Source organism: Streptomyces sp. NPDC046203 (genome assembly GCF_040646255.1).
Taxonomy (GTDB): domain Bacteria; phylum Actinomycetota; class Actinomycetes; order Streptomycetales; family Streptomycetaceae; genus Streptomyces.
Genome location: NZ_JBEYZX010000034.1, coordinates 1 through 57,671 on the forward strand (window position 1 = coordinate 1; position 57,671 = coordinate 57,671).

At 73.0% G+C, this 57,671-nt stretch carries 44 protein-coding genes, 1 tRNA gene and 1 pseudogene (1 of these 46 running past the window's edge); 14 read left to right on the top strand and 32 right to left on the bottom strand.

The window, feature by feature from the left end; all coding sequences use genetic code 11:
* Positions 1-265 precede the first annotated feature (265 nt).
* Entirely contained in the window at positions 266-1,033 is a 768-nt protein-coding gene (locus ABZ990_RS22320; RefSeq protein WP_361234194.1) for a hypothetical protein, read from the bottom strand.
* A 368-nt stretch (positions 1,034-1,401) separates the two neighbouring features.
* Here ABZ990_RS22320 and ABZ990_RS22325 point away from each other — a divergent pair, with 368 nt between their 5' ends.
* Both ABZ990_RS22325 and ABZ990_RS22330 read left to right on the top strand, forming a co-directional pair.
* Complete coding sequence (locus ABZ990_RS22325) at positions 1,402-2,724, top strand: ion channel protein (protein ID WP_361234197.1); 1,323 nt, start codon at positions 1,402-1,404, stop codon at positions 2,722-2,724.
* A gap of 128 nt (positions 2,725-2,852) precedes the next feature.
* Complete coding sequence (locus ABZ990_RS22330; protein ID WP_361234199.1) at positions 2,853-4,271, top strand: glutamate decarboxylase; 1,419 nt, start codon at positions 2,853-2,855, stop codon at positions 4,269-4,271.
* 47 nt (positions 4,272-4,318) lie between these two features.
* Here ABZ990_RS22330 and ABZ990_RS22335 read toward each other — a convergent pair whose 3' ends face one another.
* From ABZ990_RS22335 to ABZ990_RS22350, 4 genes are all read right to left on the bottom strand, one after another.
* On the bottom strand, positions 4,319-4,933 hold the full coding sequence (locus ABZ990_RS22335) for a PadR family transcriptional regulator (RefSeq protein WP_361234202.1): 615 nt from the start codon (positions 4,931-4,933) through the stop codon (positions 4,319-4,321).
* A 77-nt stretch (positions 4,934-5,010) separates the two neighbouring features.
* Positions 5,011-5,577 (bottom strand): DinB family protein, encoded by a 567-nt coding sequence (locus ABZ990_RS22340; protein WP_361234205.1) that lies wholly within the window; start codon positions 5,575-5,577, stop codon positions 5,011-5,013.
* A 215-nt stretch (positions 5,578-5,792) separates the two neighbouring features.
* Positions 5,793-7,253, bottom strand: a complete 1,461-nt coding sequence (locus ABZ990_RS22345; protein ID WP_361234361.1) for an aldehyde dehydrogenase family protein — start codon at positions 7,251-7,253, stop codon at positions 5,793-5,795.
* 162 nt (positions 7,254-7,415) lie between these two features.
* The gene (locus ABZ990_RS22350; RefSeq protein WP_361234207.1) at positions 7,416-8,288 is read right to left on the bottom strand and encodes a helix-turn-helix transcriptional regulator; all 873 of its coding nucleotides are present in this window, start codon (positions 8,286-8,288) and stop codon (positions 7,416-7,418) included.
* A 330-nt stretch (positions 8,289-8,618) separates the two neighbouring features.
* Here ABZ990_RS22350 and ABZ990_RS22355 point away from each other — a divergent pair, with 330 nt between their 5' ends.
* Positions 8,619-9,137, top strand: coding sequence for an ATP-binding protein (locus tag ABZ990_RS22355; RefSeq protein ID WP_361234210.1), 519 nt, complete (start codon positions 8,619-8,621; stop codon positions 9,135-9,137).
* A gap of 320 nt (positions 9,138-9,457) precedes the next feature.
* Here the strand turns inward: ABZ990_RS22355 and ABZ990_RS22360 are convergent, their stop codons facing one another.
* From ABZ990_RS22360 to ABZ990_RS22370, 3 genes are all read right to left on the bottom strand, one after another.
* Positions 9,458-9,679: a DUF397 domain-containing protein gene (locus tag ABZ990_RS22360; protein ID WP_361234364.1), complete on the bottom strand. Its 222-nt coding sequence runs from the start codon at positions 9,677-9,679 to the stop codon at positions 9,458-9,460.
* 391 nt (positions 9,680-10,070) lie between these two features.
* Positions 10,071-12,116, bottom strand: a complete 2,046-nt coding sequence (locus ABZ990_RS22365; RefSeq protein WP_361234213.1) for an FUSC family protein — start codon at positions 12,114-12,116, stop codon at positions 10,071-10,073.
* A 416-nt stretch (positions 12,117-12,532) separates the two neighbouring features.
* Positions 12,533-13,738: a DUF2786 domain-containing protein gene (locus tag ABZ990_RS22370; RefSeq protein ID WP_361234215.1), complete on the bottom strand. Its 1,206-nt coding sequence runs from the start codon at positions 13,736-13,738 to the stop codon at positions 12,533-12,535.
* A gap of 663 nt (positions 13,739-14,401) precedes the next feature.
* On the opposite strand from ABZ990_RS22370, the gene ABZ990_RS22375 reads away from it, so the two are divergent.
* Positions 14,402-14,914 (top strand): nuclear transport factor 2 family protein, encoded by a 513-nt coding sequence (locus ABZ990_RS22375; RefSeq protein WP_361234217.1) that lies wholly within the window; start codon positions 14,402-14,404, stop codon positions 14,912-14,914.
* Positions 14,915-14,967: 53 nt separating this feature from the next.
* On the opposite strand, the pseudogene ABZ990_RS22380 reads toward ABZ990_RS22375, so the two are convergent.
* The 3 genes and pseudogenes from ABZ990_RS22380 to ABZ990_RS22390 all read right to left on the bottom strand — a co-directional run bounded on the left by ABZ990_RS22380 (position 14,968) and on the right by ABZ990_RS22390 (position 17,084).
* Positions 14,968-15,477 (bottom strand): annotated as a pseudogene (locus ABZ990_RS22380) (DUF4265 domain-containing protein).
* Positions 15,478-15,542: 65 nt separating this feature from the next.
* Entirely contained in the window at positions 15,543-16,019 is a 477-nt protein-coding gene (locus ABZ990_RS22385) for a hypothetical protein (protein WP_361234220.1), read from the bottom strand.
* A gap of 147 nt (positions 16,020-16,166) precedes the next feature.
* A complete protein-coding gene (locus ABZ990_RS22390) occupies positions 16,167-17,084 on the bottom strand; it encodes an NADP-dependent oxidoreductase (RefSeq protein WP_361234223.1) in 918 nt (305 codons plus the stop codon).
* A 263-nt stretch (positions 17,085-17,347) separates the two neighbouring features.
* Between ABZ990_RS22390 and ABZ990_RS22395 the strand changes: the two genes are divergently transcribed.
* The 3 genes from ABZ990_RS22395 (at position 17,348) to ABZ990_RS22405 (ending at position 21,359) form a co-directional block, all read left to right on the top strand.
* Positions 17,348-18,628, top strand: coding sequence for a LuxR C-terminal-related transcriptional regulator (locus ABZ990_RS22395; protein ID WP_361234226.1), 1,281 nt, complete (start codon positions 17,348-17,350; stop codon positions 18,626-18,628).
* Between the two features lie 197 nt (positions 18,629-18,825).
* The gene (locus ABZ990_RS22400; RefSeq protein WP_361234229.1) at positions 18,826-19,323 is read left to right on the top strand and encodes a hypothetical protein; all 498 of its coding nucleotides are present in this window, start codon (positions 18,826-18,828) and stop codon (positions 19,321-19,323) included.
* Positions 19,324-19,649: 326 nt separating this feature from the next.
* Positions 19,650-21,359: a bifunctional 3'-5' exonuclease/DNA polymerase gene (locus tag ABZ990_RS22405; protein WP_361234232.1), complete on the top strand. Its 1,710-nt coding sequence runs from the start codon at positions 19,650-19,652 to the stop codon at positions 21,357-21,359.
* 732 nt (positions 21,360-22,091) lie between these two features.
* On the opposite strand, the gene ABZ990_RS22410 is transcribed toward ABZ990_RS22405, so the two are convergent.
* Together ABZ990_RS22410 and ABZ990_RS22415 are read right to left on the bottom strand one after the other, a co-directional pair.
* Complete coding sequence (locus ABZ990_RS22410; protein ID WP_361234235.1) at positions 22,092-23,405, bottom strand: hypothetical protein; 1,314 nt, start codon at positions 23,403-23,405, stop codon at positions 22,092-22,094.
* Positions 23,406-23,768: 363 nt separating this feature from the next.
* On the bottom strand, positions 23,769-24,278 hold the full coding sequence (locus tag ABZ990_RS22415; protein WP_361234238.1) for a SigE family RNA polymerase sigma factor: 510 nt from the start codon (positions 24,276-24,278) through the stop codon (positions 23,769-23,771).
* 260 nt (positions 24,279-24,538) lie between these two features.
* On the opposite strand from ABZ990_RS22415, the gene ABZ990_RS22420 reads away from it, so the two are divergent.
* Both ABZ990_RS22420 and ABZ990_RS22425 read left to right on the top strand, forming a co-directional pair.
* Positions 24,539-24,940, top strand: a complete 402-nt coding sequence (locus ABZ990_RS22420) for a DUF6479 family protein (protein ID WP_361234241.1) — start codon at positions 24,539-24,541, stop codon at positions 24,938-24,940.
* A gap of 154 nt (positions 24,941-25,094) precedes the next feature.
* Positions 25,095-26,024, top strand: a complete 930-nt coding sequence (locus ABZ990_RS22425; protein WP_361234244.1) for a sigma factor-like helix-turn-helix DNA-binding protein — start codon at positions 25,095-25,097, stop codon at positions 26,022-26,024.
* Between the two features lie 83 nt (positions 26,025-26,107).
* On the opposite strand, the gene ABZ990_RS22430 is transcribed toward ABZ990_RS22425, so the two are convergent.
* Complete coding sequence (locus ABZ990_RS22430) at positions 26,108-26,467, bottom strand: VOC family protein (RefSeq protein ID WP_361234246.1); 360 nt, start codon at positions 26,465-26,467, stop codon at positions 26,108-26,110.
* 201 nt (positions 26,468-26,668) lie between these two features.
* Positions 26,669-27,373 carry a pyridoxamine 5'-phosphate oxidase family protein gene (locus ABZ990_RS22435; protein ID WP_361234249.1) on the bottom strand — a complete coding sequence of 235 codons (705 nt, stop codon included), beginning with the start codon at positions 27,371-27,373 and terminating at the stop codon, positions 26,669-26,671.
* Between the two features lie 247 nt (positions 27,374-27,620).
* On the opposite strand from ABZ990_RS22435, the gene lepB reads away from it, so the two are divergent.
* On the top strand, positions 27,621-28,421 hold the full coding sequence (gene lepB / locus ABZ990_RS22440; RefSeq protein WP_361234252.1) for a signal peptidase I: 801 nt from the start codon (positions 27,621-27,623) through the stop codon (positions 28,419-28,421).
* Positions 28,422-28,634: 213 nt separating this feature from the next.
* Here lepB and ABZ990_RS22445 read toward each other — a convergent pair whose 3' ends face one another.
* Positions 28,635-29,279 (bottom strand): response regulator transcription factor, encoded by a 645-nt coding sequence (locus tag ABZ990_RS22445; protein WP_361234255.1) that lies wholly within the window; start codon positions 29,277-29,279, stop codon positions 28,635-28,637.
* On the bottom strand, positions 29,279-30,568 hold the full coding sequence (locus ABZ990_RS22450; RefSeq protein ID WP_361234257.1) for a sensor domain-containing protein: 1,290 nt from the start codon (positions 30,566-30,568) through the stop codon (positions 29,279-29,281). Before ABZ990_RS22450 ends, ABZ990_RS22445 begins: the two co-directional genes overlap by 1 nt.
* 151 nt (positions 30,569-30,719) lie before the next feature.
* Here ABZ990_RS22450 and ABZ990_RS22455 point away from each other — a divergent pair, with 151 nt between their 5' ends.
* From ABZ990_RS22455 to ABZ990_RS22465, 3 genes are all read left to right on the top strand, one after another.
* Positions 30,720-31,613 (top strand): ABC transporter ATP-binding protein, encoded by an 894-nt coding sequence (locus tag ABZ990_RS22455; RefSeq protein ID WP_361234260.1) that lies wholly within the window; start codon positions 30,720-30,722, stop codon positions 31,611-31,613.
* On the top strand, positions 31,607-34,117 hold the full coding sequence (locus ABZ990_RS22460; protein ID WP_361234263.1) for an FtsX-like permease family protein: 2,511 nt from the start codon (positions 31,607-31,609) through the stop codon (positions 34,115-34,117). Before ABZ990_RS22455 ends, ABZ990_RS22460 begins: the two co-directional genes overlap by 7 nt.
* 133 nt (positions 34,118-34,250) lie before the next feature.
* The gene (locus ABZ990_RS22465; protein WP_361234266.1) at positions 34,251-34,880 is read left to right on the top strand and encodes a methyltransferase domain-containing protein; all 630 of its coding nucleotides are present in this window, start codon (positions 34,251-34,253) and stop codon (positions 34,878-34,880) included.
* A gap of 322 nt (positions 34,881-35,202) precedes the next feature.
* Here the strand turns inward: ABZ990_RS22465 and ABZ990_RS22470 are convergent.
* From ABZ990_RS22470 to ABZ990_RS22540, 15 genes are all read right to left on the bottom strand, one after another.
* Positions 35,203-35,276, bottom strand: a tRNA-Thr gene (locus tag ABZ990_RS22470).
* 96 nt (positions 35,277-35,372) lie between these two features.
* Complete coding sequence (locus ABZ990_RS22475) at positions 35,373-36,947, bottom strand: alpha/beta hydrolase (protein ID WP_361234269.1); 1,575 nt, start codon at positions 36,945-36,947, stop codon at positions 35,373-35,375.
* Between the two features lie 234 nt (positions 36,948-37,181).
* Positions 37,182-38,384 carry a DNA polymerase III subunit delta' gene (locus ABZ990_RS22480; RefSeq protein ID WP_361234272.1) on the bottom strand — a complete coding sequence of 401 codons (1,203 nt, stop codon included), beginning with the start codon at positions 38,382-38,384 and terminating at the stop codon, positions 37,182-37,184.
* Between the two features lie 213 nt (positions 38,385-38,597).
* Positions 38,598-42,038 (bottom strand): dTMP kinase, encoded by a 3,441-nt coding sequence (gene tmk / locus ABZ990_RS22485; protein WP_361234275.1) that lies wholly within the window; start codon positions 42,036-42,038, stop codon positions 38,598-38,600.
* Positions 42,039-42,418: 380 nt separating this feature from the next.
* The gene (topA, locus tag ABZ990_RS22490) at positions 42,419-45,265 is read right to left on the bottom strand and encodes a type I DNA topoisomerase (RefSeq protein WP_361234278.1); all 2,847 of its coding nucleotides are present in this window, start codon (positions 45,263-45,265) and stop codon (positions 42,419-42,421) included.
* 676 nt (positions 45,266-45,941) lie between these two features.
* Positions 45,942-46,139, bottom strand: a complete 198-nt coding sequence (locus ABZ990_RS22495) for a hypothetical protein (protein WP_361234281.1) — start codon at positions 46,137-46,139, stop codon at positions 45,942-45,944.
* Between the two features lie 232 nt (positions 46,140-46,371).
* A complete protein-coding gene (locus tag ABZ990_RS22500) occupies positions 46,372-47,163 on the bottom strand; it encodes an ABC transporter permease (RefSeq protein WP_361234284.1) in 792 nt (263 codons plus the stop codon).
* 11 nt (positions 47,164-47,174) lie between these two features.
* The gene (locus tag ABZ990_RS22505; RefSeq protein WP_361234287.1) at positions 47,175-47,996 is read right to left on the bottom strand and encodes an ABC transporter permease; all 822 of its coding nucleotides are present in this window, start codon (positions 47,994-47,996) and stop codon (positions 47,175-47,177) included.
* A complete protein-coding gene (locus tag ABZ990_RS22510; protein WP_361234290.1) occupies positions 47,993-49,021 on the bottom strand; it encodes an ABC transporter ATP-binding protein in 1,029 nt (342 codons plus the stop codon). The genes ABZ990_RS22505 and ABZ990_RS22510 overlap by 4 nt, the downstream gene beginning before the upstream one ends.
* 122 nt (positions 49,022-49,143) lie before the next feature.
* Entirely contained in the window at positions 49,144-50,160 is a 1,017-nt protein-coding gene (locus tag ABZ990_RS22515; RefSeq protein WP_361234293.1) for a helix-turn-helix domain-containing protein, read from the bottom strand.
* Entirely contained in the window at positions 50,157-51,758 is a 1,602-nt protein-coding gene (locus ABZ990_RS22520) for a methyltransferase (protein ID WP_361234296.1), read from the bottom strand. Before ABZ990_RS22520 ends, ABZ990_RS22515 begins: the two co-directional genes overlap by 4 nt.
* 274 nt (positions 51,759-52,032) lie before the next feature.
* Complete coding sequence (locus ABZ990_RS22525) at positions 52,033-52,773, bottom strand: small secreted protein (RefSeq protein ID WP_361234299.1); 741 nt, start codon at positions 52,771-52,773, stop codon at positions 52,033-52,035.
* Positions 52,774-53,025: 252 nt separating this feature from the next.
* Entirely contained in the window at positions 53,026-55,380 is a 2,355-nt protein-coding gene (locus ABZ990_RS22530) for a sodium-translocating pyrophosphatase (protein WP_361234302.1), read from the bottom strand.
* Between the two features lie 442 nt (positions 55,381-55,822).
* On the bottom strand, positions 55,823-56,281 hold the full coding sequence (locus tag ABZ990_RS22535) for an ATP-binding protein (RefSeq protein ID WP_361234305.1): 459 nt from the start codon (positions 56,279-56,281) through the stop codon (positions 55,823-55,825).
* A 137-nt stretch (positions 56,282-56,418) separates the two neighbouring features.
* Positions 56,419-56,772 carry an STAS domain-containing protein gene (locus tag ABZ990_RS22540; protein ID WP_361234308.1) on the bottom strand — a complete coding sequence of 118 codons (354 nt, stop codon included), beginning with the start codon at positions 56,770-56,772 and terminating at the stop codon, positions 56,419-56,421.
* 79 nt (positions 56,773-56,851) lie between these two features.
* Between ABZ990_RS22540 and ABZ990_RS22545 the strand changes: the two genes are divergently transcribed.
* Positions 56,852-57,671, top strand: partial view of a DEAD/DEAH box helicase gene (locus ABZ990_RS22545; RefSeq protein WP_361234310.1) — the start only. It continues 1,802 nt past the right edge of the window; the window shows 820 of its 2,622 coding nt (coding positions 1-820); its start codon is at positions 56,852-56,854; its stop codon lies off the right edge, out of view.

Here is a 57,671-nt window from a genome sequence, read left to right on the forward strand (position 1 = left end):
GGGGGGGGGGGTGGGTGGGTGTGGCGCGGGTGGGCGGGGCGCTGGCGGCCCGTCCGGGGGGTGCGCTGCCGACCCCCCCCCCACCACAACACGCGAAGAGGGCGGCTCCGGGACGGCGCGGGCCGGCCTGGCCGCCCCGGCCGGCCGACCCGGCCGGCCGGGGTGAGCCGACCGGGGCGGGGCGAGCCGGGCAGGGCGAGCTGGGCTGACCGGGCGGGACCGGCCGGTGCCTGGCGGGGCGGGCGGGGCGGGGCGGGCGGGGGTATCAGCGCACGTCGACGTAGTCGCCGGTGGCGTTGACCGCCGACGTGGTGGAGGTGCCCGCGAAGGACCAGCGCCAGTAGCCGTCGGCCGAGGCCTTGACCGTCGTCGACAGGTTGCCCGACGAATTGGTCGTGACCGTCTTGACCGTCGTGTAGGTGTTGGTCCCCGCCTTGCGGAACTGCAGCTTCACGGGCACGCCGGGGAAGCCCCAGTAGGTGCGCTTGTCCCAGTTGGCGCGGGTCAGCTTGCCCGTGACCTTGAGCGTCTTGCCCTTGGCCACCGGCTCGGGCCCGGCGTCCGCGGTGAGCTTGGCGCGGCGCAGGACCGGGTGGGTGAGCTTGCCCCCGTTGTTGTAGAGGTCGCCGTCCTTGGCCTGGAGCTGGACGACCACCTTCCACGGCCCCGCGAGGGTGTTGCGCGGCACGCCCCAGCCCGAGTCGAGCTTGAAGTCGAGCTTGCAGGTCGAGGTGGTGGCGCTGCTCGCGGTGCACTTCGGAGTGCCGCTGTACGCCCAGTAGCTGCTGCCGACCTGGCGCTGGATCATCAGGAACGCGAACTTGCCACTGATTCCCGAGTTGTCCGAAGCCGTCACCGAGAGGGTGAACGACTCGGTCTGGGTGGTGCCGAGGACGATGGGCTTGCCACCGTTCACGGACACGTTCTTGATCACTATTCCGGTCTCCGCGGCCTGCGCGGCCGGAGCGGTGACGGCGGAGGCGGAAAGGACCAGGGCGCCGGTGAGTACGGCGCCGATGGATGTCGCGCGCAAGGAAATCCCCTCTGTGTCGAGCCCGCCCCGGCCGAATCAGTCCCCCCGGCCGCAGACATGGCGGGTGGCACGAGGATAAACACTGTTCCGCCTGCCCCCGTCCGGGCCCGCTTCGGCCCGCTCCGGACCCGTCCCTCTCGGGGGCGGTCGGTGGAGGCGCCTCACGCGCGCTCCCGCTCAAGGACGTCGAGCAGTGCGTGGACCCCGGCGAGCCCGGCGGCCTGTCCGGCCGCGTGCTCCATCGGTTTTCCTCCGCTTCAGGTGCCGGTCGCATTCCCCCAGGGGCACTGACGTGACGTGAGGTGCGGCCCCGACCCGCTCGCGGATCTCGGGATGTCGCGCCCCTTTTGCCCACTTATGGTGGGCCCGTGGCCGTCGAAGCACCCGCCCCCACTCCCGTCCCCGGGACGCCTCTGAGGACGCTGCTGCCCCAGATCCTGCCCGCACTGGTGGTCGGGGTGGGCGCGGGGCTGCTGTTCCTGGGCATCAGTGCCCTGGCCGAACAGCTCCAGCACGTGCTGTGGTCCACCCTGCCGGACGCGCTCGGCGTCGGCCGCTACTCCGCGCTGTGGGTGATCTCCGTGCTCACGGCGACCGGGATCGCGGTGGGGCTGGTCGTCTGGAAGGTGTACGGGCACGCGGGGCCCGACCCGGCGGCCTCCGGGCTCGGCGGGCCGCCGCTCGCCGCCGGGGTGGTGCCCGGGCTGCTGCTGGCCAGCACCCTGTCGCTGGCCGGCGGGGTCAGCCTCGGTCCGGAGAACCCGACGATCGCGGCGGCCGTCGCCCTCGCGTACTGGCTCGGCCGGATGGTCGCCCGTCCGGGCCGGCCTGCGCCGCCGGGCGCGCTGTGGGTGGGGCTCGCCACCGCGGGGACCTTCGGCGCGCTGTTCGGCACGCCCGTGGCCGCCGCGCTCGTCCTGTCCGAGACCCTCGCCACCAAGCCGGGGGCACCTCGGCCCGGCGGGGCGGGCGGGATGGGCGGTTCGCTGTGGGACCGGCTGTTCGCGCCACTGGTGGCGGCCGGCGCCGGAGCGCTGACCACCCAGCTGGCCTCCCACCCCGGCTTCGCCATGGGCCTGCCGCCGCTGGACTCCCCCGGCTTCGGGGATCTGCTCGCCGCCCTCGTCGTGGCGACGCTCGCCGCCTTCTTCGGGCTGCTCGCCTGCGCGGTGTTCCCTACCCTCCACCGGGCGCTCGGCCGGCTCCGGCATCCGATGCTGGTGCTGCCGCTCGGCGGGCTCGTCCTCGGTCTGCTCGGGGTGCTCGGCGGGCATCTGACCCTCTTCAAGGGCCTGGCCGAGACCCGTGAACTGGTCGCCTCCTCCACCTCCTACGGCTGGGGCGAGCTGCTGGGCCTGGCCGTGGTCAAGTCGGCCGCGCTGCTGGTCGCCGCCGCCGCGGGCTTCCGCGGCGGCCGGGTCTTCCCCATGGTCTTCATCGGCGCCGCGTTCGGGCTGGCCGCCCAGGCGGTGGTGCCCGCGATCCATCCGGCGGTGGCGGTCTCCTCCGCGGTCCTCGGCGTGCTGCTCGCCACCACCCGGCAGGGCTGGGTGAGCCTCTTCGTCGCCGCCGTCGTCGCCGCCTCCCCGGCGATCCTCGCGCTGCTCTGTCTCGCGTCCCTGCCCGCCTGGCTGGCCGTCACCGGACGCCCCCTGCTGGAACTCGACGAGGACGGTCACGCCCTGCACTGAGACCCGCCCTCCCCACTCGCCCCGCCCGCCCCGGGCCGTACCCCCGCGTCCCCCGCATCCCCCGTATCCCTCACCACTCCCGCACTCACCGCACTCACCACCCCCGCACTCACCAGAAGGAGTCCACCGTGGCGCTGCACAAGGGCCCCGAGGGGCCGGAGGCCGAGAAGCCGTTCCGGAAACTGGCCTTCAACCCGTTCTACGGCGAGGCCAACCCCGTCGGCGGCATGACCGAGGCCCCGCCGCGCCATCGGCTGCCCGACGGGCCGCTGCCGCCGATGAGCGCGTACCAGCTGGTGCGCGACGAGCTGATGCTCGACGGCAACTCGCGGCTCAACCTGGCCACCTTCGTCACCACCTGGATGGAGCCGCAGGCCGGGGTGCTGATGAACGACTGCCGCGACAAGAACATGATCGACAAGGACGAGTACCCGCGCACCGCCGAACTTGAGCGCCGCTGCGTCGCCATGCTCGCCCAGCTCTGGCACGCCCCCGACCCGTCGGCGGCCGTCGGCTGTTCCACCACCGGCTCCTCCGAGGCGTGCATGCTCGCCGGAATGGCCCTCAAGCGGCGCTGGACCAGGCGCAACGCCGACCGCTACCCCGGCGCCCGCCCCAATCTGGTCATGGGGATCAACGTGCAGGTCTGCTGGGAGAAGTTCTGCAACTTCTGGGAGGTCGAGCCCCGGCTCGTCCCCATGGAGGGCGAGCGGTTCCACCTCGACCCGGAGGCCGCGGCGGCGCTCTGCGACGAGAACACCATCGGGGTCGTCGCCGTCCTCGGCTCCACCTTCGACGGCTCCTACGAGCCCGTCGCCGATCTGTGCGCCGCGCTCGACGCGCTCCAGGAACGGACCGGCCTCGACATCCCCGTCCATGTCGACGGGGCGTCCGGCGGCATGATCGCGCCGTTCCTCGACGAGGACCTGGAGTGGGACTTCCGGCAGCCTCGGGTGTCCTCGATCAACACCTCGGGACACAAGTACGGGCTCGTCTATCCGGGCGTCGGCTGGGCGCTGTGGCGCACCCCCGAGGAGCTGCCCGAGGAACTGGTGTTCCGGGTCAACTACCTCGGCGGCGACATGCCGACCTTCGCGCTCAACTTCTCGCGGCCCGGCGCGCAGGTGGTCGCGCAGTACTACACGTTCCTGCGGCTGGGCCGGGCCGGCTACCGCGCGGTCCAGCAGACCGCCCGGGACGTCGCCCGCGGCCTGTCCGAACGGGTCGAGGCCATGGGCGACTTCCGGCTCCTCACCCGGGGGAACGAGCTGCCCGTCTTCGCCTTCACCACGGGCCCGGACGTCACCGCGTACGACGTCTTCGACGTGTCGCGGCGGCTGCGCGAGAGCGGCTGGCTGGTGCCCGCGTACACCTTCCCCAAGAACCGGGAGGACCTGTCCGTGCTGCGGGTCGTCTGCCGCAACGGCTTCTCGGCCGATCTGGCCGAGCTGTTCGTTGAGGACCTGAAACGACTGCTGCCCGAGCTGCGCCGCCAGCCCCGCCCGCTCACCCACGACAAGACGGCCGCGACCTCGTTCCACCACTGAGGGGAGAGGCGGGAAGCCGGACGGGGTCGGGGAAGCCGGGGGCCGCCTCAGTGGGCGTACGGGTTCTCCTGCCCGTCCGCGAGGACGCCCACGAAGGGTTCGCCCTCCCCCGCGAAGGTGTACGCCCCCGCCTCGATCCGCTCGATCAGTCCGGCGGTCCAGGCCCGCCCGGCGTCGGCGGTGTGCGTCCACAGATGCATGATCTCGCCGATGTGGCCGAGCTGTCCGGGCCCGCCCTCCGGCGTGTAGGACGTGGTGACCTCCGCGCGCCACGCGTCCAGACCGCGCAGCCGCTCGCGCAGCAGCCCGGTCACCTCGGCGCGCGGCAGGTCCACCATGAAGCCGATGCCGGCCGACAGGACGTCCGTGGCCTGGTCGTACGTGGCGAGGGAGGTACGCAGCAGGCGCAGGTACTCCTCGTGGCCCGCGTCCGTGATCTCGTACTCGACCCGCGGCGGACCGCCGGCCGTGCTCGGCGCGCTCTCGTGGGCGCGCAGCAGTCCTTGCTTCTCCATCTGCTTGAGCGCGTGGTAGATCGAGCCGGGCTTGGCGTGGGACCACTCGTGCGCGCCCCAGTACTCCAGGTCGTTGCGGACCTGGTAGCCGTGGGCGCGGCCGTGCTGTTTGACCGCGCCCAGGACGAGAAGTCGGATCGCTGACATGCCCCGAGTCTAATGAGGGCACTGATCAACGTTGACTAGAGACGGTGATCCGTCTCCTCCGCCGCTCTTTCCGCTTCCTACCGCGCTTCCTTCTCCGCGCCCTTCCGCGCTTCGGCCGCTTCCAGCTCGATCAGTTCGGAGGAGGTCTTGCCGTCCAGGGACTCCCGGATGATGTCGGCATGGCCGGTGTGCTGGGCCATCTCACGGATCAGATGGAGCAGCATCCAGCGGATCGAGACCTCCCCCTGGGGGAACCAGGGCACGTCGGGCAGCGGGAAGGTCTCGTCCAGGCTGGGCACGCTCCGGACGAACTCGGTCAGCTCCTTGTTGGCGGATTCCAGGAAGGCGAGCGCCTGCGGGATCGTCTCGTCGCCGACCAGCCGGAAGCTCTCGTGCCAGTTCTCCGGGCTCCGCCGTACCTCGCTCGGCCTCCGCTGGGCCATCCGCAGCCAGTTCGTCTGCGCCTCGCCCGCGTGCTTGATCAGGCCGGAGAGGCTCAGTTCGCTGGCGGTCGGGCGGCTCGCCGCCTGCTCCTCGGTGAGCCCGAAGGAGGCCCGTACGAGGGCGGCGCGCTGCACCTCCAGGCAGTCGAGCAGCGTGCCGAGCTCGTCGCCGGGCATGTCCGTGGGGAGTGTCGCGTTCATGGTCCGCCATCCCTGCTTCCGCAATGGAAATTCGTCGCTTTCTTCACCGACAGGGGCCACGTTAGGGAGCGACTAGGACAGCGGGTGTCCGCCTTGGGAAAGTCGGCCCGAAGAGGACGGGAAAAGGCCTGGAGAGAAGGCTTCGGGCACCGGGAACCGGGCGCCGACCCCGCCGGAAGCCGAAGGCCGGGGTCGGGGCCGGGGTCGGCGAAGGCTCAGAACGGGAACGTGCTCCGGTCGTACTGGATCGAGATCCACTTCTGGGTGGTGAACGCCGCGATCATCGCGTCGCCGTTGAGCCGCCCCACCCCCGAGTGCTTCTCGCCGCCGAACGGGACGATCGGCTCGTCGTGCACGGTGCCGTCGTTGATGTGGATCATGCCGGTGTGGATGCGCTTGGCGACCCGTACCCCGCGCTCGATGTCGCCGGTGTGGACGGCGCCGCTGAGCCCGTACGGGGTGTCGTTGGCGATCCGTACGGCATCGTCCTCGCCGTCGAACGGCACGATCAGGGCCACCGGCCCGAAGACCTCCTGGCCGAGCAGGGGCGAGTCGGCGGGGAGGCCGGTGAGGACGGTCGGGGAGACGAGGCTGCCCTGCGCGGTGCCGCGCAGCAGTACGGTCGCGCCGCCCGCCACGGCCTGGTCGACGACCCCCTGGACGGCCCGCGCCTGCTGGGGGCTGATGAGCGGGCCGATGTGGGTGTCCGGGTCGGACGGGTCGCCGACGCGCAGGCTCTCGACCTTGGCGATGAACTTCCCGGTGAACTCCGCCTCCACGGACCGGTCCACCAGGACGCGGGCCGCGGCCATGCAGACCTGCCCCTGGTCGATGAAGCGGCTGAAGACGGCCGCGTCCACCGCGTAGTCGAGGTCGGCGTCGTCGAGGACGATCAGGGCGCTGTTGCCGCCGAGTTCGAGCACGGTCTGCTTGAGGTGTCCGGCGCAGACGGCGGCGACGTGCTTGCCGGTGCGGTCGGAGCCGGTGAAGGTGATCACCTTCGGGACGGGGTGGGTGAGGAGGGCGTCGCCGATCTCGGCGATGTCGGTGACGACGACGTTCAGCAGTCCGGCCGGCAGCCCCGCGTCCTGAAGGATCTTCGCGACGAGGGTGCCGCCGCAGACCGGGGTGTTCTGGTGCGGCTTGAGCACGACGGCGTTGCCGAGGGCGAGGGCCGGGGCCACCGCCTTCAAGGAGAGGAAGAAGGGGAAGTTGAACGGGGAGATGACGCCGACGACCCCGACCGGCTCGCGGTAGACCCGGTTCTCCTTGCCGTCCACCGGGGAGGGCAGGATCCGGCCTTCGGAGCGCAGCGCCAGCGAGGCCGCCTCGCGCAGGAACTCCTTGACGAGGTGCAGTTCGAAGGCCGCCTTCACCCGGGTGCCGCCGAGTTCGGCGCGGATGAAGGCGGTGATCTCCTCCTCGCGTTCCTCGACGAGGCGCAGCGCGCGTTCGAGGACGAGGCGGCGGGTGTACGGGTTGGTCGCGGCCCACGCGGTCTGGGCGCGCTCGGCGGCCCGGTAGGCGAGGTCGACCTCGCCCGCCGTGGCCACGGTGATCGCGGCGAGCTTCTCCCCGGTGTACGGGTCGAAGTCGATGATGTCCCAGGAGCCGCTGCCGGGCTTCCATTCGCCGTCGATGTACTGGTGCGCGAGTTCGGCGAAGTGGGAGGACATCGACGTCGTCATGGGAACGAGACTCCTTACCCGCCCGCGATGACGGACGACGGCGATCGGCGGCGGACGGCCGCTCCGCCCTGGCCGGCGTCACGGCGGTCACTCCACATTGCACACTGCATTGCGCTCCGCATACTGAAACGCCGTCATCGTACTGATGTATCAGGTGAGTTGCAGGAGACCACGGAGAAGGTCGCGACTTTCCGCGGGGTCCGGACTGTCCTGCTGGAGCCTTTCCATCACCCGCGTGTACTGCGCCACCTCCTCGCGTTTGTCCAGGTAGAGGGCGCTGGTGAGCTGCTCCAGGTAGACCACGTCGGAGAGGTCCGACTCGGGGAACCTGAGCATCGTGAACGAACCGCTCTCCCCCGCGTGTCCGCCGAAACTGAACGGCATGACCTGGAGGGTGACATTCGGGTGCTCGGAGATCTCGATGAGATGCCTCAACTGCCCCTGCATCACGGCCCGGTCGCCGTACGGGCGGCGCAGCGCGGCCTCGTCGAGGACGGCGTGCAGACGCGGGGCGTTCTCGGAGAAGAGGATCTTCTGCCGTTCCAGGCGGAGGGCGACCCGGCGGTCGACCTCGGCCCGCGGGGCGTCCGGGATGCCGCGCGCGACGACGGCGTGGGCGTAGTCCTCGGCCTGCAACAGGCCGTGCACGAACTGGACTTCGTAGATACGGATGAGGGAGGCGGCCCCTTCGAGGCCGACGTACGTCTGGAACCAGCCGGGCAGGACGTCGCCGAAGCTGTGCCACCAGCCCGCCAGGTTGGCCTCGCGCGCGAGACCGAGGAGCGCGCCGCGCTCCGACTCGTCATGGACTCCGTAGAGCGTGAGCAGGTCCTCGACGTCCCTGGCCTTGAAGCTCACCCTTCCCAACTCCATACGGCTGATCTTGGATTCGGACGCCCGGATCGAATATCCGGCGGCCTCCCGGGTGATGCCACGCGATTCGCGCAGTCGCCTCAGCTGGGAGCCCAGCAGGATGCGGCGCACCACACTCCCGCTCGCCCCGCTCGATTCGCCCGCCGTCACGGCTCACGCCTCCCCATTCACGGTGCTGCCCCCGAACGTCCCCCCACTGAGCCCCGGATTCTGCCACTAAACACTTCAGCCCGTACACACGCGGTCACGCATCGGGGCCGGGTTCCGGGCAGGTTGGGCGCGTACGGCGGACGGCGGTGGACGACTTATGCACAGAATCGGCGCGCGGGCGGACAGGTCAGGCGCGTGCACGTGCATCTGCCCTTGCATCCCTTGGGTGCATTGGGAACGATGGTGTCCGCGCAGCCGCGTATTCGTTCGTGTCGCCGCGTGTCGCACCAGTTGTCGCACCACACGTCGCGATTCCCGGGAGTGCCTCGCATGGGGACGAACGCATCGGCCATTCTGGAGCCGTTACGACAAGGGCTTCCTCCGATCGATCCCACGACCGTCTCCCATTCGGCCTCCTGCGCCCTGCCCACCTGCTTCGAAGCGGTGCGCGGCGCACGGCGGTTCACCCGGTCGACGCTCGGCGAGTGGAACCTGGCCGACCGCTTCGACGATGTCTCGCTCGTCGTGTCGGAACTGGTCACCAACGCGCTGCGGCACGCCGTACCGGGGGAGCCCGAACCGGTACGCCAGGATGGCCTGAACCCGCCCGTCCGGCTGCACCTCATGCACTGGGCGTCCCGCCTGGTGTGCGCGGTGCGCGACCCCAGCCAGGACAGCCCGGCGGCGCGACAGGGGGACGAGGACTGCTCGGCCGAATCCGGCCGGGGGCTGTTCCTCGTCGAGTCGTTCAGCGACGGCTGGGGCTGGCACCCGCTCGCGGGCGCCCTCCAGGGCAAGGTGGTCTGGGCGCTGTTCCGGCTGACGTCCGACCGGCCGATGGACCGATGAGCCGAGAGGCCGATGAGCTGAGGGGCCGGCCGACGGACTGAACGGCCGGCCGACCGTCCCGGCGTCGGATGCCGACGCCGGCACAAGCTCCCCGGGTGTCACGGGGGATCCGGGGAAAACGGGGGAACACAGGGGGATACGGGGGACGGGGGAGAGAAAGGGTCCCGGTGGCAGTCGCCGCCGGGACCCTTTCTCGTGCCACTGCTCTCGTGTCACCGCTGTCGCGCCCGGCGCTCTCGTGCCCGGCGCTCTCGGATCCCCCCGGCCCGGGATCGCCTCCGCGTACCGCACCGCGCCGTGCCGTGCCGCGTCCGCGTCGGCTAAAGCTGCGACACCAGGTGGTCGAACTCCCCGTCCTTCACGCCCAGCAGCAGCGCCTCGATCTCGGCGGGCGTGTAGACGAGCGCGGGGCCGCCGGGGAACCGCGAGTTGCGCACGGCGACCTCGCCGCCGGGCAGCTTCGCGAACTCCACGCAGGACCCCTGGGAGTTGCTGTGCCGGCTCTTCTGCCACACGACACCACGAAGCTCCGTGGCCGCCATGCCGTTGTACGCGTGGTGCGCGTGGTGCACTGGGAGCTCCCCCGAGATATCGGTGCAGGTGTCAACTTGCTCGGATCATAGCCCTGTTCACGTGCCTCTGCATGAGCAGATGCACGCGCGGATGCACGTGCACGAGGGGTCGCGTATCGACTACACGACTCACCGTGTCTGCCAGGTCAAAGCCCCTTCGGCGAGGGGCCGTTCGATCCCGGCCGGGCGGGTCCGGACGGGGCCCGAACGGGGCGCGAACGGGACGCCGACGGGGCGCGGGCAGGCCCCCGTAACGCCCCTGGAACACTCCCGGATCACCCCCGGGTCACCCCCTGAAAACCCTCGGCCGTCCCCCGACCGGGCCAAGGACCCGGACCACCTTGCCCTGGAGGGCGCCCGCTCAGCTCTCCAGCGCCTCGGACACCTCGTCCAGCTTCTCCAGGAGCAGCACCGCGCCCTTCCGCAGCAGGAAGTGGTCCGGCGCCCCCTCCCCCCGCTCCCACGCCCCGACCAGCGTGCGCAGCTCGTTCCAGCGCGGCGTCTTGCGGTCCCGTACCTCCTTCGCACCCCGTTCCGTCACCTTGCGCAGTGCCGTCGCGAGCTCCGCCGCGCCCTCCACGGGCGGGGAGCCGCGCTCGGGGAGGTGGGCCTCCAGGAGCATCGCGGCCCGGCCGAACTGCGACACCGCCTCCTCCGCGTCCTGTGCCGCCGCGTGCGAGAGCCCCCGGTGCCGGACCGGCTCGTGGGTGGCCCGTTCCAGGGTCTCCTGCCAGTCGATCCGGGCCGCCCGCGTCGAGAGCAGCGTCTCTCGGACGTCCGCGAGCGCCGTCTCGGCGGGCTGCGCGTAGTGGCCGACGACCGCGGCCGCGTACCGCCCGTCCGCTTTCAGCCAGTCCCCGAGCCGGCTGCGCAGCCGCGGGGTCTCCCAGGCCGGGTAGACCGCGTAGGCCAGCATCGCGAGGAGCCCGCCGAGCAGGGTCAGCAGGACGCGTTCGCGGACCGTCTGCCCGAGGCCGGCGCCGGCCATGCCGAGCAGGAAGACGACGTACGCGGAGATGAAGACCTGGCCCGTGGCGTAGCCCGTACGCATCAGCAGGTACATCCCGAACGCGCACACCACCGCGAGCAGCGCCGAGAGATACGGGCCCGGGTGGGTGTAGCGGACGATCCCGGTCGCCAGGGCCACGCCGACGAGGGTGCCGATGAAACGGGCGACGGACCGCTCGAACGTCTGCGAGAAGTCCGGGCGCATCACCATCACCGAGGCCAGCGGCGCCCAGTAGCCGTGGCCGAGCGGGAGGACGGTGCCGAGCGCGTAACCCGCCGTCGCCACCGTCGTCACCCGAATGGCGTGCCGCAGGACGGGCGACTCGTGCCGCAGCTCGGCCTGCGCCTTGCGGATCGCGACCGGCACGAGCGCGACGAGCGTGGGGCGGCGCAGCGCGGTCGGGGCCGTCTCCCCGCTCGGCTCCGCCTCCTCCACGACGTCGTCGAGGAGCGCGGCGAGCCGGTGCGCGGCCCGGCGCGGGGCGCCGGTCAGGATCGCGCCGGTGTCCGGGGTGCGGAGGACGGCGAGGGCGGCGGGGCGCAGCGCGACCGGGTCGCCGTGCCGGATCGCGTGCGCGGCGGTGTCCAGGATCTCGCCGGCGGCGGCCAGCAGCTCGCGCGCCCGGTCCCGCTGCGGGCCCTCGGCCGGCACGCCGAGCGCCGGGTCCGCGAGCGAGGCGAGCACCGGCCGGATCCGCTCGGCGAGCCCGCGCGCGCCGGACAGTTCGGACGGGCGGCTGCGGGCCTGGCGGCGGGTGACGGCGGCGGCGCTGCGGGCCGTCATCAGCGGCAGCGGGTCGAAGTCGGCGGTCGGGTCGTGGCGCAGCCGGCGGGCGTAGTCGGCCTCGGCCGCGAGCGCGTCGGCGAGCGCGTCGCGCTGCGCGCCCCAGCGGCGGATCGGCAGCAGGACGACGAGCGCGGCCTGCACCAGACCACCCACCATGATCATCGCGGCGTGCCCGGCGGCTGCGGCGATGGAGCCGGGGAGGGTGACCGTGATCAGCATGATCGCGACGTTGGACGCGGCGATGACGCCGACGTTCGGGCCGACGGCCCAGGACATTCCGGCGAGGAAGGTCCACAGGGCCAGCAGGATCATGAAGAGGAAGAGGTTCCAGCCGACCAGATAGCCGATGAAGGTGGACACGGCGAGGCTCGCGCCGGACGCGAGGGCGAGGGTGGGGCGGGGGCGGTACGAGCGCTGGAAGGTCGCGATCGCCGCCTGGAACGCGCCGAACGCCGACGACACCGCCACCTCGGCCCCGAACAGGGTCAGGGACACCCCGATGACCAGTGCCAGGCCGAACGCGCCGCGCAGGGCGATCAGCGGTTCGAGCCGCCGCCGCTCGACGGTCAGCCCCGAGCGCGCGGTCTCCTTCAGCGCCCGGAGCCAGCTCATGGGGCGAGCCTATCCGCGATGCGGATGAACCGGGCATTTGGGGCGGTTGGGGTGACGCCGATCCGGTTAGGCGGGGTGGGGGAGGGCGGTGATTCGGCGGGGCTGGAGACTGGGGGACGCACGGCCGGGCGGCGAAGACGGCCGGACAGCGAAGGCGACCGGCTGGCGGTTCGGTGACGTGTGCTGGTGGGCGGGTTCAGGCGAGTGGAGGCGGGGGCACCGATGTCCGGGCCTCGGGTTCCGGCATACGGGGTGCGGACGGGGCGCGGGCAGGCGCCCGGGCCGTACGACGGTCGGCGAGGCACGGGGGCGACGAGCGGCCCGGCGGCGCCGGGGGCCGGACGGACACAAGGCCGCAAGGCCGGGGGATCCGGCCGGCAGGCCGCCCGTCCGGATCCCCCGGCCCGTGGACCCAGTCAGTGGCGGATCTCGCCCCGGGCCCCGGGGGCCCGCAGGCCCGCCTGGTCGGCCGCCGAGGTGCCGTGGTTCCAGCCCGCCTCGTCCCAGGCGGCGCGGACCCGGGTCGCGCGGGTCTCGGGGAAGAGCTCGTCGGTACGGGCGCCGACCGCGACCTCGCGGGAGGCGAGCACCGGGAGCAGGGTCGGGGTCTCGGCGGCGACCCGGCGGCTGGTGGAGGCGAGACGGGCGCCGAGCCGGTTCGCGTAGGCGAGGAGGAAGGACTGCCGGAAGGACTTGGTCCGCTTGCGTCCGGCGGCCCGCTGCTCGGCCTCGGCCCGGGTCATCGCCGCCGTCCCCTGCACCAGCAGCGAGGTGTAGAGCAGCTCCACCGGGTCGAGGTCGGCCTCGAACCCGACGACCGTGGAGAAGCCGAGGGCCTCGTTCCACACGGCCCGGCAGTGGTTCGCCGTCGCCACCGCGTCGAGGAGGATCGCCTTGGCCTGCTCGTACGGCGCGTCCACCCCGATCCGCAGCGCGCCCGGCGTCTCCGGCGCGGGCCCCGCCGCCGCGAGTCCCGCCTCGTCGAGACTGTGCCGGGCCATCAGCTCCTGGGCCTTGGCGGTCAGCGCCTCGGCCTCCTCGGGGTACGGGGTCGCCTCCGCCTTCGCGAGCAGCGCCCTGATCCGGGTCAGCGTCTTCGGCTCGCCGAGGGTGGCGGGCGGCAGGGCCTCGCCGGGCGCGGGGCCGACGGCGTCGAGGCGGGGCAGCCGGACGAGGAGCCGGTAGAGCCGCAGGACGGCGGTCGCGTACGAGAAGCGGTCGGGCGGCGTCCAGACGGGCAGGTCGTCGAACGCGTCGAGCTGGGCCTGCCAGCGGTGCGGCAGCCGTTCGTACCGGGCGGTCTCGGTGCGGACGAGTGCCGCGAGGAGGCGGACGTGTTCGTCGTCGAGTTCGCGGCGGGCCATCCGGACGAGATCGGCGGGCTGCCAGCCCCGTGCCCACAGGCTGTGGACGAACTCCTCGCCGCGCCGGTTCAGTTCGGCGTCGGCGGCGGGGTCGGCGGCGAGCAGCGAGGCCGCCGTGTCCAGCGCCCGGTCGTCACCGCTCCCGGCGCCCGCGCCACGCCGGCCACCGCGCCCCCGGCTTCCCCGGCCTCCCTTGCCGCCGCTCGCCCCTGCCTCGTACAGCGCCTTGAGCGCCTCCGTCACCGTGCTGTCGCTCATGCGCGCCGCCTCGCCTGCCTCTCGTCCCCGCTCCTTCGATGGTCGCATTCGAGGGAGTGGGGAGAGGACCGCGGGGCGGCGAGGGAGCCAGGGGGCGGGTGAGGGGACCGGGGGCAGGGCGGCGTCACCGGCGCGGGCCACTGATCACTCTCAGGAGTGGTCATATGCCACAGGCATCACGCGCTCCTCTTGCGCGCCCCTACCGTGCCGCGATGCTCACGCTCCCCCGCTTCACCTCGACACCGGTGTTCCGGCTGCTCGGCCTGACCTGCCCGCCGGACGCCGTCGTGCAGGTGCTGCCGGCCCACGCTCAGCCTGCGGCCGCTGGTCCTGTCGCCCGCGAACACCCCGCCCGTCACCACCGTCCGCGCGGCGCACGCCGATCTCGCCGGTGCCGCCTTCGCCGCCCTGGCCCACGCCCGCGGCTCCCGCGCCCGGACCGGCCTGACCGCGCCGGCCGAGGCGCTGCGCACCGCGGCCCCGGAAACCCGGGCCTCCTGTGTCTCCCTCCTCGAAACGGGCCTCGGCGACACCCTCGCGGGCGCGACCTGGCACCGACTCACGGCCGCGCGACGCCCCCTCGGGGAACTCCCCGAGGGGCTGCCCGGGGAGTTCTCCGGACAGGCTTGACCTCAAGTGCGCTTGAGGAGTGAGCCTTTGGTCATGGACATCATGGACATCGAAGAGATGCAGCGCCGTTTGCGGTCCCTCACCGACCGCGCCGAGATCACCGACCTGATGAACCGCTATGTACGTTCGCTCGACGACGGAGTCTTCGACGAGGAGTGGGCCCGCGCGTTCCACACCGAGGACGTCACCGCGGAGATGCCGATCGGCACCGTACGCGGCCGCGACGCCCTGACGGCCCGGGTCCGGCGCGGGATGGCCCTGTTCGACCGCACCGTGCACCTGGGTACCGACTACGTCATCGAGGTCGACGGCGACCGGGCCACGGTCCGCGGCGCCCAGCTGAGCACCCACGTCCTGGCGGACGGTTCGGAGTCGGGGTCGGGGAACGTCTTCATCTCCGCGGGCCACGCCGAGAACACCTTGGTCAGGACGGTCGACGGCTGGCGGATCTCCGCCTCGGCGCTGCGGGTCGTGTGGACCCAGGGCACTCCCCCGCGTCTGCCGGACGACTTCGCCGCCGCTTCTCCGGCCCGGGCCGGCGCCTGACAGACAGGCGGACGGACGCCTGGAACGTGCCACGACCTCCGCTTCGGCGGGGGTCATACCGCGTTCCAGGCGTCCGTGGCACATCCGGTCTCCCAGTGCCACCAGCCCTCACGCGTACCGCGTGCGAGCAGCTCCTTGATCCCGGCCATCGGCGCTCCGGCCGGCACGGTCAGCGCCACCAGCGGGAACTCCGCACTCAACGATTCCCCGCCGAGGCCGTAGGGCGCGAACCGTTCCCCCACCGCCCGCGCGCTCGGGCCGAGCGGGCCGCCGGGCACGGGGAGGACCCGGATCGCGACGTTGCCCGAGGCCGTCTCCCGGCCCGTGGCCCAGTGCAGGCCCTCGCCGTCCGTCACGTACCGGACCACGTCCCCCTCGGCCACCCCGTCCTGCAGGAACGGCACATTGACCACCCGGGCCGTGCCCGGGCCCACCGGGAGCGCCCACAACCCCTCCGTGTCCTGCGGCAGTCACCCTTCGCGCGGAACGAAGCGGAACCAGACCTTGATGCGGTCGGCGGGGGCGGCGGCCAGAGTGGTGAGGGCGGCAGGGATCGTGTCCATCGGGCGAGCGTAATCAGCCGCCCGCCGCGCCCCGGCCACGGGTACTACGGCGGCCTTCCGGGGCCTCAGTCCCACGCGTTGAAGAGCACGCCGCCCAGTGTGGTGATGCCGTAGAGGCGGACCCCACGCCACTCACCGACGCTCAGGACCGAGGTGTCGACCTCGGGGAGCGGCCGCGCGAGCAGCGCGTGGTCGAGCACGGTGAATCCCCGATCGGCGAAGGCCCCGGCCCAGGGCGGCGGCGCGAGGAACTCCTCGGTGTACCAGTCCCGTTGCTCCCGGGCGAAGGCGATCCACGGGTGGTGGGCGTGACAGAGAACGACGACGGGCCCGTCCGCCCCCTCGACGACCGCCGTATGGAACGTACGCGGGTGCGCCTGCTCCTCCACCTCGCCCACCCGGCCGCCGGCCACCCGGGCCGCCGTGTGCAGCGCCGCCCGGAAGGCCCGCGGGTCGGTCTCCGGAAGCGGCCCGTCCCCGGGTCGGAAGAAGCCCGTGGCACCGCGCGGCAGCACGAACATCTCGTTCTCTTCCCTGGTCATACGGTTCCCCTTCCAGTACGCCCGAGGCCGGGCCGGAGCCGAGGTCCGGGTCGGCGTCCGGATCGGGGCCCAAGCCCGGCCCTGCCCCTGTCCCCCGCTCCCCGCTCCCCGCTCCCCGGGCCTCGTACATGCCGGACGCGCGACGCGCTACGGCACCAGCACGATCTTGCCCCGGGTGTGCCCCGACTCGCTCAACTCCTGGGCGCGTGCTGCGTCCTTCAGCGGCAGGACCTCCGCGACGTCGAGCCGGAGCCGGCCTTCGACGGCCAGGCGGGCGTGCTCGGCCAGCCAGCGGCGGGCGAGGTCGTCGGCCACGCGGACGCCGGAGAAGACCACACCGTGCGCGTCCGCGTCCGCGGCGGCGATGGTGACGATACGAGAGGTGTCGCCGCCGAGCAGCTCGATCGAGACCGGGAGCGTGTCGTGGCCGGCGGCGTCGAAGACCGCGTCGACGCCCCGCGGGGCCGCCGCGCGGACCCGGTCGGCGAGCCCGTCCCCGTACGTCACCGGGATCGCGCCCAGTTCACGCAGGAACGCGTGGTTGCGCTCCGAGGCCGTACCGATCACCATCACACCGGCCGCGACCGCCAACTGGACGGCCACCGAGCCGACGGCGCCCGCCGCCCCGTGCAGCAGCAGGGTCTCGCCCTCACGCACGCCGAGCGCGTCGAGAACCCGCTGGGCGGTCTCGCCCGCGACCGGGATGGCCACCGCGTGCTCCCAGGACAGACCGGCGGGCTTGGGGGCGACGATGTCGGCGATCGCGTACTCGGCGTACGCGCCGGTCGCGCTCCAGCCGAACACCTCGTCGCCGACGGCGTATTCGGTCACGCCGTCGCCGACCGCGTCGACCGTTCCCGCGAACTCGAGTCCCGGGACAGCCGGGAAGGTGGTCGGGTAGAACAGCTCGACCCAGCCGTAACGCCGCTTCCAGTCCACCGGGTTGACGCCCACCGCGGCCGTCTTCACCCGCACCTCGCCGGGGCCGGGCACCGGCAGGGCCACCTCGGACTCGTGCCGCAGTACGTCGGCGCCGCCGAACTCCTCGTACACGATCGCTTCCATGTTCCGCTCCCCCGTGGGTCGTCGGCGACGGTTCGCCCGCCGCTCCTCCTTCGCCGTCCGTGACGGACGACTCCCTTGATCCGCCGAGCTGTTGATCCGCGCGGCCCGTCGTGCGCCGCGCCACTCCCGGTGATCTCTTTCGCCGATCTCCTCGGCTGCCTCAAGCTTCCGTCGCACACCACCCCGGCTCCGCCACCCGAACGGACAGTCGCACCTGTCCGAAAGGAGAGCCGAACGGCCCGCCGATGCCTACGCTGAAGCTCATGGAAACGGCTCTGGAACTCACCGCGACCGACGCCCTGCTGGCCGCCCGCGACGTGATCGGCCGCCCGCTGGGCACGGTCCTGCCACGCCTGTCCGAGGTCCTGGAACCGCTGATCCCGCACCATGCGGCGGCCGAACTCTCCACGCACTGCGCCCACTCGCCGTTCAAGTACGTGGGCGGTCCCGAACTCCCAGTCACCGCAGCGGAATTGGAACCGCTCTACGCCCACGGCCCCGCCGCCGGCCACCCCTGGCAGGGACGCGCGACCATCGGCGGGGCGGAGCGGGAGGTGGTGGCGGTACGGAGCGACGCCACTCCCCGCGGCTCGGTCCTCGTCCTCGTACGGGAGGACGGCGCCGCCCCGGCGGACCCGCCCGCACTCGCCCTGACGCAGCTGCTGTGGGACCTGGTCACCAGCCACTTCGACCGGTTCGCCACGGAGGCGATGCCGGGGGCGCTGGCCCGTTCCCGGGCCGCCGCCGACACCCGGGCGCGGGTCACGGCAGAGCTGAGCACCGCGCACGCCGCCGCGCTGTCCGGGGTGCTCGGAGTGCTGCGCAGCCGCGCTCTGGACGACAACGTCGCCCGGGCCACCGCCACCGAACTCGCCGTATCGGCACTGGCCGAGCTGCGGGCCGAGTCGCTGCGCGACCGGTCGATCGCCGGGGAACGGGCCACCGAGTCCTTCGCCCGGCTCGCGGACGGCCTGCGCCCGATGCTGCGGCACTCCCCCGTACGGCTCGAACTCGCCCCGCCCGAGGGCCCGTCCGCCGACCGCACCCTGCCCGGCGACGTGGCGCACGGCGTCCGGGCCGTCGTCCGCGCGCTGCTGCTCATCGTCCTCGACCAGGAGTCCGTCTCCCGGGTCCGGGTCGGCTGGACGGTGACCGAGCACGAACTCCTCGCCTCGATCCGGGACGACGGGCCCGGCCTCCTGGACGCCTGCCCGCTCGGCGCGGGCAGCGTCTCCGACCGGCTCGAGGTCCTCGGCGGGGGCCTCACCGTCGACGCAGTCCCCGGCTGGGGCACCACGATCACGGCCACCGTCCCCCTCGCGCTCCCGGATTCCCCGGCCGGCGCGCTGGACCCGCTGATCGGGCTCGGCGAACGCGAGGTGGAGGTGCTCGGCCACCTGGCCCGCGGCCACCGCAACCGCCGTATCGCCGAGGACCTGCACATCAGCGAGTCCACGGTGAAGTTCCACGTCGCCAACATCCTCACCAAACTGGGCGTCGCCTCCCGCGGCGAAGCCGCCGCCCTCTTCCACCAGGCCGCGTAGCGGGGGAGGGCGACGGGTCGCAACAAGCCGGGCGGGCCACCATCCGGTCACGGGCCGCCTGGTCGGGTCCTCACCCGTAGCCGCACCCGTATTCACGCCCGTAGTCGCGTCCGTAGTCGCATCCGTAGCCGCATCCGTAGTCGCGCCCTGCCGACGGCACCGCCGAACCGGCGCGAGATCCCGAAGAGGAGCAGAGCGTGGGAAGTCTGTTGAGGAGCCTCTCCGCGATCCACTGGGCGGAGCTGCGCGATGCGACGGGGGCCGGGGCCGGCGGCATTCCTCCGCTGCTGCGCCGGATCGCCTATGGGGACGAGGACACCGCCCGCACGGCCATCGACGACCTCGGCGACGCCATCTGCGCACTGGGGTTCGTCGGCGGCGAGGCGACGGCTCCCACGGTCCCGTTCCTTCTCGAACTGGCCGGGTCACCCCAAGTGGCCTGCAGGGCAGAGTTGTTGGATCTTCTGGGAAGCATCTACCGGGCCGACCAGTGGCACTCCGCCGCCTCAATCCCCCACCGCGAGCGCGATGCGAACCGCCGGCGGCAAACCGGCTGGGAGACGGCCGCAAGAACAGCCGTGGCCACGGGACGGCCGGTCATTGAACGTGTCGCCTCCTCCAGGCCGGAGGAGGCGATGGCTGCCCGGAAGTTGTTGCGGGTGATGGACGGCACCCCACCGTTCCCGGAGCCGTGAGCGGTCGTGGCAGGACAGCTCTCCGGCAACAGGACGACCAGACGCCCGAGGACACGGCCGAACCGCCTCGGCCGTCGCCGAGTCCACGCCGGCAGGACCGTAGTCAGGTACGCGCCGCTCGGACGTGGCCAGTGGGCTGTGGCCCCACAGCCCACTGGCCGGGCGGGGGGCGGACGGAGCGAACAGGCGGGCGGTGAGGCGGCCGAGCAGGCAGGCGAGTCCGGTGAAGCGGCGGGGCAGCCCGGGCAGACCTCCCGGGCCCCCTCCGGCACGACGCGACTCCACGCACCGCCGGATTGTCAGTGGCGGGTGCCAGACTCGCTCGTGTGAACGAAAGGTGGGCCGTCGCGCCCGAGCCGGAGGGCGGCGGGGCGCTGCTCGTACCGCTCGGGGGCGACGGGCTGCCCGCCGGTGACGTACGGCGCGAGCCCGATCTGGCGGCGGCCGTGCGAGCGCGGCCGGATGTGACCCGCTGGGTGTGGCGCAACTCCGCCGAGGTGTACCCCCGGCTGCTCGCCGCCGGAGTGCGGGTCGAACGGTGCTACGACATCGAAGCCGCCGAACAGCTCCTCCTCGGCCACGAGGGCCGCCTGGGCGAGCCCCGCTCGGCCGCCGCGTCCTGGGCACGGCTGCACCACGCGCCGGTGCCGCCCGACCCGCCCGTCCGGCAGGCGGAGAGCGCGGCGGCGCAGGACTCGCTGTTCGAACCGCGGGCCGCCGCCCCGCTCCCCTTCGACTCCCTGCTCGAGGTGTACGCGGAGCAGCAGCGCCGGCACGACCGGGCCGAGCACCCGGGACGGATGCGACTGCTGACGGCGGCCGAGTCGGCGGGCATGCTGGTGGCCGCCGAGATGCACCGGGCAGGACTGCCCTGGCGGGCCGATGTGCACCGGGAGGTGCTCCACGGGCTGCTCGGCGAGCGGTACACGGGCGGCGGCGAGCCCCGCCGGCTCGCGGAACTGGCCGACGAGGTGTCCGCCGCGTTCGGCCGCCGGGTGCGGCCCGACCTGCCCGCCGACGTCGTCCGGGCGTTCGCGGGGGCCGGGATCCGGGTGCGTTCCACCCGGCGCTGGGAACTGCAGGACGTCGACCACCCTGCGGTCGCCCCGCTCCTCGCGTACAAGACGCTGTACCGGATCTGGACGGCGCACGGCTGGTCGTGGCTCGCGGACTGGGTCCGCGACGGCCGCTTCCGCCCCGAGTACCTGCCCGGCGGCACCGTCAGCGGCCGCTGGACCACCAACGGCGGCGGGGCGCTCCAGATCCCCAAGGTCATCCGGCAGGCGGTGGTCGCCGACGAGGGCTGGCGGCTCGTCGTCGCCGACGCCGACCAGATGGAACCCCGGGTCCTCGCCGCGATCTCCCGCGACCCTGGTCTGATGGAGGTCGCCGGGCACCCGGACGACCTGTACACCCGGCTGTCCGACCGCGCCTTCTCCGGCGACCGCGACCACGCCAAACTGGCCCTGCTCGGCGCGATCTACGGGCAGACCAGCGGCGACGGCCTCAAGAACCTCGCGGCTCTCCGCCGCCGCTTCCCCCGCGCCGTGGCCTACGTGGACGACGCGGCCCGGGCCGGCGAGGAGGGCCGGCTCGTCCGCACCTGGCTCGGCCGGACCAGCCCGCGCGCGGTCAGCGCCGACGACGACGGCCCGGGCGAGGCCGGCCTGCCGCAGGATCTCCCGGCCGCTACGTCCCGGGAGGACGGACCGGAGCAGTACACCCCCGGATACGCCTCCTCCGACGCCCGCGCCCGGGGCCGCTTCACCCGCAACTTCGTCGTCCAGGGCAGCGCCGCCGACTGGGCCCTGCTCATGCTGGCCGCCCTGCGCCGCGCCACCGCCGGTCTGCGGGCCGAGCTGGTCTTCTTCCAGCACGACGAGGTGATCGTGCACTGCCCGGCCGAGGAAACCAAGGCCGTCACGGCCGCGATCCGCGCGGCCGGCGACGAGGCGGGACGCATCGCCTTCGGCGAGACGCCGGTCCGCTTCCCGTTCACGACGGCCACGGTTCAGCGCTACTCGGACGCGAAGTAGGGCCTTTCCCCCGCCCCCGCCCCCTCCGCCCCCCACCTTCGTGCTGCGGTAGCTTCCAGTCCCCGTCAGCCCGGGACCAGGCGGACGGAAGCCAGGGGCATAACCGGACCAGGCCGCCCCCTGCCCATCCGAACCGCCCCTGTCCCAGGCCGAATCAGGTCTGGCGACCCCGCATCGGGCAGCAAGCCGTGTGATGCCCTCAGCGCTGGACCGTCCCTGCCCCGTCCGCTCCCGCCCCGCCAGGCATCCACGCCCAACCGGACAAGAGATCAAGCGAGTCGAGAACGACCTGTCCGAAAGCACCTGAGGGGCCGTCTGCGATCACGCCGAGCCCGACCAATCGAACTCGTCCCCCAACCTGACCAGGCCGCTCGGACCCGGCCAGGTCAGGCCGGCCAGGCTGACCTGGCCGGGACCTAGCAGGTCGGACCTGCCAGCCCAGTCGCTCCAGGACCGGTCAGGACCGGTCCTGACCGGGTAAGCCGGGGCAGGTCCAGCTTTCTCCTGCCCCGACCAGATCGGGAGCCGGCCTGGGACTGAGGCCGGGCCGGGGGCCGGGCCCGGGACTCGGGCCCGGGACTCGGGCCCGGGACTCGGGCCCGGGACTCGGGCCCGGGACTCGGGCCAGTCCATTCCGGGCCGGGCCGGCCCGGTCTAATCCGGACTGTCGGCCCAGTCGCCCGGTCCAGTCGGGCCGGCCTGGCTGGTCGGAATCGTCTCCGCGCCGGCGCGTTATCCCTGGGCCAGGGTGCGCCACTTGAGGTTGGTGGCTATCCCCTTCAGCTGCGCGGTGGTCAGAGCGGGCTCAGGGCGGGTCGGCGCCTCGAGCTGGCTGCCGGCGTTGAAGGCGGAGACGACGACCCGGAAGCCGTCCTTGGTCATGGTGTCCGCCATCCACCAGACGGAGCCCTCGACACCCTTCTCTCCGGCCTGCTTGGTGACCTTCACGAGGGTGCCATCGGGTTCGGTGGTGACACCGTCGCCCGAGAAGAGATCGTCCCGGACCGACCCCATGTCCTCCTGGACATTGACCTGGACGAAACTCCGGCCGGCGCCGTCGTCGACGATCAGATAGCCCGAGCCCTGGCCGACGACCTTCAGTCCGTGCCCGTGGGGCAGCAGCGACCGAAGCATCGCCGTCACCCGGGTGGTGTCCAGTTCCTCGTGTACCGGGGCGGACGGGTCGGCGGTCGGCTTGCCGTCGTTCTTGCCCGGCTGCTTCAACTTCTCCAGCAGCGGGTGCCAGCCGTCCGCCGTGACCAGTGCCCTGAGCTGGGTCGGGTCGAACGGCGGGTTCTCGCGGCTGATCGCGGAGTCCTTCTCCGTCGGCGCGTTGTACTCGCTCGCGTCGATGACGAAGCCGTCCTTGGTGAGCAGGACCGCGCGCCAGTTCTTGGTGAGGACCCGCTTGTCCGGGTACTCGTACCCCTGGAAGATCATCAGCCGGCTACCGCCGGGCAGCGCCTTCTCGGTGCAGTCGTCGTACGGCGTGACCACCCGGTCCGGACAGGTCACCAGATCCCGGCCCGCCTCGCCCCGCCCGGCCGTCTCCACCCGGCGGAGGCCGACGGAGACGCCGGCCTTGCCCTTGCCGTCGTCGTAGACACCGGTGGCGAACGTTGCGTCGCTGCCGTGCAGGTCGTCGAACGTCCACTTCCCCGCAGGCGTGTTGGCCTGGAGGACGGCGGCGACATCAGCGCCGGTGACCGGCGTTCCGGCGGGCTCGCCAGCCACGCTCGTCGCGCCATCGACGCTTCCGCCACCGCGAGCCGAGCCGCCGGTGCCGGCGGCGGAGACGCGCTCGTGGCCGGCGCCGAGCAGGGACCCGCCGTACACCCCGCCCACGCTGACCGCGGCGAGCGCGAGCACACCTCCCATCGTCGCCGCGCGACGGCGGAGCAGCTGCCGGCGCCCGCGGACGAGACCGCCCGCGGCGAGTCCGCGGCGGTCGTCGGCCTCGAAGCCCTCGCCGGCACGGCGCAGGGCCTCGCTCAGTTCCTCTTCGAATCGGGTCTTCGTCACATCGTGGTCTTTGTGGTCAGGCATGGTGGGATCACCGTTCCGGGTCCAGAAGTGAAAGTCAGGGCGAGGTGCGAAAGCGTGGTGTCGCACAGGTGGTGCGGGGTGGTGCGAATCCCGCGGTGGGTGCGGTCGGTGAAGTGCGTGCGGGTGGTGCGACGTACGGCCGGGCCGGACAAGAGCCGTGACGGGCGTCTGTGCCGCCGGGACGAGGACGTCATCAGGAGGACGCCATCAGGACGGCACCGCCCCGGCCGCTTCGCTCCATCCGACCCCGGGCACCGGTGGCGACACCCCGCCGAAGCCCGCGGCCAGGGGCCGGGGCCAGGGCCGGGACCGAGGCCGTGTTCACCGAAGGGGAGCAGCGAGCGGGAACGAGCGGGAAACGGGTCAGCGGGCGACCAGCTCGGCGACGTTGCCGCCCAGCCGCTCCCGCAGTTTCGCCAGGGCGCGCGTGGAGCGGGTGCGGACGGCCGCCGTGCTGACGTGCATGGCGTCCGCGGTCTCCTCAATGCTGCGGTCCTCCCAGTACCGCAGCACCACCACCGCCCGGTCCTTGGGCGCGAGCCCGGCGAGGGCGTCGAGCAGGGCGACCCGCAAGGCGGGATCCTCGCCGCCGTCCGGAGCCCGGTCGGGCAGCTCTCCAAGCGGACGCTCGGTGGCCGAGCGTCGTCTGCGGTGGCTGAGGAAGGTCCGTATCAGCACGGTCTGCGCGTACCCCGCGGGATTGCCCACCCGGCCGATCCGACCCCACAGGGCGTACATCCGGCCCAGAGTCTCCTGCACCAGATCCTCGGCGAGATGAGTGTCGCCGCTGGTCAGAAGACATGCCGACCGGTACAGATGCCCCGAGCGGGCAGAAGCGAATTCCAGAAACCCGTCCGCGCGAGACTGCTTCATCCCCCTCCCCTTCATGCCCCTCCCCTCCGTCGCTGTGGCACGTTCGCTTGTTTCGCGCCCTCACCTCATTGACGCGGTGGCCCACGGGAAATGTTTCAGCCCGGTTTTGCGCCCCTCCGCTTTCCGCCCCGCCGCCTCCCCTGTCGCTCCCCGCCCCGCCCGTGGGCCCCGGCCGCCCCTGGACCTCGGGAGCCCTGACGGCCTCGGAGGCCCCGCCCCTCACCAAGGCAAAGAGGGCGAAAAGGAGTAATCATGTCGATATGAACACTTTCCTTACGGGCTCCGCCCCGGTCACCCTGGCCCACGGTGTCTGGGAATCCGGACTCGCCCAGGTCCTCGCCGGTCTGATCCTGGTCCTCGTCCTGATCGGCGCGTTCGCCTTCGGGATCTGGATCAAGAACCGGGAGCTCCCGCCCCCCGACCCCGAGACCCAGCCGCACCGGCCGGAGACCGAACGGCCGCCCGGGGAGATGTCCGAGTACCGCCGCCCGGCCGAGATGCCGCACACCGACGGCGAGCACCGGTTGATGCCGTACCAGCTGAAGGACGGCGGCACGTCCGGCACCGAGACCTCACCCGACCCCCCGAGCGAGGAGAAGCGCAAGTGGGGCGGTATCTCCAGCGGCGGCTTCGGCAGCGGCGGACCGGGCCACGGCGACTGATCCGGCTCCCGGCTCCCGGGTCCGGCCCAGGTCCGGCCCGGGTCGGACCTGATCCGTCCTGACCGGCCCGGGCCGGTTCAACGGATCCAGCCTGCCCCCAGAGGACAGACCCCACCCCCACCCGGCGACCCCCTCGGCGAAGGCGGCGAACCCGATGAGCACCGCGAAGACGACGGAAACGGCCGGCACCGCGAGCACGGCAGGCGCGTCGGGCGCGCCCGACGCGGCCGACAAGGCCGGCGGCGCAGTCGGCACGGAAGGAAGCGCAGGCTCCGGCGCCCTCGCCCGCGGCCCCCGTCTCCTCGCGCTCGCCCACCGTCTGCTCGGCTCCCCGGAGGAGGCCGCGCAGGCGGTGCGGGCGGTGTCCCGGGCCCGCCCCGCCGCCACCCCGGCGACGGCCCCCGCCGAGCTCACCCGCGCCTGCCTGGAACTTCTGCGCGCCAGGGAATCCCTGCGCCCCGTCCCCCGCGACCCCTGGGACCGCGCCTGGCCGGAGAGCCGTCACCACCACCCCGGCGACACGGACGTCCAGGACGTCCAGGACGATCTGGCCACCCTCGACGCCCTGACGCCCTCCGAGCGGGTCGTCTTCGTCCTTCACGACGAGTTCGCCCTGCCCTACGAGGAGATCGCCCCGATCATCGAACGCACGCCCGTCGCCACCCGCCGCCTGGACACCCGGGCCCGGCGGCGTCTCGAAGGCACGGAGAAGATGCCGGAGCCCGACCCCGAGCGCCAGCGCATCGCCGTCGCCGCGTTCCGCTCCGCCGCCCGCGGCGGCGATCTCGCGGCGCTGCACGCCCTGCTCGACCCTGATGTCGTCCTGCGTTCGGACACCGGCGCGCCCCCGCCCGCGCACGGCGCACGCGCGGTGGCACGGACCCTCGCGGACCGGGCGAAGGCAGCCCTGCCCGCCTCGGTGGACGGCTTGGCGGGCCTGGTGCGGGCGGCCCCGGACGGGACGCCGCGGACGGTCTTCGCGTTCACCGTCCTCGACGACCGGATCACGGCCGTCGACGCCCTCGCCGACCCCGCCCATCTGTCCCGGCTCCGGCTGACACCCGAAACCGAGCCCGCACACTAACTAGACCCCACCCGCTGAAACACCGAGATCACCCGGGCACTGGCTCACCGGCACGCTGCCACCCCAGGCCGCCGCACCTGCGCTTACGCCGCCGCCGGACCGCTCCGCAGCCCGAACATGTTCCCGTCGGCGTCCTTCACCGTGGCGATCCGCATCCCACCCCCCACGTCCTGCACTTCCTGCACGGTCCGCGCCCCGGCGGCGAGCAGCGCCTCCAGCGTGCCGGGAAGGTCGTCGACGTCCCAGAACGGCACCGCTCCGGTCAGCCCCTTGCCGTGTCCCTGCGGGTCGAGCCCGAAATGCCGCCCTCCGGCGTCGAACCCGACGTAATACGGCTGGTCCACGCTCGGCCCGGTCCCGAGCAGAGCGGTGAACAGGGCTTTCGCCCGCTCCAGGTCCTTCACCGGATAGATCACGGTGTTCATGCTCATGGTCGTGGTCATGGGGGTGGGTGTTCCTTCCTGTCGCCCGGCGCTGCCGCCGGCGCCCTCGTCCTCCTCCCCTCCCTCAGTCATGGCACAGCCCCGGCCACCCGGGGCGCCCGGACACCGCCGTCCGGCCGGACAACGTCACCCCACGCGCCCTGCGCGCCCCCACACACCCCGCACGCCCCGTACAAGCCCCGCCGCCTCCTGCGTACGCCCCTACGCCCCCTGTTCCTCCCGCGCCCCTCCCCCCGCCACCCCGCCGAATACCGTCCCCGCCCGCTCCGCGATGTGCGCGGGCGGCTCGATCCCGGCCGGCAGCAGCGGATCGGCGACCGGCGCCCCGAACCGTGTGACCAGCGGCAGCACCCCGGCCCACACCCCCAGCTCCGCGTCCGGCCCCTCCCCGTCGTCCGGCGGCCCGCTCGCCACCTTCACGGACGCCTCGGCCAGGTCGAGCGCGAGCAGCGCGGTCGCGGCCAGTTCCTTGCGGCTCGGCTGCCGTACGTACTCCCACTGCCCCGGCGCGGACTGCTCGGTCAGCGCGCGCAGCCCGCTCAGCTTCTCTTCCGGGTCGGTCACGAGACGCGGCACGCCGTAGATCATCGCGCTGCGGTAGTTCACCCCGTGTTCGAACACCGAGCGTGCCAGGACCAGCCCGTCCACATGCGTGACGCTCAGGCACACCACCGCGCCGGGCGCCCGTACGAGGCTGCGGCTCGCGACCGACCCGTGGACGTAGACGCGGTCCCCGTCCACTCCGTACACCGTCGGCACCACCATCGGTGCCCCGTCGACGACGACCCCGAGATGACAAAGGAATCCGGCCCCGAGCACCGCGTCCAGATCGGCCCTCCGATGGCTTCCCTTCTCCCGCATCCGCCGCAGCCGGGTCCGCTCGGTGACCTCCAACTCCTGCTCCATGCCCACCCCTTCCTCACCACCCGCACTCCGCGCGCCAACCGCGCGCGGCCGGAGGCATCCTAAGGAAGCGCCTTCCGAACACTTCCCCTACGGGTCCGGCTCCGCCGCCCCGGCCGCCCCGGCGGGTCACTCGCGCATCACTCGTACGTGGTGAAGAGACAAATGGCGGGCCCGGTTCCGGGCGGTGCGGGCATAGGCTCGATCCCTACGGCAGGAGTTCGGCACAGCGCGGATGCGGAGGAATGACATGGGGGACGTGGTGATCGACGCCCGGGACGGGCGGGACGGCCCGGAGGGCGGACCCGCCGAAGAGGCCGACGCTCCCGGAGACGGGCACGGACGCGGCCGGAAGCGCGGACGCGGAGCGGAGGCCAAGCGGAAACGGCCGATGTGGCAGGAACTGCCGTTCCTCGTCGTGATCGCACTGGGCCTGGCCTTCCTGATCAAGACGTTTCTGCTGCAGGCGTTCCTGATCCCCTCTGGCTCGATGCAGAACACCCTTCAGGTGGACGACCGGGTGCTGGTCGACAAACTCACCCCCTGGTTCGGTTCCGAGCCCGATCGCGGGGAGGTCGTGGTCTTCCGCGATCCGGACAACTGGCTGCTGGGCAATCCGGTGCCGGATCCCAACGCGGCGCAGAAGTTCCTCAGCTTCATCGGGCTGATGCCTGCGGCCGGCGAACAGCATCTGATCAAGCGGGTCATCGGCGTCGCCGGCGACACGATCGAGTGCTCGGGTACCGGCCCGCTGAAGGTGAACGGCAAGCCGCTCTCCGAGCCGTACGTCTATGCCGGCAACACCCCGTGCAGCTCGGACGAACCCGGTCAGTTCAAGGTGACCGTGCCGAACGACCGGATCTGGGTGATGGGCGACCACCGGCAGAGTTCGGCCGACTCCCGCTACCACCAGACCGACAAGAACGGCGGCATGGTGCCGCTGTCGGATGTCGTGGGCCGCGCCGTCGTCGTCGCCTGGCCGATCACCCACTGGTCCACGCTGCCGGTACCGGACACGTTCAAGCAGCCGGACCTCGCCCCCGCTCACTGAGCCGCACACCGCACCGCCCGCCGAGCCACCCCTGACGAATCGCCTCTGACGGATCACCTCCGCCGAAAGCCCGGACCGGACAACCGGTCCGGGCTTCGTCACGAGGTGCCACGGCACATGGCCGAGCTGAACTGCCGTCACCATCCGCTGTCTTCAGCATCCGTTGCCTTCACCATGGGGTGCCGTCATGACGTGCCGCCGAACGGCTCCGGGTCAGCCGCGGAGGTACGCGAGGACCGCGAGGACGCGGCGGTTGGTCGAATCGTCGAGCGACAGGTCGAGCTTGGTCAGGATGGAGCCGAAGTGCTTGCTGACCGTGCCCTCGCCGACCACCAGCGTCGCCGCGATCGACGCGTTGGACTTGCCCTGGGCCATCAGCGCGAGCACCTCCTGCTCGCGGGCGGTCAGCCGGGCCAGCGGGTCGCGGCGGTGCCGGATCAGCTGCCGTACGACCTCGGGGTCGACGACCGTGTCCCCTTCGGCGACCCGGCGCACGGCGTCGACGAACTCCTCGACGTGACCGATGCGTTCCTTGAGGAGGTAGCCGAGGCCAGAGCCGTCGCAGGAGTCCAGCAGGTCCTCCGCGTAGCTGCGCTGGACGTACTGGCTGAGCACGAGGACGGGCAACCCGGGCCGGTGCCGGCGCAGTTCGATGGCGGCACGCAGTCCCTCGTCGGAGAAGCCGGGCGGCATCCGGACGTCGGTCACGACGACGTCGGGGCCGTGTTCCGCGACGGCCGCGACGAGGTCGCCGGCGGTGCCGACGGCGGCGACGACCCGGTGACCGAAGCGTTCCAGGAGGCCGATCAGGCCGTCGCGGAGCAGAACGCTGTCCTCGGCCAGCACGACGCGCAGCATCAGTTCCTCAATCTAGCGGGCGGACACGGCACTTGAAGGCGCAGCAGGGTGGGGCCGCCGGGCGGACTGGACACTAGCAGCCGCCCGTCGAGCACCGAGACGCGATCGGCCACGCCCTGCAGGCCCGTGCCGCGGTCGGTGCCGGCCCCTCCGCGACCGTCGTCCTCGACCTCCACCACCAGCGTCCCCTTCTCCAGCCGGCCGCGTACGGCGGCGCGGCTCGCGCCGCTGTGCTTGGCGACGTTGGCAAGGCCCTCGCCCACAGCGAAGTACACGGCCGTCTCGACCGCTTCGACGGGGCGGACGGGCAGGTCGAAGTCGACGTCGACGGGGATCACCGAACGGTCCGCGAGGTCGTCGACGGCCGCCACGAGGCCTCGGTCGGTGAGGACTTGGGGATGGATGCCGCGGATGAGTTCCCTGATCTCGACGAGGGCGGCGGCCGCGTCGTCGTGCGCCTTGGCGAGCAGTCCGTCCAGGGGTGCCCCGGGCGCTTCGAGCCGGGCCAGGCCGAGCGTCATGGACAGGGCGACGAGCCGTTGCTGCGCCCCGTCGTGCAGATCGCGCTCGATACGGCGCCGCTCGGCCTCGAAGGCGTCCACGAGCCGCACTCGCGATCTGCCCAACTCCAGGATCCGGCTGTCCAGTTCCCCTTCCGGGGAGGACAGCAGGAAGCGGGTCAGGGCCGCGCGTCCCGCAGCCGCCGCCCGGACCGGATACGCGAAGACGGCCACCAGCAGCACCCCGGCCAGAGCGAGCCCGAGCGCCGCCGGCCGGCTCTCCACGATCCAGATCTTGAGGACCCTGGCCTCCTCGCCGTCGATCGCCAGCATCACCGGAGTCGCGATCAGCCCCCCGCACACGGCAAGCACGAAGCCCACAACCAGCGCTTCCAGGGGCCACAGCAGGAAGCCGAAGAGCACCGCGTACGCCAGCTCACGCCAGGTGGCGCGCTCCCGCAGACGGGTGCGCAGCCAGGCGGCGAGGCCGGTGCGGTCGGGGTCGCGGTGCGGGTCGGCGATCGGTTCGGGGTCGATCAGGCGCAGCCTGCGGCGCTCCAGCGAGGCGAGCGGGATGCCCGTGAGAACGAGCACGAGCAGCAGCGGGAGGCCGATGACGATCAGGCTCAGCGCCCCGCCCACCACGGCCAGCAGCGCGAGCGTGAGCAGGGTGGCCGCGCCCAGCGGCACGCTGCTGAGCAGGTACAGCGCCGCGCGCCAGGGCCGGCCGTCGAGGAGGCGGCGGAGCGGCCCGGGCCGCGACGGGGAGCTCACGGCGAGGGAGGACATGCCTCGCACGGTACGCGTCAGGGCGAGCCGGCCACAGCCACAACAGCGCGCTGTACAGGCAGTTGGAAGGCCGGAGGTAGAGATACCTCCACCCCGAACACTACGTCTCCGTCAGATGTGCCGGGCCTACGTCCTCAGTTGGATGAAGGGCATGAATCCCGCAGCCGTCCGGCTTCGCTCCGTGACCCGCTCCTACGGGGCCGGGCGCCTCCCCGAGAACGCGGTCACCGCTCTCGACCGGGTCGACCTCGACATCCCCCGGGGCACGTTCACCGCCGTCATGGGCCCCTCGGGTTCCGGCAAGTCCACCCTGTTGCAGTGCGCGGCGGGGCTCGACCGGCCGACTTCGGGGCAGGTGTTCCTCGGCGAGACCGATCTGACCCGGCTGAGCGAGAAGAAGCTGACGTTATTGCGCAGGAAGCGCATCGGGTTCGTCTTCCAGTCCTTCAACCTGTTGCCCGCGCTGACCGCCGAGCAGAACGTCGGCCTTCCTCTCAGGCTCGCCGGCCGCCGCCCCCGCAGGTCCGAAGTCCTGGACGTGCTCGACCGGATGGGGTTGCGGGAGCGGGCCGGGCACCGGCCCGGCGAGATGTCGGGCGGACAGCAGCAGCGGGTGGCGCTGGCACGGGCCCTGGTGACCCGGCCGGAGGTGCTGTTCGGCGACGAGCCGACCGGCGCCCTGGATTCCACCACGAGCCGCGAAGTCCTCACGCTGCTGCGCGGGATGGTCGCCCAAGGGCAGACAGTGGTCATGGTGACGCACGATCCGGTCGCCGCCTCCTACGCCGACCGGGTGCTCTTCCTCGCCGACGGCCGGATCCGCGACGAGCTGTACGCGCCGTCGGTGGAGCGGGTCGCCGGGCGGATGGCTGCCCTGAGCGCCGTACCGCCGCAGGGTGAGGGCCAGAACGGCGGGACGGGCCGATCCCAGGACGCAGGCGAAGGACAGAGGCGGGGGCAGGGCCAGGACCGGGATCGGGGTCAGGGCCGGGGTCGGGGTCAGGGCCGGGGCCAGGGACAGGGCCAGGCGGTGGCGTCGTGCTGAGCCTCGCGCTGCGCGGCATGCGCACCCGCTGGGTCACCTTCGTCGGCTCGTTCGTGGCGCTCGCGCTCGGCGTGGGACTCATCGCCACCATGGGCCTCGCGCTCGCGGCGACGTTCGACGCTCCGAAGCGGGGCACCGAACGGTTCGCCGGGGCGCGGATGGTGGTGCAGGCCTCCCGCGAGTTGGCGGTCGCCACACCGATCGGCGTGCGCACCTCACCGCTCGCCAACCCTCCTGCCGTACCTCGGAAGTGGGCACACCGGCTGGCCGAGGTGGGCGCCGTCGCCGAGGACCGTACGTTCCCGGTCTCCGTGTCCGACGACGCGGTGCTCGGTCGGGGTCAAGGCGCGGGGGCACCGCCGGTCGGCCACCCATGGGGGATCGCCGTCGCCACCCCGTACCGGCTCTCCTCCGGGCGTGCCCCGGCGGCGCCCGGCGAGGTCGTCGTCACGACCGGGCCCGGCGCCCGGATCCGTACCGGCGACCGGATCGAGGTCGGCACGCCCGAGGGCACCGGCACCCGGACGGTGGTCGGCACCGTCCCGTCCGCCGGGTTCGAGACGGCCTTCTTCTTCACCGCCGCCGAGGCCGCCCGGATCGCGCCTCGGATCGACCGGGTGACGGTGGACGCCGATCCGGCCGCCGTCCGCGCGGCACTCGGCGACCGTTCGGGCATGACGGTCCTGGCCGGCGCCGACCGCCGCCGGGCCGACCCGGCCCCGGACCGCGACGAGAAGGCCCTGGTCTCCGTGAACGCGCTGCTCGGCACCGCCGCCGGCATCACCGCGTTCGTGTCGGTGTTCGTGGTGGCCTCGACGTTCACCTTCGCGGTGGCGCAGCGCCGGCGGGAGTTCGGGCTGCTGCGGATGGCGGGCGCGACGCCCGGCCAGGTACGGCGGATGGTGTACGCGGAGGCCCTGGTGATCGGGGTGCTCGCGGCGGGTGCGGGCTGTGCGCTCGGCCGGTGGGGCGCGCCTCGGCTGGCCGGCTGGATGTCCGGGCAGGGCATCGCCCCGGCCTGGTTCCGGATCGGCGAGCAGAGCTGGCCGCTGCACGTCGCCTTCTGGACGGGCCTGACGGTCGCCCTCGCCGGTGTGGCCGTGGCGTCCTTCCGGGCCGGGCGGACCGGGCCGACGGCGGCGCTGCGCGAGGCGGCGGTCGACAGCGGCACGATGCCGTGGAGCCGGCGTCTGGCGGCCTCGGCCGTCCTGCTCACCGGTCTCGGACTGCTGGTCCTGGACCTGGCGACGGACCCCGGCGACCTCCTCAAGCGCAAGACGTACCTCACCCAACCGATGGTTCTCATCGTGGCGTTCGCCCTTCTCGCCCCGGTCCTGATGCGCCCACTGACCCGGCTGCTGACCTGGCTGCCGGCCCGTTTGCCCGGCGCTGTGGGCATGCTGGCCGGACAGAACGCGGTGGCCGGGGTGCGCAGGACGGCGGCCGTCGCCGCGCCGGTGATCGTCACCGTGGCGCTCGCCTGCTCCCTGCCGGGTACGACGGCCACCATCGGCGAGGCCAAGGCCGCCGAGGTCCGTGCCCAGTCCCGGGCCGACTTCATCTCCTCCGCGGGCGGAGCGGGGCGGGCGCTGCCCGACGCGTTCCTGGCCGAGGCCCGTGCGGTGCCGGGTGTCACGGTCAGCGCGTCCCGTTCCACCGAGGTGACCGTCCTGGAGGAGGGCACGGCCCTCGTCCGCTCCGAAGCTCACGCGGTCGACAGTGCGGAGGAACTGGCCGCGGTGTCCGAACTCCCCGTCATCGCGGGGTCCTTGTCCGACCTTGACGACCACGGCATCGTCGTCAACGAGGAGTGGCTCACCACCCGCGTCGGCGAGAAGGTCCCGGTCTGGCTGGGCGACGGCCGCCGGGTGCGCCTGCGGATCGCCGCCGTCCTCGCGGTCGGCACCGGGAGCAACGGCGTGTACGTCACCGCCGCCAACGCGGCGGGCGCGGGCGTCGACCGTGCCGACTTCGTGGTGGCCGGCGACACCGACCGGGCCGATGTGGAACGGCAGTTGCGGGCGGCGGGTGCGGCGCACGACGTCGAGGTGATGCCCGCCGGCCCATGGTTGACCGCGCACCACCCGCGCACCAGCGAGTCCACCCGCCTCGGCCTGCTGATGATCCTGGTCATCGCTCTCGTCTACACGGGCATCGCGCTCGCCAACACCCTGGTGATGGCGACCACCGACCGGGCCCGCGACCTGGCGTCCCTGCGGCTGACCGGTGCGACGAAGGCCCAGGTCCTGAGGTTGGTCGCGGTCGAGTCGGTCATGGTCGTGGCAGCCGGCGCGGTCCTCGGCGCCGCCGCCTCCGCGGTGAACCTGCTCGGTGTCCGGGCGGCGCTCGGACTGCTCGACGTGGGGTCCGGCATCGTCGTGCCCTGGCTGGAGGTGGCCGCCGTGACGGCCGTCACCGCCCTCCTCGCGGCCGTGGCGGCGACCCTGCCCGCCGCGTTCGCCCTGCGCACCCGCCCTGTGGAACTGGCGGGAGCCCGCGAGTAGCCGCCTCCTCCCCGCTCCGCCACCCCTCCTCCTACAAGCCCTCCCCCAAACCCTGCCTCACGTCCTCCTGACAGCCCCCTTCCAGACCCCTTCCTTCAAGCACTGCGACCCGAGAGGCGGCAGACCGTTGACGATGCATGACGGAACGACCGGCACCACCGGTTCGATGTTCCGGGAGTTCCTGCGCTCCCCCGGCCAGATCGGCGCCGTGGCCCCCAGCTCCCGCCGGCTCGCGGCCGAGGTGTCGCTGCCCATCCCGGAGTCCGGGGATCCCGTCGTAGTCGAACTCGGTCCGGGAACAGGGGCGTTCACGACGCTCATTCAGGAGCTGCTCGGCGGCCGAGGCCACCATCTGGCAGTGGAGATCAACCCGCGGCTCGCCGCCTCGCTCGCCACTCGCCACCCCCGCGTGACGGTCCTCCACGCGGAGGCGTCCACTCTGCCCCGGCTGCTCGCCTCGTACGGGCTGGGGGCGGCGGACGTCGTGATCAGCGGCCTTCCGTGGGCCGTCCTGCCCCTCCCGGTACAGCGCGCCACGCTCGCCTCGGTCCACCACGCGCTCTCCCCCCAGGGCGCGTTCACGACCTTCGGCTACGTCCACGCGACCCGCCTCTCGCCGGCTCGCCGCTTCCGCCGGATGCTCGGGGCGTCCTTCGAGGAGGTGGTCGCGGGCCGCACGGTCTGGGCCAATCTCCCCCCGGCCTTCGTCTACCACGCCCGCCGCCCCCGGCCCCATCCGGCGAACCTACTCACTCCCGCCTGAGCCCGCGATCCACCCGGCGCCCTGTCGGGGCTGCCCGCCGCGCCCGGCCTCCGCGGCCCGGGAGGATTCTCCGAAGCGGCGCGCGCGTGCGGTCACTCGGCGCGGACATGGTCCGCACCACGCAGGGGGGTGGAACACCGAGATCGCGTCGGATACGGCCAAGCGCCGCGAGTCCGAGAAGGAAGTGCCGGGGGTGCCCCGGGCACGCAATGGGCACGCATCGGTCACACAAGCAAAGTCACGGCGCTCCGACCGCATGTACGGCATGCCCCGGGCAACAGAAAAGGCCAGGTCAGACGATGTCTGACCTGGCCTTTCTCTGAGCCGCCTTCGGGATTCGAACCCGAGACCTACGCATTACGAGTGCGTTGCTCTGGCCAACTGAGCTAAGGCGGCACGCTCCGTGCCCCCATGGTGGGTGCAGCAGCGTCGCCAAGTCTACACAGTTTCCGGGGGTGCTCCGTCCACCCCCGGGAACGGCGGGCGGCAGGGCTATGAGCAGCGCTTTCCGTTCTTGGGCGGGGTGCCGTCCAGGAGGTAGGTGTTGATCGCGGTGTCGATGCAGTCGCTGCCCCGGCCGTACGCGGTGTGGCCGTCGCCCTCGTAGGTCAGCAGGACGCCGGAGGAGAGCTGGTCGGCAAGGGAGCGGGCCCACTTGTAGGGGGTGGCGGGGTCGCGGGTGGTGCCGACCACGACGATCGGGGCGGCGCCCTCGGCGGTGATGCGGTGGGGCTTGCCGGTGGCCGGGGTGGGCCAGTAGGTGCAGTTGAGGGCGGCCCAGGCGAGGTTGCGGCCGAAGACCGGGGACGCCTTCTCGAAGGACGGCACCGCCTTCAGGACGTCGGCGGGGCCCGCGAAGGCCGGCGGGAGGTCGAGGCAGTTCACCGCCGCGTTGGCCGACATCAGGTTGGCGTAGGCGCCGTCCGGCTCGCGCTCGTAGTAGCTGTCGGCGAGGGCGAGCATCGCCGACCCCTCGCCGCCCATCGCGCGGGTCAGGGCCTCGCGCAGCTGGGGCCAGGCGGTCTCGTCGTACATCGCCGCGATCACGCCGGTGGTGGCCAGGGCCTCACCCAGCGGCCGGCTTTCCCCCGTCGGCACCGGCTTGGCGTCGGTGTCGCGGAAGAAGCGGTCCAGCGCGTCGAGGGCCGCCGGGACGGACTTCGTGCCGAGCGGGCAGTCGGTCTTCGTGACGCAGTCCGCGGCGAACGCGCGGATCGCGGTCTCGAAGCCGGCGGTCTGGTCGCGGTTGAGGGTCTCGGCGGACAGGGACGGGTCCATCGCCCCGTCGAGGACCAGCCGGCCGGTCCTCGACGGGAACAGCTCCGCGTACGTGGCGCCGAGGAAGGTGCCGTACGAGGCCCCCACGTACGACAGCTTCTCGTCGCCGAGGACCGCCCGCACGATGTCCATGTCCCGCGCCGTCTCCACGGTGGACACGTGCGGCAGGATCTTGCCCGAGCGCTTCTGGCAGGCCGCCGCGAACTCCTTGAAGGCCGCCGCGAGCGCCTGCTGCTCCGCCGGGGTGTCGGGGGTCTGGTCGACCTGCGTGTACGCGTCCATGCGCGCGCCCGTCAGGCACTCGACCGGCTCGCTGCGGGCCACGCCCCGCGGGTCGACGCCCACGATGTCGTACCGGGCCCGGATCTGGGCGGGGTAACCGATGCCGGCGTACCCCTGGAGGTAGCCGACCGCGGAGCCGCCGGGCCCGCCCGGGTTGACCAGGAGCGAACCGAGCCGCTTGCCGGGGCCGGTGGCGCGGACCCGGGAGATCGCGAGCTTCACCTCGCCGCCGTCGGGCTTGGTGTAGTCGAGCGGGGCGCGGACCGTGCCGCACTGGAAGTTCGCGACGCCGCAGCTGCGCCAGGACACCTTCTGCGCGTAGTACTTCCCCAGCGCGGCGGTCGAGATCTCGCCCCCCGGCCCCCCGGACGTACCGGCCGACGAGACCGCCGCGGCGGATTCACGGGAGGGAGCGGCGGCCCCGCTCCCTCCCGCACAGCCTGAGAGAACGAGACCACCGGCCGCGAGGGCGGTGGCGGAGATACGGAGCAGTCGCCTGGAGTCCATGCCTCGGAGCGTATCGGGATGGGTACGGAACGTGTCCAATCGCCCTGATCGCCCCTTGGTGGGCAGGGGCGACAACCGGCCAACCGGCCATTGGGCGGACCCGGCGGCCTGTCGGTCGTGGACCGGGGCCGGGGTCCCTCGGACCGCTGACCCACCGGGCCCGTCCGGGGCACGCGCCCGGGCCCCTCGGCCGGCCGGCCACCGGTCGCCCCTCGGCCGCCGAGGCTCGGTCCCTCAGTCGCGCAGAGCCATCGTCATCGCCTCGACCGCGAGCAGCGGCGCCACGTTCCGGTCGAGGGACTCGCGGCAGGCCAGGATCGCCTCGATGCGGCGCAGGGTCCGTTCCGGGGCGGTGTCCTCGGCGATCCGCTCGATCGCGTCGCGCGTGTCCTCGTTGGCGAGAGGGGTCGTGGCGCGCAGCTGGAGGGCGAGCACATCGCGGTAGAAGCCGGTCAGGTCGGAGAGCGCGAGGTCCAGGCTGTCGCGCTGGGTACGGGTGCGGCGGCGCTTCTGCCGGTCCTCCAGCTCCTTCATCGCGCCCGCCGTGCCCCGCGGCATCCGCCCGCCCTGGGCCGCGCCGAGCGCCGCCTTCAGCTCTTCGGTCTCCTTGACGTCGACCTCCTCGGCGACCTGCTTGGCGTCCTCGGCCGCCGCGTCGACGAGTTCCTGGGCGGCCCGCAGGCCGCCGCCGATGTCGCCGACCCGCAGCGGCAGCTTGAGGACCACGGCGCGGCGCGCCCGCGCGCGCTCGTCGGTCGCGAGCCGCCGGGCGCGGTCGATGTGTCCCTGGGTGGCCGCCGCGGCGAACCGCGCGCGTTCCGGCTCGATGCCGTCGCGGCGGATCAGTACGTCCGCCACCGCCGCCACGGACGGGGTGCGCAGCGTCAGGTGCCGGCAGCGGGAACGGATGGTGGGCAGCACGTCCTCCAGGGACGGTGCGCACAGCAGCCACACCGTGCGGGGCGCGGGCTCCTCGACGGCCTTGAGGAGGACGTTGGCGGCGCCCTCGGTCAGCCGGTCGGCGTCCTCCAGGACGATGACCTGCCAGCGGCCGCCCGCCGGTGACAACTGGGCCCGCCGGACCAGTTCGCGGGTCTCCTTCACGCCGATCGAGAGCAGATCCGTACGTACCACCTCGACGTCCGCGTGCGTACCGATCAGGGCCGTGTGGCAGCCGTCGCAGAACCCGCAGCCCGGCGCCCCGCCGAGCGCCCGGTCGGGGCTCACGCACTGGAGCGCCGCCGCGAACGCCCGGGCCGCCGTGTCCCGCCCGGATCCGGGCGGCCCGGTGAACAGCCAGGCGTGGGTCATCTTCGACGCCTCGGGGACGGGCTCGCCCGCGGCATGCGCGGTCACGAACGTGTCGGCGTCGCGCGCCGCGGCGGCGAGCTGTTCCTCGACCTTCTCCTGGCCCACGAGGTCGTCCCATACGGCCATGTCCGATGCCCCTCCTCAGGTACGCGTTCCATTGTGGGGCACCACACCGACAGTCCCGCCCAAACCGACCTCGGGCGCCTCGGTCATCGCAGCGACTGAAGTGACCCGGGTGCCGGTGCCGGTGCCGATGCGGAAGGTCACCGCAGCGACCCGAACGACCACGGGGACTGCCGCGACCCGACAGTCCCCGCAGTCCCGCCAGTCCCGCCGGCCTCAGCGCTTGCCGCGCCGGCCGTTCTCCCCGCCGTCCCCGCTGTCCCCGCCGTCCCTGCCGTTCCCGCCGTCCTCGTCACCGAGCCCGCCGAACCCTCCGAAGCCGCCCAGCAGCTCGTCGGCGAGGGTCGGCAGGTCGTCCAGCGGAGTCTCCTCCGCCCAGTCGGAACGGCGGCGCGGCCTGCCCTGCTCGTCGAGCTGCGGGAGCTCGCGCGTCCGGTCGTTCGTGCCGGCGCCGCCCCGGGCGGCCTCCCGGCCGCCCCGGGCCTCGTCGCGGAAGAAGTCCTGCGGCACCCGGTCCGCCGGGTTCTTCTCCCGTACGGAAGGCAGCACGGTCGTCTCCTCGGCGGCCGAGTCGCGCCCGGCCGAGTCGCGGCCCGCCGCTCCGGCACCGCCCGACCCCGCCTCGCGGGGGTCCTTGATCCGGGGGATGACCCTCGTCTCGTCGTCGTTGCCGCCCGCGCCCGGCCGCACGACCGGCGTCGGGACGGTGATCTCGTTCGACGAGACGGCCGAACCGGAAGCCCCGGTACCAGGCGCGCCCGGGCCACGCCCGCCCGCACCCCGGCCACCCTCACCAGAATCACCCGAGCCGCCCGCGCCCGAACCCGACACACCCGAACCCGAACCCGACGCGCCCGAACCCGACGCGTCCCCCGACCGCACATCCCCGGGCCGCACATCCCCCGGCTTCACGATCGGCGTCGCCACCGTGATCTCGTTCGCGGACTCCTCCACGCGCTTCGCCTCGCGCCGGCGCGCCTCCTCGGCGGCCCGGGCCCGCTCCGCCGCCTCGGCCTGCTTGCGCGCGGACTCCTCGGCGGACCTGCGCGCCGCCTCCTCGGCGGCCTTGCGGGCGTCCTCCTCGGCGGCCTTGGCCGCCGCGGTCTCGGCGAGCTTGCGGGCCTCCTCGGCGCGCAGCAGCGCCTCCTCGGCCCTGCGCTGCTTCTCCCGGCGGCGTTCCTCGGCCTCGGCCCGTACCCGGGCCTCCTCCTCGGCAAGCTTGCGCAGCCGTTCCTGCTCCTCGCGGCGGGCCTTCTCCTCGGCCTCGCGCCGCTTGCGCTCCTCCTCGGCGGCGATCCGGGCCTCCTCGGCGCGCTGCCGGGCCTCCTCCGCCTGCCGCTCGGCCTCGACGCGCCGGGCCTCTTCCTCCTCGCGCCGCTTGCGCTCCTCCTCCTCGGCCCGCATACGGGCGAGCTCCTCCTGGCGCTCGCGCTCCAGGCGCTCCTCCTCGGCCTTGCGGGCGGCCTCTTCCTCCGCCTTGCGCCGGGCCTCCTCCTCGGCGGCCTTGCGCGCCTCCTCCTGGGCCTTCACCTCGGCCTCGGACAGCGGCAGCATGCGGTCGAGCCGGTGGCGTACGACAGCGGTGACGGACGCCGGGTCCTGGCCGGCGTCGACGACGAGGTAGCGCCCCGGGTCGCCGGCCGCGAGGGCGAGGAATCCGGCCCGTACGCGCGCGTGGAACTCGGGCGGCTCGGACTCCAGCCGGTCCGGGGCCTCGGTGAAGCGCTCGCGCGCGGTCTCCGGGGAGACGTCGAGGAGCACGGTGAGGTGGGGGACGAGCCCGCCGGTGGCCCAGCGGTTGATCCGGGCGATCTCGGTCGGCGACAGGTCACGGCCGGCGCCCTGGTAGGCGACGGACGAGTCGATGTACCGGTCGGAGATCACCACGGCGCCGCGTTCGAGGGCGGGCCGGACGAGCGAGTCGACGTGTTCGGCGCGGTCGGCCGCGTACAGCAGTGCCTCGGCGCGGTTGGACAGGCCGGCGCTGGAGACGTCGAGCAGGATCGAGCGCAGCCGCTTGCCGATCGGGGTGGCGCCGGGCTCACGGGTGACGACGACCTCGTGGCCCTTGGCGCGGATCCACTCGGCGAGCGCCTTGGCCTGGGTGGACTTGCCGGCGCCGTCGCCGCCCTCCAGGGCGATGAAGAAGCCGGTGGGGGACGCGGCCTCGGCCGGGTCGCCGCCGCGCAGCGCGTCGCGCAGGTCGCGGCGGAGCGGGACGCCCGCGCGGTCGTCGGTCTTGGCGAGGACGAGCGCGGCGACCGGCAGCAGCAGCGCGCCGGCCAGCATCAGGGTGAAGGCGGCGCCGCCGTGCGCGAAGACGAAGCTGCCGGAGGCGAGCCGGTGCGGCCCGATCGCGGCGGCGAGCAGCGGGGCGCCGAGCGCGCCCGCGCCGATGCCGACCCGGGCGGCGGCCTGGAGGTGGGCGGTGACCCGGGCCCGGCGGGGCTCCTCGGTCTCCTGGTCGACGAGGCTGTGCCCGGTGCGGGCGGCGACCCCGGCCGCGTATCCGGCGAGGACCGCGAGTATCAGCACGGTCGCGGTGTCCGGCACCAGGCCCATGGCGAGCAGCGCGACACCGGTGACGGCGAGCGCGAGGGCGAACAGCCGGCGCCGGGACAGCACGGTCAGCACGGATCCGGCGGTACGGATGCCGACGACGGTCGCGCCGGTGAGCGCGAGGATCAGCAGGGCGTACGTGACGGGCCCGCCGTCCAGGTCGTACGCGTGCAGGACGGCGAGCGAGGCCGCCGCGGCGATGGCGCAGGCGACGGTGGCCGAGGCCAGGACGAGCAGGCCGAGGGCGCCCGTACGGCCCTTCTCGACGCCGCTGGCGTACACGGGCGGGCGCAGGCCCTCCAGGGGCGAGCGGGGGCGCGGGGTGGCGGCGCCCGGCAGCGGCAGGAACCACAGGACGCTGACGGAGGCGGCGAAGAGTCCGGCGGCGACGTACGAGCCGAGGGCGGCCTGGTGCAGGTCGAACCAGTCGACTCCGGTGCCGAGCAGCTCGCCGATCAGCGTCGCGACCAGCAGGACCGCGGCGGCGGCCGGTACCGCGAGGAAACCGGTGCGCAGGGAGAGCGTGCGCAGCGCGGCCAGGTGGTCGGGGAGCGGCCGGACGGCGGCGCCCTCGATCGGCGGGGCGGGCAGCAGCGCGGGCGCGGCGGACTCCTCGGTGAGGGTCCACACACGTTCGGCGGCGCCAGTCACGAAGACGGTGCCGAGCAGGAACCACAGCGCCTTGTCGGAGGTCCAGTCGATCCACAGCGGGGCGACGACGAGCAGCCCGACCCGCAGGATGTCCGCGCCGATCATGGTCCAGCGGCGGTCGAACGGGCCCTTCGGGCCGGTCAGCGTGGTGAGCGGGCCAAGCAGCACGGCGCCGAAGACGACGGTGGCGAGCATGCGGGCGCCGACGACGGCGGCCACGGCGAACGCGGCCCCCCGGTATCCGCCGCCCAGCAGGTCCCCGGCGGTGGCCGCCTGGAAGCCCAGCAGGATCAGGACGAGGAGGGCGAGGGCGTCACCCGTGCCCCCGACGAGCCGGGCGCTCCACAGCCTCCGCAGGGGCTGATGGCGCAAGAGGGCCCGTACGGCACGCTCCCGGGAATCGGCGACGAGTGCGGCGTCGGTGTCTGGCTGCTCTGCTCGCGTCATCCGTCCACCCTATCCGGACGGCCTTGCTCCCCGCGGCCTCCGACCGAACAGACGGACGGCCGGAGGAACGGCCGCAGGAAGGGGGAAGGAAGGGCCGAAGGGAGGGGAAAGGAAGAGGAAAGGGACCGGCGGGAGGGTACGCGGAGGGACCGGCCGGGGACGGATCACCGGGCCGGTCGCACGGCGCGGAACAGAGGCGGACCAGGCGCGGAACAGGGCCGGAACAGGGGCAGAACAGGGACGGAACAGGGCCGGACCAGCGGAGATACGAAGAGGGAGGGCCGGGCCCACGGGCCTGGTCCTCCCCCTTTCGTTCATCCGTTTCCGGTCCGTCCGGCGCCGAGGACATTCAGACCGTCCCCGCCCCGGACCGCCGGGAACTACTCCGCCGTGGTGGCCTTCTTGGCGGCCGTCTTCTTCGCGGCCGTCTTCGTGGCCGAGGCGGCCGTGGTCTTCTTCGCGGCCGTCTTCTTCGCCGCGGTCTTCTTCGCGGCCGTGGTCTTGGCGGCCGCGGTCTTCTTGGCGGCGGTCTTCTTCGCCGGCGCCTTCTTGGCCGCCTTCTTCGCGGGGCCCTTGGCCCGCTTCTCGGCGAGCAGCTCGTAACCGCGCTCCGGCGTGATCGTCTCCACGCTGTCGTCGGTGCGCAGGGTGGCGTTGGTCTCGCCGTCCGTCACGTACGGGCCGAACCGGCCGTCCTTGACGACCACCGGACGCTCGCTGACGGGGTCGGTGCCCAGTTCCTTCAGCGGCGGCTTGGCGGCGGCCCGGCCACGCTGCTTGGGCTGGGCGTAGATCGCCAGCGCCTCCTCCAGCGTGATCGTGAACAGCTGCTCCTCGTCCGTCAGGGAGCGCGAGTCCGTGCCCTTCTTCAGGTACGGGCCGTAGCGGCCGTTCTGCGCGGTGATCTCGACGCCCTCGGCGTCGGTGCCGACGACCCGCGGCAGCGACATCAGCTTGAGCGCGTCCTCCAGCGTGACGGTGTCCAGGGACATCGTCTTGAAGAGGGAGGCGGTGCGCGGCTTGACCGCGTTCTTGCCGGTCTTCGGGGTGTCCTCGGGCAGGATCTCCGTCACGTACGGGCCGTAGCGGCCGTCCTTGGCGACGATCTGGTGGCCGGTCTCCGGGTCGGCGCCCAGCTCGAAGTCTCCGCTCGGCTTGGCGAGCAGCTCCTCCGCGTAGGCGACGGTCAGCTCGTCGGGCGCCATGTCGTCGGGGACGTCGGCCCGCTGGTGGCCTTCCTGGTCCTTCTCGCCGCGCTCGACGTACGGGCCGTAGCGGCCGACGCGCAGCATGATGCCGTCGCCGACGGGGAAGGAGGAGATCTCCCGGGCGTCGATGGCGCCGAGGTCGGTGACCAGCTCCTTCAGACCGCCGAGGTGGTCGCCGTCGCCGTTGCCGGCGTCCGCCGCACCACCGGCGCCGGGGCCGTCGCCCTCGCCGAAGTAGAAGCGCTTGAGCCACGGCACGGCCTGGGCCTCGCCGCGCGCGATGCGGTCGAGGTCGTCCTCCATCTTGGCGGTGAAGTCGTAGTCGACGAGCCGCCCGAAGTGCTTCTCCAGGAGGTTGACGACGGCGAAGGAGAGGAACGACGGCACGAGCGCCGTCCCCTTCTTGAACACATAGCCGCGGTCGAGGATGGTGCCGATGATCGAGGCGTACGTCGACGGGCGGCCGATCTCGCGCTCTTCCAGCTCCTTGACCAGGCTGGCCTCGGTGTAGCGGGCGGGCGGCTTGGTGGCGTGGCCGTCGACCGTGATCTCCTCGGCCGCGAGCGCGTCGCCCTCGGCGACCTGCGGCAGCCGCCGCTCGCGGTCGTCGAGCTCGGCGTTCGGGTCGTCGGCCCCCTCCACGTACGCCTTCATGAAGCCGTGGAAGGTGATGGTCTTGCCGGAGGCCGAGAACTCGGCGTCGCGGCCGTCGGCCGCGGTGCCGCCGATCTTGACCGTGACGGAGTTTCCGGTCGCGTCCTTCATCTGGGAGGCGACGGTCCGCTTCCAGATCAGCTCGTAGAGCCGGAACTGGTCGCCGGTCAGACCGGTCTCCGCCGGGGTGCGGAAGCGGTCGCCGGAGGGGCGGATCGCCTCGTGCGCCTCCTGCGCGTTCTTGACCTTGCCGGCGTAGACGCGCGGCTTCTCCGGCAGGTAGTCGGCGCCGTAGAGCTGGGTGACCTGCGCGCGGGCCGCCGTCACGGCGGTGTCGGACAGCACCGTGGAGTCCGTACGCATGTAGGTGATGAAGCCGTTCTCGTACAGCTTCTGCGCCACCTGCATGGTCGCCTTCGCACCGAAGCCGAGCTTGCGGCTGGCCTCCTGCTGGAGGGTGGTGGTGCGGAAGGGGGCGTACGGGGAGCGGCGGTACGGCTTCGACTCGACCGAGCGGACGGCGAAGCGGGTGCCGTCGAGGGAGGCGGCGAGCGCGCGCGCCTTCTCCTCGTCGAGGTGGAGCACGCCGGCGTTCTTCAGCTGCCCGTCGGCGCCGAAGTCACGGCCCTGCGCGACCCGCTTGCCGTCGACCGACGCGAGCCGGGCGACCAGCGACGACGGGTCGGAGGGGTCGCCGGTGCGGCCGGTGGAGAAGGTGCCGGTGAGGTCCCAGTACTCGGCAGAGCGGAAGGCGATGCGCTCGCGCTCGCGCTCGACGACGAGCCGGGTGGCGACGGACTGGACACGGCCGGCCGACAGGCCGCGCATGACCTTCTTCCACAGGACCGGGGAGACCTCGTAGCCGTACAGGCGGTCGAGGATGCGGCGGGTCTCCTGGGCGTCGACCATCCGCTTGTTGAGCTCGCGCGGGTTGCGCACGGCCTGCTGGATCGCGTCCTTCGTGATCTCGTGGAAGACCATCCGGTGGACGGGGACCTTGGGCTTCAGGACCTCCTGGAGGTGCCACGCGATGGCCTCGCCCTCGCGGTCCTCATCGGTGGCGAGGAAGAGCTCGTCGGACTCCGCGAGCAGTTCCTTCAGCTTGCGGACCTGAGCCTTCTTGTCGGCGTTGACGACATAGATGGGCTGGAAGTCGTGGTCGACGTCGACGCCGAGCCGGCGGACCTCACCGGTGTACTTCTCCGGCACCTCTGCGGCGCCGCTCGGAAGGTCCCGGATGTGCCCGACGCTCGCCTCGACGACGTAGCCGGGGCCGAGGTAGCCCTTGATCGTCTTCGCCTTGGCAGGCGACTCGACGATGACGAGTCGGCGGCCGCCCTGTGCGGTCTCGCTGGTCGGGGACAACTTCGCTCTTCTCTCCGGTCGACGCTCTCTGGCACGTACTGCGTACTGCGCACGACGGCACGGCGCACGTACGGTGCTGGCACGCACGGCAGTGCACGTACGGTGACACTGTCGTCGCTGCGGAGTGTGACGGTACAACCCGCCCCCGTGTCAAACGGCAAAAGCCCGCAACGGCCACTCGAACGGTAACCCGACTCCTGCCCATCTCGCCGCCCGGACTCCCGGACCGGCACCAGGACGTCACCGGGGACCTCGGCGTGGACACCCTCCGGCAGGCGGGAGCGGGCGCCGGGGGCCGGGCCGTCGGGACACGGTCGGGGCACGATCGCGGCACGGACGCGGGGAAGCCGGGGGGCGGGCGCGGGGCGGATGCGGGGCGGGCGTGGGGCAGGGCCGGGCGGTGGCCGCCGTCGCGGTCGCGTCCGAGGTCAGGGGGCACGTCGGGGGCGGATCGAGGGCGGGCGGGGGTACGGCCGGGGCTGCGGGCGGGCGTACGGCGGAGGGGCTCCGGGCCGGGACGCGCGGGCGGCACGGCGAAGGTGCGGCGGAGGTACGGCGGGGGTACGGGCCGGGAAACGCGTGCCCGGCAGCGGGCAGGGCAAGCCGCCCGGCGTGGCGAGGTGTCGCCGAGTGCGCAGTGCGCGGCCCGCAGCGCCGGAGCGCCACCGCCGATGCGTCACAGCCTGCCGAAGCACCAGACGCCAAGCAGCAGGAAGGCCGCCCCGGACAGCCCGGCGACCACGGCGGCGGTACGCGGCGCCACCCCGAGCGCGACGGGCTCGCCCTCCCGCAGCCGGACGCCCGTCCACAGCAGCAGCGCGGCGCCGAACAGCGTGAACGCCGCCCCCGCGAAGAGTGCCGGAACGCTCTCCATTGCCGTACCCCGTTCCCTCGCCCTGGCCTTACAGGCCCCACGGCGGGACTTTTCGACCCCGCCGACGCCGAGGCTGACAGCCCCCGGCATCCGCACGGCGAACTCCCGGTGAACGGCGCGGAAGGCCCGGCTGCCCCCTGCTCCCGCCCGGAACATTCCCTTCCGATTGGCCTCCCGTCCCCCTACCCCTCCCCTTCGCCACCCCCACCCCGCTCCCCGGTCCGTCCATCCGTCACATGACGTCGAGCGTGGCCCGGCGCCTGCTGCCCCGTTCGAAGACCGCGAGCAGCAGCACCGCGAGCACCGCGTACCCGGCGCCGACCAGGGCCTCGGCCCCGAGCAGCCGGCCGTCGAGCCCGCCGCCCGCGGTGAGACGGCGTGCCGCGTCGGCAGCGTGGGTCAGCGGCAGCAGTTCGCCGGCCACCCGCATCCACTCCGGCAGGGTCTCGCGGGGCACGGCGGCGCCCGTGAGGAGCAGGAGCAGCGAACTCGCCACGTTCGACACCAGGAACACGTCCCGGAAGCGCAGCCCGAGCGCCCCGAGCGCGAGCCCGAACGCCGAGCACGCGGCGGCGCCCGTGAGCAGCACGACTCCGAGCCCGGGCAGCGCGTCCGCCGGCACCGGCAGACCGAGCAGCGTCGCGGCGGCGGTGAGCACGAAAGCGCTGACGATCAGCCCGTTGAGGACATAGGGCAGGGCACGCCCGGCCCACAGCGGGACCCGGTGCCGGGGCGAGAGCAGGACGGCGCCCAGCGTGCCGAACCGGCGCTCGTTGGCGACGGCCATGGTGCCGCCGTACACGCAGGAGGCGGAAGCTGCGAGGACGGCGTTCCCGACAAGATGGAAACGGTCGTCCGCGACGCCGAGTTCCCGCCCCAGGAAGACGAAGAAGAAAACCTGGAGCAGCGGCCCGGCCAGCAGCGTTCCGATGAACATGGGCGGGGTCGTCCAGTTGAACAGGGCGCGGTAGGAGATCGCCCCGCCGACCACGAGCAGCCGGGCGGAGGCACGGAAGCGGAACATCTGTCGGCCTTTCAGGCGAGGGCGAGGGTGGCGGCGGCCCGGGCCCGGCGCTCCACCCGGCCGAGGACGAGTACGGCGGCCAGGGCGTACCCGGCGCCGAGACCCGCGGCGACGCCGAGCGGAACGAGCACGTCCGCCGTGGCCGGTCCGCCGGAGACCGCCGCGTGCACGGCCCGGGATCCCCAGGTGGTGGGCAGCGCCCACGACAGCGGATGCGTCCAGGCGGGCAGCACGGTCACCGGCACGAGCAGTCCGGACAGCAGCCAGACGGGCGTGTCGAGCGGGTTCGCGAGGGCGTTGGCATTGCGCAGCAGCACGAAGCAGGCGGCGAGCAGCAGCCCCATCATCCCGAGGGCCAGCACACAGACCGGGACGGCGAGGACGAAGAGCAGCGGGTGCGCGAAGTCGAGCGGCACGCCGAAGAGGACCACGCCCCACAACACGGTCGCGCCCATCGCGTACGTGCCGATGACGGCGGTCGCGAGGGTGATCGGCAGCAGCACCAGGGCGAGCGGCGTCGGCGCGGCGACCAGCGTCTCCAGGGTGCCGAGCCACCGCTGGTTCTGTACGGCGCCGCCCGAACCGAACAGCACCGAGCCCCAGATGCCCATGAGTCCGGCGCCGACGGAGGCGTCGAGCAGCCGTCCGGAATCGCCGGCGGCCCGGAAGAGGTAGACGGCGAGCGTGGCGTAGACGAGGGGGACGAGTACGGCGAAGGTGATTTCGAGCGGGGAGCGCGACATGTACGAGACATGGGTGCGCACCCCGACCCCGATCATCCGCGCGATCCGCGCCGGACGAATCCCGCGCGTGCCGCGCGTCACGCGCGTCACGCGGTCACCTCCACCGGCTCGGAGGGGGCCGCGTCCGCAGTGTCCGCGGTGGTGGTGTCCGCCTCCTCCACGATCGCGATGTAGGCGTCCTCCAAGGAGGGTTCGCGGGCGGCGGCCCGTCCGACGCGTACGCCGTCGAGCGCGGCAAGGACGGGGGCGAGCGGTTCGGCGCCCCGGTCGGTCTGCACGGTGAGGGTCTGCGCCGTGCCGCGTTCCGTCACAGAGACTCCGCGCACGCCGGCGATCCGGCGGATCCGTTCGAGCGCGTCCTCCCCCGCCCCGTACACCTCGATGTCGAGCACATCCCGGTCCCCGACCCGGGACTTGAGGCTCTCGGGGGTGCCGAGCGCACGGATCCGGCCACCCGCGATGACAGCGACGCGGTCGCACAACTCGTCGGCCTCGGCCATGTAGTGGGTGGTCAGGAGCACGGTGGTGCCCGCGGCCGTGAGGTCGGCGACGGTACGGCGCAGATCGCGGGCGGCGACCGGGTCGACGCCGATGGACGGCTCGTCGAGGAAGAGGACGTCGGGGCGGTGCAGCAGGCCGCGCGCGATGTGCAGCCGCTGCCGCATACCGCGCGAGTAGCCCTCGACGCGTTCGCGCTCCCGGCCCGTGAGGCCCACCAGGTCGAGGAGTTCGGCGATACGCCGCCGCTGGGAGCGGGCCTCGACCCCGTACAGCTCGGCGAAGTAGCGGAGGTTGTCGAGCGCGCTGAGCCGGTCGTACAGGCCCCGGTCGCCGCCGAAGACGTAGCCGATCCGGCGGCGTACGGCGACGGGGTCGCGGGCCACGTCGTGGCCGAACACCCGGGCCGTGCCGGAGGTCGGCAGCAGCAGGGTGTTGAGCATCTTGATCGTGGTGGTCTTGCCGGCACCGTTGGGTCCGAGCAGGCCGAACAGTTCACCGGGGGCCACCTCGAAGGTGACCCCGCGCACGGCCTCGGTCTCGGTACGGCGTGGCCGGATCCATCCGGTCCGGCTGGTGTAGGTGCGGCGCAGCGCGTCCGCTTCGATGGCGAGCATGGCGGGAGTCTGCGGAGGCGGAGCGGGGTGGTGCCATCGATTCGGAACCGCCCGAATCGTCGGCCGCCCCGGCCCCGGTCCCGGTTTCCAGGCCCGGTTTCCAGCCCCCGACGCTCGGGCGCTCAGGCGGCCGAGGCGCCCAGGACCCCCTCGCCCGCGAGCAGCGCGAGCAGCGAACGCCCGGTGTCCGTCAGCTGGTAGTAGACCGAACGCCCCACCCGGTGCCGGGTGACGACCTCCGCGCCGGCCAGCAGCGACAGATGCTCGGAGACGGTGCTGGGCGCGAGGCCGAGCCGGTCGGCGAGACCGGCGGTGGTCAGCGGGCCGGCCAGTTCGCGCAGGACGGCGGCGCGGCCTCGGCCGAGGAGCAGCCCGAGCCGGTCGCCGCCCCCGGCGGGCTCCGCCGCCGCCCGCTCGCGCAGCGCGCCGGCGCCCCTGGCCTGGAAGGAGACGGACAGGACCTCGGGGTCGTCGGTGGAGTAGAGCCGGCAGCCCTCGGCGAAGACGAGCGGCACGAGCACCAGCCGCCGCTCCCCGGCCGCGTACTCCGCGTCGATGTACTTGGTCAGTTCGAGCACGGGACGCTCCCAGCGCGCCCGCCGCTCCAGACCCACGAACAGCGCGTCGACGCCCTCGGTCGCGAACGTCCGCGCCCGTACGAGGACTTCGTCCTCGACGAGACGGCGCATCACCGGCCAGTGCGGGGCGATGGCCTCCTGCCACCAGGCGGCGTACGCGTCGGCGAGCGCCGCGCAAGCCGCCTGCGGATCCGTCAGATACGGTCGGAGGAAAGGAAGTTCCTCCAGACCGGGGTAGCAGTCGGCGACCTGTTCGCGGACGAATTCCGGGTCGGTGGCCCGCAGCCGGTCCAGTTCCTCGTACACGTCGGGGGTACCGAGCGGCCGGGGCATCAGGAAGTCCGAGACCCCGGGCGGCCCTTCGGTGAACAGCTCCCACAGCGGCCGCAGCCGGTCGTCCTCCCGCCACACCTCGCGCGCGTGGCCCACCCACTCCTGGTACGGCCAGGAGGGGGTGCGCCCCGGCAGCTGGAGGTGCGCGGCGCAGAACGCGTCGCGCAGCGGGCTCATCGCGATCCGGGTCGCGCCGAGCGCCGCCTCGTCCAGCTCGATCCGTATCAAGCAGCGCTCCCGTCCGCCGCGTTCGGCGCGGTCGGTGTGGCCGGTGTGGTCGGCGCGGCCGGCAGCAGGAAGCCCTCCTCCACGAGCAGCCGGATCGCCTGCGGGGTGCGGTCCCGCAGGACGACCGGGTCCTCGCCGGTGAGCTGGGCGATGGCGTCCAGGATCCGCCCGGCGCTCAGGGTCCCGTCGCAGACGCCCGCGAAGCCGGCGGCGACGTGGTCGACGCGGGTGGCGCGGCGCATCCCCCGGTTCTGCCGCAGCAGGACGTGCTCGGGGTCCTCGGAGCCGGGCAGGCCGACCTGTTCCTGGACGACCTCGGACGCGAGGACGAAGTGACCGGCGAGCAGCGCCGCGTCGTCGTGACCGCGTAGATAGTCCTGGCGTTCGAAGTGGGCGCGCACGGTGTCGCCAAGGGGCTGCTCGACGGGGTGCGGCCACTCCTCGGCGACGATCGACGGCTCGACCGCGCCGGCGGCGACGGCCGCGTTCTTGCGCAGCGTGATCCAGCCGAAGCCGATGCCCTTGGTCTTGCGGGCCTCGAACTCGTCGAGCCAGCGGCCGTACGCCTGCCGGTACGCCTCCGGGTCGCCCTGGTGGTCGCCGCTGTCGCGCAGCCACAGCTCGGTGTACTGGGTGATGTCCTGGACCTCGCGCTGCACGATCCAGGCGTCGCAGCCGGCCGGCACCCAGGAACGCAGCCGGTCCTGCCACTCCTCGCCCTCGACGTGCTGCCAGTTGGCGAGGAACTGGGCGTATCCGCCGTCGTTCAGCCGCTCGCCGGCCTGCCGCACCAGCGTGCGGCACAGGTCGTCGCCGCCCATGCCGCCGTCGCGGTAGGTGAGGCCCGCGCCGGGGGAGATCACGAACGGCGGGTTGGAGACGATCAGGTCGTACGTGTCGCCGTCGACCGGCTCGAAGAGCGAGCCCTCCAGCAGCTCGGCGCCCCGGGCCCCGGACAGGGCGAGGGTGAGCCGGGTGAAGTCGAGGGCGCGCGGGTTGAGGTCGGTGGCGGTGACCAGGGTCGCGTGCCGGGAGGCGTGCAGCGCCTGGATGCCGGAGCCGGTGCCGAGGTCGAGGGCGGCGGCCACGGGGGTGCGGACGGTGATGCCGGCGAGGGTAGTGGAGGCACCGCCGACGCCGAGGACGACGGCCTCGCCCGCCACGTCACGGCCCTGCTTGCCGATGCCGCCCGCGCCGCCGACGGCGCAGCCGAGGTCGGAGACGATGAACCAGTCCTCGCCGTCCGGGCCGCCGTACGGACGGATGTCGACCGTGGCACGTACGGCGTCGTCCTCGCGGACCACCCAGCCGTCGGCGAGCGCGTCCGCGAGGGGCAGCGCGGCGGCGGCCCGGTCGTGCGCCACGTCCTGCTGGAGCAGGAAGAGCCGGACGAGGGTGTCCAGCGGGGCGTCGCCGCGGGTGGCGCGCAAGGCGGGCACGGTCTCGCTGCGGGCGAGGGCCGCGTACGCCTGGGCGCCGAGCAGGTCGAGCAGACCGTCGGCGGTGAAGTCGGCGGCGAGCAGGGCCTCGCGCAGCGGGGCGGCGTGCGTGGGGACCGGGAGGCTGGGGGTGGTGCTGGTCGTACTCACGTGCCCCATTGTGACGGGCGCCACCGACAACCGCCGCCACCGCCACCATCGCGGGCGCGGGCGGCGCGGCGAACGCGGTTGCGACCGCCGTTACGGGCAGCGTCCGTACAGGCGCCCGCCCGGGGCAGACGCCCCACGTAGAGCGGGGCCGGCGCGGCGCGGAACGCCGTACCGACCCCGTCGCACGGCCATAGGCCCCGGGCGACGTCCCGTACGGGATCACCCGGAGCCCTCGCCGCGGAGCGGCTCTTGAGGGCCTTGAGGCTCTTGAGGGCCCTGCCCGTCAGCCCTCGGTCTTCGTGCTCTCGGCCTTGCCGTCGTCGCTCTTGGAGCCGTCCTTGGAACTGTCCTTGGAGCCGTCGCTCTTGGAACCCTCGTTCTTGGAGCCGTCGCTCTTCGTGCCCTCGCTCTTGGAGCCGTCGCCCGCGGCGCCCTCGCTGCCGGCCGGCTCGGAACCGCTCTCGGGCGACGGCGGCATGGATGCCTTCGGCGTCTGGCAGCCCGGCTGCTTGGCCATGGCCTGGCCGAGTTCGCCGGACTGGAGCTTGGTGATGGCGGCCTGGTCCATGTTCTGGATCTTCGCCAGGTTGTCGGAGACGGACTTGAGCCCGTCGGCGAACTTCTGCTGGTCCGCCGTGTCGAGCCCGTCGACCTGCTTCTTCAGCTCGTCGTAGGCGGCGGCCGTGTCGTTGAGCTGCTTGACCGCGTCCTGCTTGATCGTCTCGCCGTTCTCGACCGGCGGCGTCCCGGCGGTCTCGACCGCCTTGGCCAGGGCACGGTCGGCGGCGGCGATGTCCGCGAAGGCCTTGGAGTCGGCGGCCTGGATGGTGGCGGGCTTGCTGTCGGCAGCCGTGGAGATGATCAGCTGGTTGGCGTTCGCGCGCTTCTGGATCTGCGGCTTCGCCTCGTCGCAGAACGTCTTGGCCCAGTCGTCGACCTTGTTGCCGTCGTCCCCTCCGCAGCCGGACAGCACGAGCATCAGTACCGCGCCGCCGGACAGTGCGGCCGCAAGCTTCTTGTTCACCGGATCGGTCCCTTCCAAGGCTCTCGGCCCCGGAACATACACGTCATGTGCAGGGCATCCACCGATCGTGCGACCGGTTCATCCCATATTGAAGCCTTTTGAACCAAGCAGACAGGGGCGGACGTCACGTCAGAGCACGTTCCCGCGACGCGTCTTGACGGCCCGCCGACAAGGACGCCGCCAAGACCGTACGGTGACCCGCACGTCGCCCCCTCACGCCCCCTCACGCCCCCTCACGCCCCCGTCACGGCGTCACGGCGTCACGGCCGCGCCCGGCGACGCGTCGTTCCGTCCGGACGGGTCGCCCCCGATCGCCACCGGCCGCCGCCGCGCGATACCGACCGCGACGACGATGACCACGAGCGCCACGGCCGCGATCAGCGCGCGCACCCAGGGCCGGGCCCCGGAGCCGTACCCGAACCGCACGATCGCCGGCGCGATCAGCAGCGCGACCAGGTTCATCACCTTCAGGAGCGGATTGATCGACGGCCCGGCGGTGTCCTTGAACGGGTCGCCGACCGTGTCCCCGATGACGGTCGCCGCGTGCGCGGGGCCGCCCTTCCCGCCGTACCGGCCGTCCTCGACCAGCTTCTTGGCGTTGTCCCAGGCCCCGCCGGAGTTGGCGAGGAAGACGGCCATCAGCCCGCCGGCGGCGATGGCTCCGGCGAGGTACGCGCCGAGCGGGCCGACTCCGAGGGCGAAGCCGACCGCGAGCGGGGCCATCACGGCGAGCAGTCCGGGCGTGGCGAGTTCGCGCAGCGCGTCCCTGGTGCAGAGGTCGACGACCCGGCCGTACTCGGGTGTCTCGCTGTGGTCCATGATCCCAGGATGGCGGCGGAACTGCCGTCGCACCTCGAAGACCACCGCGCCCGCCGACCGGGAGACGGCGTTGATCGCGAGCCCGGAGAAGAGGAAGACGACCGCGGCACCGAGCACCATCCCGAAGAGGTTGTTCGGCTGCGAGATGTCCATGGACAGGGTCGCCCGGCCCGCCCGCGCGCCGACCTCGGCGACGGAGGTCGCGATGGTGTCCCGGTACGAGCCGAACAGCGCGGCCGCCGCGAGGACGGCCGTGGCGATCGCGATGCCCTTGGTGATCGCCTTGGTGGTGTTGCCGACGGCGTCGAGGTCGGTGAGCACCCGCGCGCCCTCGCCCGTCACGTCGCCGGACATCTCCGCGATGCCCTGCGCGTTGTCGGCGACCGGGCCGAAGGTGTCCATGGCGACGATCACCCCGACCGTGGTGAGCAGCCCGGTGCCCGCGAGGGCGACCGCGAACAGCGCCAGCATGATCGACGAGCCGCCGAGCAGGAACGCCCCGTAGACGGCGAGGCCGATCAGCGTGGCCGTGTAGACCGCGGACTCCAGGCCGATCGCCACCCCCGCCAGGACCACGGTGGCGGCGCCGGTCAGGGACGACGCGGCGATGTCGCGGACGGGGCGGCGGCCGGTCTCGGTGAAGTAGCCGGTGAGCTGCTGGATGAGCGCGGCGAGCACGACGCCGATCGCCACCGCGATCACGGCGAACACGCGCGGGTCGCCGCCGTGGGTGGGGATGCCCGCCTCGGTGACGCCTTCGAGGCCGGCGTACGAGGACGGGAGGAGGACGACGGTGGCCGCGGCGACGAGGACGAGCGAGCACAGCGCGGAGAGGAAGAAACCCCGGTTGACGGCGGTCAGGCCGCTGCGGTCGCCGCGGCGCGGGGCGACCGCGACGATGCCCGCCACCGCGGTCACCACCCCGATCGCCGGGACCACGAGGGGAAAGGCGAGCCCGATGTCGCCGAAGGCCGCCTTGCCGAGGATGAGGGCGGCGACGAGCGTGACGGCGTACGACTCGAAGAGGTCGGCGGCCATGCCCGCGCAGTCGCCGACGTTGTCGCCCACGTTGTCGGCGATGGTGGCCGCGTTGCGCGGATCGTCCTCGGGGATGCCCTGCTCGATCTTGCCGACCAGGTCGGCGCCGACGTCGGCGGCCTTGGTGAAGATGCCGCCGCCCACCCGCATGAACATCGCGATGAGCGCCGCGCCGAGGCCGAAGCCCTCCAGGACCTTGGGCGCGTCGGCGGCGTAGACGAGCACCACGCAGGAGGTGCCGAGCAGGCCGAGGCCGACGGTGGTCATGCCGACCACACCGCCGGTACGGAACGCGATCCGCATGGCCTGGCGCGCGACGTCGGACCGGGGCCGCGCGGGCTCGCCGGGGGCGGGCGTCGCTTCCCGGGCCGCGGCGGCGACCCGTACGTTCGCCCGGACCGCGAGCCGCATGCCCACGTAACCGGTGACCGCCGAGAACAGCGCGCCGACCAGGAAGAAGAGCGAGCGTCCGGAGCGCTGCGCCCAGGTGTCGGCGGGCAGCAGGAACAGCAGGAAGAACACGGCGACGGCGAAGACGGCGAGCGTCCGCAGCTGCCGTGCCAGATACGCGTTGGCGCCCTCCTGGACGGCCGCCGCGATCCGGCGCATGGTCTCCGTGCCCTCGCCCGCCTTGAGGACCTGGCGGGCCAGCAGCCGGGCCACCAGGAGCGCCACCAGCGCGACGCCCGCGACGACGGCCACGATCACGCGGTTCCCGTGGGTGAGCACCGCGGCGGCGAGGTCCACCATTTCCGCCCTCCGTGACATCGCGAAGTCAGGACAAAGCGGATTCTATGGATGTGAACTCACGCAATCCGGGCCTCCGCCTTTCGCCGCCCGGAATCCCTCCCAAAATCCCTCCCAAGTGCCACCGAACGCGGTAACGAACGCGATGCCGAACGAAACGCGCCACGCCGCACGGTCGAAGACCTCGAATACGCCGAAGAGGCCCTGCGGGACAGGGCCTCTTCGGCGTATTCGAGGTCGATCTGAGTCTTTCGCGGTCTCCCACGGTCTCCCGCGGTCATGCGTGATCCGGCACGGTCGTATGCGATCCGCGACGGTCGTTCCTGGCCCGGCGCGGACTTCATACGATCCGCCGGACATACGGACCTCTGTACGCCTGATGTACGGAGCTCCGCGATCCGTCAGGCGGTACGGACCCCCGCGCTGGGCAGACTTACGGACGAGGTCAGCCGAACGCGGCGTCCGGGTTGGCGGGCCAGCGCATCCGGATGGTGCCGCCCTCCTCGCCGGCGCTCACCTCGACGTCGTCGACAAGCCCGCGGATCACCGCGAGACCCATCTCGTCCTCGCCGTCGGCGTCGTCGAAGTCCTCGGCCGGTGCCGCGTCACGCGCGCCGGGCACCCCCGCGGCATCGGCGGCGGCCACACCCGCACCCGGCACCTCGTCGCCGACCTCGATCGAGAAGGACTTCTCCTCCTCGGTCAGCGCGACCCGCACCGGAGTGGTGACCCCGTTGCTGCGATGCAGCCCGACCGCGCGGGAGCACGCCTCGCCGACGGCGAGCCGGACCTCGTCGAGGACCGCCTCGTCGACCCCGGCCCGTCTGGCCACCGCGGCGGCCACCAGACGAGCCGTGCGGACATGCTCGGGCTGAGCGCTGAAAAGCAGTTCAACGGTGGCCATGCGATCCCCTGGGATTCTCGACGGTTCACGGGGGCTGGGCGGACCCGTCCGACGGATCCGCGCCGGTCCGGGTCAAGCCCACGGGGCCTGCCCGGTCAAGCAAAGTCGGACAGGCCTGGAGCGGGCAGCGCCCGGTCTCAGTCGGCGGTGTTGATGGCGTCCTCGACCGAGGTGTGGATCGGGAACACCTTGGTGAGCCCGGTGATCCGGAAGATCTTCAGAATGCGCTCCTGGTTGCACACCAGACGCAGCGATCCCTCGTGCGCGCGCACGCGCTTCAGGCCGCCCACCAGCACGCCGAGGCCGGTCGAGTCGAGGAAGTCCACGCCTTCCATGTCGACAACCAGGTGGTAGCTGCCGTCGTTCACCAACTCGACCAACTGCTCGCGCAGCTTGGGCGCGGTATACACATCAATCTCGCCACCGACCTCGACGACCGTACGGTCGCCATTGGGGCCGGGCACAGTGCGAGTCGACAGAGACAGGTCCACGGGTCCTCCAGCACCTAGCTATCGAGCGGCCGTCCCTCGAAACTCCCGTGTGGAGCCACGGGACGGAACGCCGGCCGCGATGGCATTCAATCACTTACCGGCTGCCACGCACGACGCCTTGGGAGCATTGTCCGTCACGCCGGTGACACACTCGGTGCCGATGGCCGAGAAACACCGCCCCCGCCGACCCGCCGGAGAACCGGGCAACCGCCCCTCTCCCGGCGAGGTCCTCGACCGGCTCTCCAGTGGTGAGAGCCGGGCCGCGCGCATCACTCATACGGAGCATCTGCCCGCCCGTACGGGTCGTCATGCCGTGTGGCCGCACCGGGTCCGGGCCGAGGTGATCGCCGCGATCGAGAAAGCCGGGATCGCCCATCCCTGGGCCCATCAGGCCGAGGCCGCCGAGCACGCGCTGGACGGCACCTCAGTGGTGATCGCCACAGGAACCGCCTCGGGCAAGTCGCTCGCCTATCTCACTCCCGTCCTGTCCACGCTCCTCGACGGCTCCGAGGCCGCGAACGGGCGGGGCGCCACCGCCCTCTATCTGGCCCCGACGAAGGCCCTGGCCGCCGACCAGCGGCGCGCCGTACGCGAACTGGCCGCCCCGCTCGGCAACCGGATCCGGCCCGCCGTCTACGACGGCGACACCCCGGTGGAGGAGCGCGAATGGGTCCGCCAGTACGCGAACTACGTGCTCACCAACCCCGACATGCTGCACCGCGGGATCCTGCCCTCCCACCCCCGCTGGTCCTCCTTCCTGCGTTCCCTGCGCTATGTCGTCGTCGACGAATGTCACACCTACCGGGGCGTCTTCGGCTCCCATGTCGCCCAGGTCCTGCGGCGGCTGCGGCGCGTCTGCGCCCGGTACGGCTCCGAGCCGGTCTTCCTGCTCGCCTCGG

Bases quoted from the DNA above. Each gene is read 5' to 3' on its own strand.
- ABZ990_RS22335 (WP_361234202.1), bottom strand. From the start codon at position 4,933: ATGTCAGCGATCCGACTTCTCGTCCTGGGCGCGGTCAAACAGCACGGC.
- ABZ990_RS22340 (WP_361234205.1), bottom strand. From the start codon at position 5,577: ATGAACGCGACACTCCCCACGGACATGCCCGGCGACGAGCTCGGCACG.
- ABZ990_RS22345 (WP_361234361.1), bottom strand. From the start codon at position 7,253: ATGTCCTCCCACTTCGCCGAACTCGCGCACCAGTACATCGACGGCGAA.
- ABZ990_RS22355 (WP_361234210.1), top strand. From the start codon at position 8,619: ATGGGGACGAACGCATCGGCCATTCTGGAGCCGTTACGACAAGGGCTT.
- ABZ990_RS22360 (WP_361234364.1), bottom strand. From the start codon at position 9,679: ATGGCGGCCACGGAGCTTCGTGGTGTCGTGTGGCAGAAGAGCCGGCAC.
- ABZ990_RS22365 (WP_361234213.1), bottom strand. From the start codon at position 12,116: ATGAGCTGGCTCCGGGCGCTGAAGGAGACCGCGCGCTCGGGGCTGACC.
- ABZ990_RS22370 (WP_361234215.1), bottom strand. From the start codon at position 13,738: ATGAGCGACAGCACGGTGACGGAGGCGCTCAAGGCGCTGTACGAGGCA.
- ABZ990_RS22375 (WP_361234217.1), top strand. From the start codon at position 14,402: ATGGACATCATGGACATCGAAGAGATGCAGCGCCGTTTGCGGTCCCTC.
- ABZ990_RS22385 (WP_361234220.1), bottom strand. From the start codon at position 16,019: ATGACCAGGGAAGAGAACGAGATGTTCGTGCTGCCGCGCGGTGCCACG.
- ABZ990_RS22390 (WP_361234223.1), bottom strand. From the start codon at position 17,084: ATGGAAGCGATCGTGTACGAGGAGTTCGGCGGCGCCGACGTACTGCGG.
- ABZ990_RS22395 (WP_361234226.1), top strand. From the start codon at position 17,348: ATGGAAACGGCTCTGGAACTCACCGCGACCGACGCCCTGCTGGCCGCC.
- ABZ990_RS22410 (WP_361234235.1), bottom strand. From the start codon at position 23,405: ATGCCTGACCACAAAGACCACGATGTGACGAAGACCCGATTCGAAGAG.
- ABZ990_RS22415 (WP_361234238.1), bottom strand. From the start codon at position 24,278: ATGAAGCAGTCTCGCGCGGACGGGTTTCTGGAATTCGCTTCTGCCCGC.
- ABZ990_RS22420 (WP_361234241.1), top strand. From the start codon at position 24,539: ATGAACACTTTCCTTACGGGCTCCGCCCCGGTCACCCTGGCCCACGGT.
- ABZ990_RS22425 (WP_361234244.1), top strand. From the start codon at position 25,095: ATGAGCACCGCGAAGACGACGGAAACGGCCGGCACCGCGAGCACGGCA.
- ABZ990_RS22430 (WP_361234246.1), bottom strand. From the start codon at position 26,467: ATGACCACGACCATGAGCATGAACACCGTGATCTATCCGGTGAAGGAC.
- ABZ990_RS22435 (WP_361234249.1), bottom strand. From the start codon at position 27,373: ATGGAGCAGGAGTTGGAGGTCACCGAGCGGACCCGGCTGCGGCGGATG.
- lepB (WP_361234252.1), top strand. From the start codon at position 27,621: ATGGGGGACGTGGTGATCGACGCCCGGGACGGGCGGGACGGCCCGGAG.
- ABZ990_RS22445 (WP_361234255.1), bottom strand. From the start codon at position 29,279: ATGCTGCGCGTCGTGCTGGCCGAGGACAGCGTTCTGCTCCGCGACGGC.
- ABZ990_RS22450 (WP_361234257.1), bottom strand. From the start codon at position 30,568: ATGTCCTCCCTCGCCGTGAGCTCCCCGTCGCGGCCCGGGCCGCTCCGC.
- ABZ990_RS22455 (WP_361234260.1), top strand. From the start codon at position 30,720: ATGAATCCCGCAGCCGTCCGGCTTCGCTCCGTGACCCGCTCCTACGGG.
- ABZ990_RS22465 (WP_361234266.1), top strand. From the start codon at position 34,251: ATGCATGACGGAACGACCGGCACCACCGGTTCGATGTTCCGGGAGTTC.
- ABZ990_RS22475 (WP_361234269.1), bottom strand. From the start codon at position 36,947: ATGGACTCCAGGCGACTGCTCCGTATCTCCGCCACCGCCCTCGCGGCC.
- ABZ990_RS22480 (WP_361234272.1), bottom strand. From the start codon at position 38,384: ATGGCCGTATGGGACGACCTCGTGGGCCAGGAGAAGGTCGAGGAACAG.
- tmk (WP_361234275.1), bottom strand. From the start codon at position 42,038: ATGACGCGAGCAGAGCAGCCAGACACCGACGCCGCACTCGTCGCCGAT.
- ABZ990_RS22495 (WP_361234281.1), bottom strand. From the start codon at position 46,139: ATGGAGAGCGTTCCGGCACTCTTCGCGGGGGCGGCGTTCACGCTGTTC.
- ABZ990_RS22500 (WP_361234284.1), bottom strand. From the start codon at position 47,163: ATGTTCCGCTTCCGTGCCTCCGCCCGGCTGCTCGTGGTCGGCGGGGCG.
- ABZ990_RS22510 (WP_361234290.1), bottom strand. From the start codon at position 49,021: ATGCTCGCCATCGAAGCGGACGCGCTGCGCCGCACCTACACCAGCCGG.
- ABZ990_RS22520 (WP_361234296.1), bottom strand. From the start codon at position 51,758: ATGGGGCACGTGAGTACGACCAGCACCACCCCCAGCCTCCCGGTCCCC.
- ABZ990_RS22530 (WP_361234302.1), bottom strand. From the start codon at position 55,380: ATGGTGGACCTCGCCGCCGCGGTGCTCACCCACGGGAACCGCGTGATC.
- ABZ990_RS22535 (WP_361234305.1), bottom strand. From the start codon at position 56,281: ATGGCCACCGTTGAACTGCTTTTCAGCGCTCAGCCCGAGCATGTCCGC.